This is a genomic window from Stenotrophomonas sp. 115C5 (assembly GCF_056861055.1).
The window spans coordinates 172,361-229,825 of record NZ_JBSPUQ010000002.1 but is presented as its reverse complement, the minus strand read 5'-3'; the positions used below and the strand labels follow the sequence as shown (position 1 = coordinate 229,825).

The following is a 57,465-nucleotide window of genomic DNA, read 5'->3' as shown; positions in this document are numbered from 1 at the left end:
TTTTCCTTCGGCCGACGCACATCATATCCACCGGGGCGGCCCCTGGCATCATCGGGATTATTGCCGGTCGATTCGTTGGCGCTAGAACGCTGTGGATTGACAGTATAGCCAACACCCGAAGATTGTCGGTGTCGGGAAGAATTGCCCTTCGAGTATCTCATCAGGTGTTCACGCAATGGCCAAGCCTTGCTGATGACCACAAGGTGCTCTACTGCGGAAAAATAATATGATCCAGATCTTTGCTTCCGTGGGTACTCAAGCACCTTTCCCGAGGCTCATCGACTACGTTTCCCAGTGGCTTTCCGTGAACAGCGAAGCTGTTGGATATGCGCAATCTGGGCCGTCCTCGACTGCTCCATCTTTCGGCGGCGCAGCCATGATCAGCATGCCCGAGTTTTCTAGGAGGATTTCGGAGTGTGATGTGCTGGTTACGCATGCAGGAATGGGAAACATCATTCGTGCGCTTGAGGAAGGCGTACCTGCGGTGATCATCCCTCGGCAGCACAGGCTCGGCGAACACGTCAATGATCATCAGGTTGATACTGCCGCTGAATTTTCGATGGTTCCGGGTATTTTTGTATGCTCCTCCGCTGATGAATTTGAAGTAGCGATGAGGAAGGCGCTAGCCCACGACCGTGGTCCCGCAAAGGCGGGATCTTTGGAAAAAGAAAAGCTTCTTCAATCGATCAGGGACTTTCTTTCCGCTGGCTAGTTAATCCGACCAGGGAATCCGGATGAATTCTTGATCCTCAGCTTTCAATTTCTCTGAATGCGCAGTTCACCTGGCGCCATGGTATCTGGGAAACTCAATTGAAAATTTCCGTCGTCGGCACCGGCTACGTTGGCCTCTCCAATGCCGTTCTGCTTGCGCAGAATCACGAGGTAGTGGCGCTCGACATTGATGCGGGGCGCGTCCAGCTGCTCAACTCCCGCAAGGCTCCCATCGAAGATCGCGAGATCGAGGAGTATCTGGCGCAGCGGTCTCTGAATCTCCGGGCGACGCTCGATCCGCAGGATGCTTATGCCGGTGCCGCGTTCGTGATCATCGCCACGCCCACGGACTATGATCCGCAGAGCAACTATTTCAATACCGGGTCGGTGGAATCGGTTGTCCGCGATGTCGTGGCAATCAACCCTGATGCGGTGATGGTCATCAAGTCGACCATCCCGGTGGGCTGCACGGACGAGCTTCGCGAACGCTTCGGCACCCGCAACATCATCTTCTCACCCGAATTCCTGCGCGAAGGGAAGGCGCTGTACGACAACCTTCACCCCAGTCGCATCATCGTGGGTGAACGCTCCGAGCGTGCGGAAGCGTTTGCCGGGTTGCTTCAGGAAGGCGCGGTGAGCAAGAACGTACCTACGCTGTTCACCGATTCCACCGAGGCCGAGGCGATCAAGCTGTTCGCCAACACCTACCTCGCCATGCGCGTTGCCTATTTCAACGAACTGGACACCTACGCTGCGTCGCACGGGCTGGACACGCGCCAGATCATTGATGGCGTGAGCCTGGATCCGCGCATCGGCAGCCATTACAACAACCCTTCGTTCGGCTACGGCGGCTACTGCCTGCCGAAGGACACGAAGCAGCTGCTGGCCAACTACAGCGACGTGCCGCAGAACCTGATCCACGCCATCGTGGAAGCCAACCGCACCCGCAAGGATTTCATCGCCGAGGAGGTGATCCGGCGTTCGCCCAAGGTGGTCGGCATCTATCGTCTGGTCATGAAATCCGGCTCGGACAACTTCCGCGCCTCGGCCATCCAGGGCGTGATGAAGCGCATCAAGGCCAAGGGCATCGAGGTAGTCGTCCACGAGCCGGTCCTGCAGGCTCCGCTCTTCTATAACTCCCGGGTCAACAACGACTTGGAGCGCTTCAAGGCCGAGTGCGACGTGATCCTGGCCAATCGGCTGTCGCCTGAGATTACGGACGTTTCGGAGAAGGTCTATACCCGGGATCTGTTCGGAAACGACTGACACCAGGGCCTCTGACGACGAAGCCCCCTCCCCTGGCAGGCCACGCCCTAGCCGCCAGGGCAGATTTTTCCCGCGGAGTTCGCTAGAATCCCCGGCTACCACCGGGTAACCGGTAGTGGCAGTACAACGCGCCCGTAGCTCAGCCGGATAGAGTAGTGGCTTCCGAAGCCATTGGTCGGGGGTTCGAATCCCTCCGGGCGCGCCATCTTCCCCTGCTCGTACCCGTCACTCCGGGCCTCTCGCTTGCGCTTCCACGTCAACGCGGTTCAGGAGCGAACGGCTTCGAGCGATGTGCGCAACCTTGAAGATCGCGCACGACGATGGAAAGCGTCTGCCCTTTCTGCACGGCACCGGGCAGGAAGGCGCCCTTGCCGTCGTACAGGAAGGTTTCAATCTCACCACGTGTAACCACCAGGTCCGCAGCCGGCGGCTTGAGCTCTTCCAGAACAACACTGAAGGGACGCCAAGCCAGGCCGTGTTCGTCGCGGATATCGGTCGATACCGCGTGTGCATGCGCCTGCCGATCCACGCTGGCCAGTGGCAGCCGTAGTGCCTGCGATCCCTCCGTAGCGATCTGGAACCTGCCAAGGACCACGGCATCCACGGTTTCACTGCCGATGTAGGTGATCGTGGCCTCGGGACACTGCACCGCATCGGCCGGGTGCGATGCACACGCGGCCACGCTTGCGGTCAGGAGCAGAATGTTCGGCCGGATCATGGGCTGGCACCTGGCACATCGCTACCCCGCCCAGGGTCTGCAGCGGCGCACGCAGCGGTAGCGCCCGGCCTGCGCGCATAGCTGTAATCGGGATCGCGCCAGGCGCGCACGATCGGGCTTCGTGCGTGCCTGATCACGCCGGGGAACCAGGACAACGCGAACACCACGGCCCAGATCGCAGCCAGCCAGAGCCAACGGCCCGAGGCATAGGCCCAGATCATGGGCAACGCAGCCAGCATTACGATGACCTGCGTATACAGCAGATAGAGCGTGTGCAGACCCAAGCGGGGATCCGAGCGCAGCACCACGCCACACCCACGGCAAGTCACCCTCGCTTGGCGTTTCCATGCGGAACGCCGTGGAAACCGCTGCCCTGCTGCGCCGCAAAGTGGACAGGTGAAGGTCAGCAGGCGCATCAGGCAGCTCCTCTCTGTCGATTGACATCAACTGTCGGGCACGAAGCCGAGCCTAGCATGCGCTTGGCAGGGGGGGCGCCATAAGCAGCAACGCCGGGCAGTGCCCGGCGTTGCGTTCAAACCAGTCGAGCATGGCTCGACTCTACAAAAAGCAGATCAATACTTGCCGTCGAACGCAAAAATCGGCTTGCGCTGCTTCCACGCGCCAGCGGTGAAGTCCGGGAACTCCAGCGTCTGGAAACTATTGGCGATCGACTGCTCGCTCAGCGGGGTGATCGCGCTCCACGTCACCGCATCGTAGATGTCGATCGGCATCGGCGCCTTGGCCTTCAGCGCTTCCACAAACGCGTGGATGACGAACCAATCCATGCCACCGTGGCCGGCGCTGGCAGCGGTCTCGGCATTCTGCTTCCACAGCGGGTGCTCATACTCGTCCTGGTACTTCTTGAACTCTTCCCACTGGTGCGGCGGGCTGCGGCCTTCGATGTGGATCGAATGGTTCACGTCCATCCACAGGCCCTTGGTGCCCTGTACGCGGAAGCCCATCGAGTACGGGCGCGGCAGCGAGGTGTCGTGCTGCAGCAGGATGGTCTCGCCGTTCTCGCAGGCCAGCGTGGTGGTGACGATATCGCCGAGCTTGAACTTCACCTTGGTGCTGGGGTGGGTGGTGCCACCACTCTTGGCCACGGTGTATTCGTGCAGGCCGCGTGCCTTGGTCGCGAACGCGTTGATGTGGGTGAAGCGGTTGCCACGGTTGATGCCGGTGTACATCGCGCACGGGCCGATGCCGTGGCTGGGGTACAGCTCGCCGTTGCGTTCCACCGAATGCTCGGTACGCCAGCGTGCTTCGCTCCAGCCCTTGGGGCCGAATTCCACGCCGCTGTCGTAGGGCTGGTTCGGGTCGCCGGAGTTGAACTTAACCCCGCGCAGGTCGTGCTGGTAGCCGGCCTGCAGGTGTACCAGTTCGCCGAACAGGCCCTGCCGGACCATCTGCAGGGCGGCCATCACATCGCGGCGGTAGCAGACGTTTTCCAGCAGCATGTACGGAGTGCCGGTGGACAGCTGCGTCTTCAGCACGTCCCAGTGGTCCTGCAGGGTGATGCCGGCCACCACTTCACAGCCCACGGCCACGCCGGCCTGCATCGCGGCAATCGCCATCGGCGCGTGGTATTCCCACGGCGTGGCGATGATCACGCCATCGATGCCCTTCTGATCCAGCAGGCGCTTCCAGGCATTGGTGTCGCGATCCTGGCCGTAGGTCTTCGGGGCCGGCTTGCCGGCCTTGGTCACCATCTCCACGGCGCGGCCGAGCATGATCGGCTCGATATCGCAGACGGCGACCACCTCGACGTCGTCGCGGCGCACCAGTTCCTTCAGCAGCACCAGGCCACGCATGCCGGTACCGATCATGGCCAGGCGCACCTTGCGCCCGCGTGCCCATGCCGGGGTCTGCGGCAGCAGGCTGCTGGCGGCGACAGCGGCACTGGCCGCGATGAATTCCCTACGCTTCATGGCAAACATCTCTCCTCTTGGCAGCGTGCCGGCCGCAGCCGGCACGCCAGGTCACGCAAACGGAATTACTTGAACCGGTAGCCGATGGTCACACTGTAACCACGACCAAAGATGGTCGCGTAGTCACTGGAGTCACCCAGGAAGCTGTTCGGATCGTAGAACGGCAGGCGGTTGAACAGGTTCTTGACGGTGAAGCTCAGGTTCCACGCATCATCCGGGCGCCAGGTGACGCTCATGTTGGCGGTCCACCACGACGGCGCACCGTCGCATTTGCTCTTCTGCAGGGCCAGGTAGCCGCCGGTGCAGGTTTCCTTGTTGTTGCTCACCTCATCAACCTGGTCGGTGGCCCACTTGGTGCCGCCCACGTAGTTGACGAACATGCTGGTGGTGACCTGCTTGTAGGTCCAGTCGGCATTGAGCGTGGCACGCAGGCGCGGGTTGTTGTAGTAGCCCACCACGTCGCCGTAGTACCAGCCGTTGGCTTCATCCATGTAGAAGCGGTTGCGGTTGGCGATGGTGGCAGCCAGGCCGATGTTCAGGTTGCCCCAGTCACCCAGCGAGAAGCGGCTGCGCGCATCGATGTCGAAGCCGTCGATCAGCGTCTTGCCACGGTTCTTGTACTGGCCCACCACGCTGGCCACGTTGCCGGCGGAGTAGCCCGGCAGCACCGACGGGCAGCTCACGCCACTGGCCGGATCGGCACACATCGCCGCCAGCTGTGCCAGGTTGGCGCGGTCACTGTCGGTGATCGGCGAGCGCGACGAGGAGATGATGTCTTCCATGCGGCGGTAGTCCGGCGCGACGATTTCATTGTCGCGATAGATGAACCAGTAGTCGGCCGACACCGACAGCCAGGTCGCCGGCTCGTAGACGAAGCCGAGGGTGGCGATCTTCGCCTTCTCCGGCTTCAGGTTCTTGTTCGGCTGGGTCATGCGCGCCACGGTGCGGCTGCAATCCACGTTCAGCAGGTTCTTGCCCAGGTCGACATCGCCCGGACGCTGCGAGCGCAGCAGCAGGTTGGCGATGGCGTTGGTCTCGTTGCAGCGCAGCTCGTCGCGGTAGCCACCCAGCTGCGCGAACACGCCGCCGTTGCCGGACTCGGCCAGGCTCGGTGCACGGAAACCGGTGGAGTAGGTACCGCGCAGCATCAGCTGGTCGAACGCCTGGTACTTGAAGCCGATCTTCGGCGCGACGTTGGCGCTGAAGTTCGGGTACTTGTCCACGCGCACCGCCGCATCCAGTTCCAGCTTGTCGGTGATCGGTGCCACGGTCTCGGCGAACAGCGCGTAGGTGTTGCGCTTGCCGTCGAACCAGGAGCCGCCCTGCTGGGAGATCAGGCCGTTGGCCGCATCGGCGTTGCCCGGGGTGTAGAAGGTCTCGCGGCTGGCGTTGAAGCCGAACGCGGCGCGCATTTCACCAGCCGGCAGCTGGAACAGCGGGCCTTCGATCTTGCCGTCCAGGGTGTGCAGACGGGTCCACGACTGGATGTCGAAGGTCGGGAACGCTTCACGGATCAATGCAGCGTTGGCTTCGCTGATCTCACCGAACTTGTATGCCGGGTGGTCGGAGATGATCACGCGGCCGGTGGTCGGATCGACCGAGTACGGGCCGAACGCCTTCTCGAAGCCCTTGATGTTGACGTTGATCGTCTGGTACGTGGTGGAGTGGGTACCGGCGCTGGCGAAGGCGGTCTCCCAGTTCCAGTCACCCCGGTTGCCACGCGCACCGGCCAGCACGCGGTAGCTCTTGTCGGTATTGCGCTGGCCGAAGTAGTTCGGGCCGGCATCCTGCAGCAGGTAGTTCAGGCCGACCACGCCGCCCATCATGGCCTTCATCTGCGGGCTGGCGTGGTTATACTCGTTGTTCGGGCCCAGGAACGGGTACAGGAACTGGTTGACGGTGTTGCCGGTGTTGCGCGAGAACCAGCTGGTCGGGTTGCCGGTGGTGGTGCCGTAGGTGCGCGGCGTGCCGCCGTTGGCGCGCAGGTCGATGTCGGTGTAGGTCGCCTCGGCAAAGATCTCGGTGCTGTCACCGACCAGGAAGGTGCCGTTGAGGTAGGCGGTGTTGCGCTCGGATTTGGCGCCGGCATCGATCTCGTTGTTCATCCAGGTTTCCCAGACGCAACGCGGGCCGGCCGCTTCACTGGTCAGCACGTTCTTGCAGCCCGGCGCAGCTTCCTGCACACGGCGGCCGGTGACCGGATCGAAGGCGAAGTAGCTGCCCGGGTTGAACTCGCCCGGCTTGCTGCCCACGCCCAGGCGCAGGTTGTTGAGGTAGTTCGGATTGTTGACGTAGTACTGGTCGGGCCGCTTGTCGTAGAAGTCGCTCAGCGGAATCGCGTCGCGGCGGTACATGTTCACCGCGCCGTAGATGTTGAAGCGGTTCTCGGCCAGGTCACCGAAACCGGCGGTGATGCTGGCCTGGCGCTCGCCATAGGAGTCGATGCGCGAGGAGGTGTCGTTGGTGAAGCTGACCTCGGCGCCCTGGAAGTTGCGCTTGGTGATCACGTTGATCACGCCGGCCACCGCGTCGGTGCCGTACACGGCCGAAGCGCCGTCGGTCAGCACTTCCATGCGTTCGATGGCCGCAGCCGGAATCGCGTCGATGTTGACGAACTGGGTCTGGAAGCCGGCCGGCGCGCCGTAGTACGACAGGCGACGACCATTCAGCAGCACCAGCGTTCCCTGGGCACCGAGGCCGCGCAGGTTGGCCTGCGAAGCACCGTCGGAACCGGTGAACAACGAACGCGCATCCTGCTGCGCCGGGCGTGCGGCAGGCAGGTTGTCGAGCACCTGCAACAGCGTGCGCGCACCCATGTTCTGGATGTCCTGCTTGCTGATCACCTGCACCGGCGACGCGGTTTCCACGTCGGTGCGGCGGATGTTGGAGCCGGTGACCTCGATGCGGGCCAGGTCGGTGGCCTTGTCCTTGCTCTCCTGGGCGAAGGCAGGAACGGCGACCGACAGCAGCACGCCGGCAATGGCCAGCGACAGCGGAGCGATCGAACGACAGGGGGGGCGGTGGTGGCGGGCGGGCAACATCGGGGTTCTCTCCTGGCAGGGGTGCGGCGCGAATGGTGAGCGCGTGGGCGTTCGGCGGGCAAAACGCTCCCGGGCCACGGCCATGAGGGCCGTAGTCGGAATGGGCGGGGGGAGGAGCGGTGTTACGAGGGGGTCATGGGGCGACGATGCTGGCGGAGTCGCCCTCCTGGCCGATCAGCACGGCGTTGGCCCAGTTGGCACAGACCTGGGCGGGTTGGCTGCCCTGCGCACCCAGCGTGCGCAGGCTCAGGCTGGAAAGGCCACGGATGTCCAGCTCCGGCTTGACCACGCCGGGTGCCTTCACCAGGCCGCTGTCGTACAGCAGGCGGTTGTCACCCCAGACCTGGAACTGCAGGCCACCGGCGTTGCGGCAGGCGTCGTCGATGCCGAGGTCGGCACGCAGCAGGTGCCAGCCGCCCTGCAGGCGCAGGTCGATGCGGCTGTTGGCGCCGACGCCCAGGCCACGGCGGAACTGCAGGCCGTTCATGCGCATGCCGGCATCGCCACGGAACGACTGGTCGGCGCGCACCTGGCTGGCCAGCGCGGCCGGCACCGGCAGCTCGGAGAGATAGCGCTGCCGGGCCGGTCGCTCCGGTTCCTGGTGTTCGAGAATGTAGAAGGTGGACAGTGCGATCGGGCCGACGTCGCGCGGCTGGAGCGCATCAAAGGCGCGGGCACTGCCCTGTGCGGCGGTGACCATCGGGTCGGTGCTGCTGGCACCGTCGCCTTCGGGGTTCTGCACGCTCAGCACGCGGAAGCGCAGCAGGCGGCCGGCGTGGGCCGGGAAGTCGATGCGCTGCACGCCTTCCTTCAGCTGCAGGCGGCCACGGGCGATCGGCTCGCCCCACTCGCCATTGCTGTCGCCCAGGTAGACCTCGTAGTCGCGTACCTGGCCGTGCTTCCAGTTCTTGTCGTTGCGTGGCGCAATGTCGATGCCATCGATCATCTTCCGCTCGCCGAAGCCCACCACCCATTCGTGGGCACCGGTGCGCACGGCCTGGTTGCGCACACTGCGGAACCAGGTAGCCGGATCGTCGTCGAAGGCATTTTCCAGCGCATGGCCAGGCTCTTCGGCCGGGCGGTTGACCACCAGCAGGCTGTCGGCCGGCAGTTCGCGGCCGAGTACGGGTGCGGCCGGATAGGTATCGTCGGCGACCGCCGCAGCCACCGCGAAGTCCAGCTGTAGCTGCAGCGGCTGGCGGATGTCCTGGGTGGCGGTGCGCACATGCAGCGTGCCGCGGCGTTCGGCGGCATCGAAGTACCATCCTTCAGCAGCAGCGTTGAACGCAGCGGCATCAGCCAGCGCCGGCAGCGCGCGGCCAGCGGCCTGCACCGCACGCGGTGCCTGGCGGCTGAGCACGCGCAGGCCGTAGCGGCGCTGCGGCAGCTGGCCGCTGTACTGGCCCTGCACCGCATCGATCTGCACCTGCACCGGGCCACTGCCCTGCGCCGGCGCCTGCACGCGGATCACCTGCGTGCTCGACTCGCCCTGCTGGTAGCGGCGGGTGTTGCCGTCGTCTTCGTACAGCGTGTACTGCGACTCGCCCTGCGGGTACAGGTCGAACGTCACTTCATCCAGCGGCTTCTCGCCGTCGAACAGCATCGACGGGTACATCGGCAGGATCGCACCGGCACGCACGAACACCGGCAGCGTGGCCAGGTCCACCTGGCGGTCGAGCTGGCGGCCGTCGGCGGCGGCCTGCACGCGGCGGCCATCCCAGTAGTCGATCCAGCCGCCGGCCGGCAGGTGAATGTCGCGGCGCCAGCCACGGCTGGCGGCCTGGCTGCGGTACACCGGCGCCACCAGCAGATCGCGGCCGAGCAGGAACTGGTACTTGTAGGTTTCATCCTGCGCATGCGGATCGCGCGGGTTATCCCACATCAGGCCACGCACCGGCGGCGCGCCGGTCTGCGCGGCCTCGTGCACCAGACCGTACATGTACGGGGTCAGGCGCATCTTCAACTTCAGGTAATCGCGGTTGATGCTGCGGTAGGGCTCGTCGTACCACCACGGATGCTTGCGTGCGTTCGACGACCAGCCGCTCATGCCCATCAGTACCGGTGTGAACGCCTTCCACTGCAGGTCGCGGGTGAAGGTCTCGGCGCTGCCGCCGAAGATCGCATCGACGTCACCGCTGGCATAGGCCATGCCGGACAGGCCGGAGCCGACCAGGGTCGGCACGTGCCAGCGGATGTAATCCCAGCTGCTGCTCTGGTCGCCGGTCCAGGCCACTGCATAGCGCTGGATGCCGGCCCAGCCCATCACCGTCCACAGGAACGGGCGCGAATCGGAATTGTCGAGGATGCCGTTGAACGCCTGGCGGTTGGCATCCATCGCAAACTGGTAGCCCTTGCCGGTCCAGGCCACGTCCAGCTTCTGTGCGCGGCTGCCGGCCTTGCCCACTTCCCAGGCGATCTTGTCGACGCCGTTCTCGGTCCACAGTCCGGTGCGGAAACCGTAGCCGGCCAGCCCCTTCACGGTTTCCGGCAACTGCTTGTAACCGCAGCCGTAGCCGTCGTTGGGCAGGATCCAGCCACCGGGCATGTCGTGGGCGCGGTACTGCTTGGCCACGCTGTCGATCACATCGGGGGTGGTGCCGGTCGGGCCGTCGCTCCAGCCTTCGGGCACGGTGCCGGGCTTCTTGCTGTTGTCGCCATCGTTGTAGCAATCGGCGTCGCCGTAGGATAGCGCCCAGCGCGCGACCATGTTCGGGCGGCCAGTCAGCTGGGTGTAGCGCTCGATCAGTTTCGGCAGGTCGGCGCCGACGAAGTAATAGGCATCGAAGCGGTCTTCGCGATGCAGCAGTGTGGCCTGGTCGCTCTGGCGCAGATCGTAGCTGCCATCGCTCCAGGTATTGCGCAGCATGCCCCAGCCACGGCTGCTCAGCAGCATCGGTGCTGGGCTGGGGCGGTCGCCCTCTTCCCAACCGCCGGAATAGGACACCTCCAGCTCGCGGCCCTTGAACTGGTAGCGGCCGTTCTGCTGGCCGCCACCGAAATAGCCTTCATCGGCCTGCGAGGACAGCACCTGCACGCTCTGCGCAGCATCCAGGTCCAGCGGCTGCAGTTCCTGCCACAGCGCGGTGGGCTGGCCGTTGTCCAGCCGTTCCAGGCGCATGCGCAGCGGCTGCCGCTGTACATGCAGCACCAGTGCATCAGTGCGCACGCGGATTTCCTGCGCGTCTTCTTCCAGCTGCGCCTGCACGTTCGCCTTGGGCTGCGGCAGCACGATCGGTGCAGCCTTGTCGCCGGCACCGGTCAGCGTGCCGTTGCGGCCAGCCTGCACGCGGATGATGTCGGTGGCCGGCAGTTCGATGCGGATGCGCGCGCCCTTGTCGGTCTGCAGGTCCCAGCCCTGCACGCCGTCGCGGCTGGCGCTGGCGGCAACCGAACGCAGGTTGCCGGCCGGCTCGGCCTGGGCCGGCATGGACGCCAACATCAATGCCGGCAACAGGGCCAGCATCAGCGGCGAGCGACGAACGCAGATTTCCACACGGACTCCCAACCCGTTCACCGGGCGTTTCGAAAGCGGTTGGGCCGACTCTAGGGCAGCGATTCGAAAGATGTCAACAAATTGAAAGGAAAAAGGAAGATATATTCCATTGAAACGAAAGTTGTTGCATTGCAATACTTTGTGTAAGCGCTTGCAGCCGCCTGTTAAGCATTGTGCGATACGGCATTTCGTCGATCCTTTCGTTTTTCCAGGCACGTCGCGACTGGAAAGTCATCCACCCATTTTCTTTCTTTTTACTTTCGCTGTTTGACATTTCGAAAGAAAACGCTGATGGTGCGCTGGCCCAACTGGAACCTCCGAATGGACGTCACCCTGCTTTCCGATGTGTCCGCCTGGCAGCGCCTTGGCGGAGCCGATACCGCTACCGAAATCGCCCAGCAGCCTGCGCTGTGGGAGGCCCTCGCACAGGACCTGTCGCGTGCCCGCGACCGCCTGCAGGCCTTCCTCGGCGACAGCCTCAGCGACCCCAACCAGCGCGTGCTGTTCACCGGCGCCGGCAGCTCCGGCTTCATTGCCGAAATGGTGGCCGATGCGATCAACGCGCAGTGGCCAGCTGATGTGCGCGTGGTGCACACCACCAGCCTGCTGACCCACCCGGCGCTGTACCTGCAGCGCGACCGCCCGACCCTGCTGGTCTCGTTCGGCCGCAGCGGCTCCAGCCCGGAGAGCGTGGCCGCGGTGGACCGCGTGCGCAGCGACGTGGATGACGCGCGCTTCCTCGACATCACCTGCAACGCCGATGGCGAACTGGCCCGTCGTGGCGCCGGCCGTGCCGATACCTGCACCCTGCTGATGCCGTCGGCCAGCTGCGACCGCGCCTTCGCCATGACCAGCAGCCTGACCTGCATGCTGCTGGCCGCACTGACCGTGTTCGATCGTTCGCCGTGGGATGCGCGCGTGGCGCGCCTGAAGCAGATTGCCGGTCTCGCCCGCGAAGGCCAGGCGCAGTGGGACGCACCGGTAGCCGCGCTGGCGCAGCGCCCGTTCAACCGGGTGATCTACCTTGGCAGCGGCCCGCTGGAAGCACTCGCACGCGAAGCCGCGCTGAAGGTGCTGGAGCTGACCGCCGGCCGCGTGCTGGCGTTGGCCAACACACCACTGGGCTTCCGCCATGGCCCGAAGTCGACGCTGGATGGCAACACCCTGGTGGTGGTGCTGCGCAGCGTGCAGCCGCTGGCGCGCCGCTACGAACAGGACCTGCTGGAAGAACTGCGCCGCGATGGCGTGGCCGGCCAGGTACTGGCGATCGGCCCGCATTCGGACATCGGTGCCGATGACGAGTACACCCTCACCGTGCCGGCCCTGGACGACCCGTGGCTGGCGCCGGTATGGCTGGGCTTCGCGCAGCTGTTCGCGCTGCAGCGCTCGGCCGCACTCGGCCTGACCCCGGACAACCCGTTCCCGGACGGCACCGTCAACCGCGTCGTCAAGGGTGTCACCATCCACCATGGCTGAGCTGATCGCCCATGCCTGCTACGGCATCGACATCGGCGGCACCAAGATCGAGCTGGTGGCGTGCGATGCGGCGACGCAGGTCACCTGGCGCCGCCGGGTCAGCACGCCGCAGGGCGACTACGACGGCTTCCTGCAGGCGGTGGTGACACTGGTCGCCGAGGCCGATGCCGCGCTGGGCCGCGGTGATGCCGCCATCGGCATCGCCCTGCCCGGTGTGCGTGATCGTCGCAGCGGCCGCCAGCTCAGCGCGAACGTGCCTGCACTGACCGGCCACAGCGTGGCGGCGGATCTGCAGGCACGCCTGCAACGCCCGCTGCACTTCGGCAACGACCTGCAGTGCTTCGCCCTGTCGGAAGCGCATGGCGGGGCCGCCGACGGCTACCCCAGCATGTTCGGCGCCATCCTCGGCACCGGTGCCGGTGGCGGCTTCTGCCTGCAGGGCCGGCTGCTGTCCGGCTTCAACGGGCTGGCGGGCGAATGGGGCCACTGGAGCGTGCCCGGTCACCTGCTGCAGCGCCATGGCCTGCCACTGATCGACTGCGCCTGCGGCCTGCAGGGCTGCGTGGAGCGCTATGTGTCCGGCAGCGGTGTGGCGATGATCGAACGCCATCTCGGTGGCAGCGCCACCGACGCCAGCGCAGTGATCGCCCTGGCCGAAGCCGGTGATGCGCGTGCGCGCAAGGCGCTGGACATCCATCGCGACCTGCTTGGCCACAGCCTGGCCGCGCTGGTGCTGGCGCTGGACCCGCACGTGATCGTGCTCGGCGGTGGCCTCTCGCAGTACGCGCCGCTGTACCAGCAGCTGCCGGCGGCCATCGCCGCTCATCTGTTCAACGGCGTGCAGGTTCCGCCGATCGTGCCGCCGCGCTTCGGCGATGCCGGTGGCGCACGTGGTGCCGCCCTGCTCGCCTGCCAACCCTCGTTTTCCTGATTGACCGGAGCCTGACCATGTCCCCGTTGCAGACCCTGCTTGCCTCCCACCGCGCCGGTGCCAACGTCGGCCTGTACAGCGTCTGCTGCAGCAACGAGCAGGTGCTGCGTGCGGCCATGCACGTGGCGCTGGCGCACGGCACCGTGCTGCTGATCGAGGCCACCTCCAACCAGGTCGACCAGTTCGGCGGCTACACCGGCATGACCCCGCCGCAGTACCGCGAATACGTGGGCACGCTGGCCGATGAAGAAGGTTTCCCGCGCGAGCGGCTGATCCTGGGTGGCGACCACCTCGGCCCGAATGCCTGGCAGAAGCGCCCGGCCGCCGAAGCGATGACCCACGCGCGCGTGCTGATCGAAGCCTACGTCGCCGCCGGTTTCCACAAGATCCACCTCGATTGCAGCATGTCCTGCGCCGATGACCCGGTGCCGCTGCCCGACGCCATCGTCGCCGCGCGCTCGGCCGAGCTGGCCGAGATCGCCGAACGCACCGCCGCCGATCATGGCCTGCCGCCGCCGGTCTACGTGATCGGTACCGAAGTGCCGATTCCGGGTGGCGAAGCCTCGCTGGCCGAAGGCCTGCAGGTGACCACGCCCGCCGCTGCCGCGCAGACACTGGCGATTCATCAGCAGGCGTTCGATACGCCGCAGCTGCGCGATGCGTGGCAGCGCGTGATCGCCATGGTGGTGCAACCGGGCGTGGATTTCGATCACAGCAGCGTGCACGAGTACGACCCGGCCGCCGCCAGCACGCTGGCCGACTTCCTCGAACAGCAGCCGCGCATCGTGTTCGAAGCGCATTCCACCGACTACCAGCGCGAAAGTGGCCTGCACGCCTTGGTGCGCGACCACTTCGCCATCCTCAAGGTCGGCCCGGCGGCGACCTTCGCCTACCGCGAAGCGCTGTTCGCGCTGGCCGCGATCGAGGCCGAACTGCTGCCGGCGGCGCAGTGCTCGCGCCTGCCGCAGGTGCTGGATGAAGTGATGGTGGCGCAGCCGAAGTACTGGCAGTCCTACTACCAAGGCGATGAGGCAGCGCTGCGCCTGCTGCGCAGCTATTCCTTCAGCGACCGCTGCCGCTACTACTGGGGCGAGCGGGCGCTGGTGGAGGCGGTGCAGACCCTGTTCGCCAACCTGGAACAGCATGCGCCGCCGCTGGTACTGCTCAGCCAGTACCTGCCGGAGCAGTACCGCGCCGTGCGCGAGGGCACCCTGGCCAATACGCCTACCGCGCTGGCGCAGCATCGCGTCGGCCTGTGCCTGGGCGAGTACGCCCGTGCGTGCAGCGCCAACCAGGCCGGAACCCGCACGCATCACGCAGACGCGGCTGCCGCCGTTGCTGCGAACGGCTAATCTCTACCTTTCCCCGCGACACCGAGAATGGCCATGCGCAACACCCGCTCCCGCCGGCAACAGATCCTGCAGCTGCTGATCGAGCACGGCTCGGTGCAGGTGGCCGATCTGGTCGAGCGCTTCGGCGTGTCGGCGGTGACCATCCGTGCCGACCTGACCCACTTCGAATCGCAAGGCCTGGCCAACCGTACCCACGGCGGTGCGACGCTGGTGCGCACGCCGCCGCAGGAACAGGACATCCACGAAAAGGACGCACTGAACCTGCCGCTGAAGGAATCGATCGGCGCCTGTGCCGCGCGCCTGGTGCGGCCCGGTGACAACATCATCATCGACTCCGGCTCGACCACGATGACCCTGGCCCGCCACCTGCGTAGCCAGCGCGACGTGACGGTGATGACCAACGGGCTGAACATCGCCTGGGAACTGGCCAACGCGCCCGGCATCAACGTGCTGCTGACCGGTGGGCTGCTGCGCCAGCAGTCGCTGTCGCTGCAGGGCAGCCAGGCCGAAGCCAGCCTCAACTCCTACAGCTTCGACACCCTGTTCCTGGGCGTGGACGGCCTGGACCTGCAGTTCGGCCTGACCACCCACGATGAAGCCGAAGCCCGCCTCAACCACCGCATGGTCGAGCGCGCGCGCCGCATCGTGGTGCTGACCGACGCCTCCAAGTTCGGCCGCGTCAGCCTGCACCGCATCGCACTTCTCGATCAGATCCACGCCATCATCACCGACGCCGGCATCGACGACGCAACCCGTGAAGGGCTGCAGCGGCTGGGCATCGAAGTGATCATCGCCGAGCCCACTGCATGACCGACACCCGCACCCTGCATGGCCGCATCCTCACGCCGCTGGGTTGGCGGCGTGGCCACGTCCACTTCGATTCGCACATCCGCCAGCTGCAGGTGGACGACCACAGCGGCGCTGACGACCTGCAGCTGCCGGTGATCCTGCCCGGCTTCATCGACCTGCACGTGCATGGTGCGGCCGGCGTCGACCTGATGCAGGGCGGCGACGTGGCCCGCACCATTGCCCGCACCCACCTGCGCTTCGGTACCACCACACTGCTGGCGACCACCATGACCGCCGGCCTGGATGAGATCGAGCACGCGCTGCACGGCGTGGCCGCGACCATGGCAGCGCCCGATGCCGACGCCGCCTGCATTGCCGGCGTACATCTGGAAGGGCCGTTCATCAGCCCGCAGCGCCTGGGCGCGCAACCCAACCGCACCATCGAGGCGACGCTGGCGCTGGTGCAGCAGCTGCACGCGCTGGCACCGATCCGGGTGATGACGCTGGCGCCGGAAATCGGCGAGCACACCGCACTGATTCCCGCGCTGGCGGCAATGGGCATTCGCGTGCAGCTCGGCCACAGCGCCGGCACGTACGAAGAGGGTGTTGCTGCCCTGCAGGCCGGGGCTTCCGGCTTCACTCACCTGTTCAACGGCATGACCGGCGTCGACCACTACCGGCCTGGCATCGCCGCGGCGGCACTGGCGCACGCGCAGTACGCCGAGATCATTCCCGACCTGCAGCACATCCACCCCGGCGTGATCCGCCTGGCCGCGCGCGCGATCCCGCGCCTGTACGCGGTGACCGACGCGACTGCCGCCACCGGCATGCCCGATGGCGAGTATGCGCTGGGCGAACAGCGCGTGCACAAGTGCGGCGGCTGCGTGCGCCTGGCGACCGGTTCTCTGGCGGGTAGTGCACTGACCATGGACCAGGCGCTGCGCAACCTTGTGCGTGTGGGATTGGAACTGGCCGATGCCTCGCATCGCGTTTCAACCTTCCCGGCCGACTACCTGGGCCTGGGCGATCGCGGCCGCATCGCGCCCGACGCCCGCGCCGACCTGGTGGTGCTGGACGCCGAACTGCGCCTGCAGCAGGTGGTCATTGGCGGGCGGGTGGTCGATCTGAACTGACGCACGCCATGCGGCCCGGACGCCGCGCAGGCTCCCTGTAGAGCCGAGCCATGCTCGGCTCACCGCGCGAAGCGCGGCATGGGGGACCTCGATATCGGAACGGAAAGCAGCCGAGCATGGCTCGGCTCTACAGAAAGCACTCTGCGACGAACCGCCGCCGGGCGTGGCCCGGCGCTACCACAGGAACTGCCGATGACCGCAAGCACCGCCCCGCGCTGGCCCGTACGTTACCTGCTCTTCATCGGCGGCCTCGGTGGCCTGTTGTACGGCATCGACATCGGCATCATCGCCGGTGCCCTGCCCTATCTTGAAGCGACCGCCAGCCACGCCTGGCAGCTCAGCAGCCAGCAGCTCGGCTTCGTGGTGGCAGCGGTGCTGCTGGGCAGCGTGTTGTCCTCGCTGTTCGCCGGCATGATTGCCGACCTGATCGGCCGCCGCGGCGCGATGCTGCTGGCCGGCCTGCTGTTCACCGCCTCGATTCCGATCATGGCACTGGCCTCCGGCTACACGCCGCTGCTGCTGGGTCGCCTGCTGCAGGGCATCAGTGGCGGTTTGATCGGCGTCGTGATTCCGCTGTACCTGGCCGAAGTGCTCAGCCCCGAACGACGCGGGCGCGGCGCGGCCATGTTCCAGCTGCTGCTGACCGTTGGCCTGGTGCTGGCAGCCCTGATCGGCCTGTACCACGCCCATGCCGTGGATGCCGCCGCCGAGGCCGTGCGCTCGCTGCCGGTCGCGCAGCAGGCGCAGGAACTGTTCACGGTGAAGGACCACGCCTGGCGCACCATCTTCTGGACCTGCCTGGCGCCAGGCCTGCTGTTCTGCGCCGGCATCTTCTGGCTGTCCGAATCGCCACGCTGGCTGGTGCGCCGCGGCCGCATCGACGAAGCGCGCCGCGGCCTGCAGCGCGTCCTTCCCGCCGCAGACGTCGAGCCTACGCTGGCCCAGATCCAGGCGCCGGAATCGAGCAGCAGCGACGGCAAGCGCGACCCGCTGCTCAGCCGCCGCTACGTGGTGCCGTTCGTGCTGGCCTGCGTGGTGCTGGCATGCACCCAGGCCACCGGCATCAACTCGGTGCTGGCCTACGCGGTCAACATCCTCAACCAGGCCGGCCTGTCCGGTTCAGTGGCCAACGGCGCCGACGTGGCGATCAAGCTGCTCAACGCGGTGATGACCGTGGTCGCGCTGCTGCTGGTCGACCGCAAGGGCCGCAAATTCCTGCTGATGCTGGGCAGTGGTGGCATCTGCGTGGCCCTGCTGGCGGCGGCCACGCTGTTCTTCCAGGCCGAGCGCGGACGCGCCGATGTGCAGCCTCAGCTGCAGGCGGCGGTCAGCGGCGACGGCCTGCAGCTGGTGCTGGATGACGCGCAGTGGCAGCGCCTGAGCAATGGCATCGACAGCCAGCGCCGACCGATGCAGCTGACCGTGTCGTACGCCTATGGTGATTTCACCAATGTGCGCACCCTGCGCAGCGACAACCTGATTGATCGCGAACTGCGCATCGAGCGCACCGGCACCGTGCAGCCGGACAGCGTGATCGGTGCGTTCTTCCGCAAACTCCACCTGAATCCATTTGCCGACCCGGCCAGCGCCAGCCAGGCGCCATTGCGCATCGAACAGGCGCGTATCGGCCCGGTGCCGCCACCGGCACACGGCTGGGCCGTGGCCACCTGCATCCTGGTGTTCGTCGCGTTCTTCGCCGTCGGCCCCGGCGTGTGCGTGTGGCTGGCACTGTCGGAGCTGATGCCGAACCGCATCCGTTCCAATGGCATGAGCATCGCGCTGCTGATCAACCAGTTCGTGTCCACCACCATCGCCGCCATCTTCCTGCCCACGGTGGGCCACTACGGCTACGCCAGCATGTTCGTGTTCTGGGCGGCGTGCACCTTCGTGTTCTTCCTGGTGGCCGCGTTCTGGCTGCCGGAGACCAAGGGCAAGTCGCTGGAAGAGATCGAGGCACGGTTCGCCCGGTAGCGGTCGACCTTGGTCGACCTCCATGCGCAGCGTGGGGGTGTTGGCGCGCCCGTCACTCGCCCGTGATGTGCTTCGCAAGCTCCTGCGCCTCGGCAACGCTGGACAAGCCGCTCAGCATCATCGATTCGCCGAACGGTCCCTGCACCGTCGCCACCATCAGCACGCGGCCATCCACGCTGAGCGCCGCACGCTGACCGACCCGTGCTGCCGTGCCATCGTGGATGCGCTGGTGCGCTTCGGGCCGATAGCGGATCTGCAGGCCGGGCTGCTTGGCCTCGTCCAGTACGTAGCGCACATCGGCGATGTCGGCACTGCCGGCAATCGGCGGCTCGCGCAGGGCCAGGGTTTCGCCCTGCCACTGCACCGATCTGCCCTTGCCGGCTGCATCGACCGCACTCAGGCGCACATCCACGCCGGGGCGTGGCGCATGCTCCTTCCCTGCCAAGGTACCGGGCGCAGCGCCCGGCATGCATCCGGTCAGGGTCAACGCCACGCCCAGCAACAGCGGAAGCGCAGCCCTCACTTCAGCTTCCGCAGCTTGAAGGCCACCAGTACCTGCAGCAGCCCATACAGCAGGCTGCCGATACCGATCCACAGCGTGGTCACCGCCACGCCCGCATAGGGATTTGCGGCAAACAGCAGGCCCAGCACCACCGCCAGCACGCCACTGAGGATCAGCAGCCACTCGCCCTGGATCTGCTTGCGCACGCGGATCGCGAACACGATGCGATAGATGCCGGCCACCAGCAGCCACGCGGCCAGGAACAGCACCAGCACGCTGGCGGTGGCCAGCGGGTTGATCACCGCAAGGATGCCGAAGCCCAGCGAAGCGATGGCATACAGCGCCAACCAGCCACGCGAGGCACCACTGCCGCCGCTGACCAGTGCGAACAGGCTGATGACGCCTTCAACGATGGCCATCACGCCCAGTGTCCACGCCAGTGCCATCGCTGCGGACAGCGGCCAGCCAATGGCAACGATGCCAAAACCCAGTGCGACGAGCCCGTACAGCAGCAGGATCCACCAGCTGCGCCCAACCGCCGACAACAAGGGAGACAAGGGGGAATTCATGGCCACTCCTCCGATCCGGAACCGGCCTCATCCTAGCCCCTGTGGATGAAGAGGGCGATCACGGTGCCCGCGCACAGACCCACACGCGCACCTCCGCTGCGCCGGCCAGGCGCAGCGTCTCGGCGACCTCCATCACCGTGCTGCCAGTGGTCATCACGTCATCGACCACGGTCAGCCGCGAGGGCACGGAACCACGCACGTCGAACGCATCGAACAGGTTTTCCCTGCGCTGTTCGGCCGTGCGTTCAGACTGCGGTGCGGTATGCCGCTGCCGGTACACCCCCTGCCAGACCGGCATCGGCAGCAACCGGCACAGCTCGCCGGCCTGGTTGTAGCCGCGCTGGCGCAAGCGTCGCCTGTGCAGCGGCACCGGCACCAGCGGCGTGCACGACCACGGCGGCGGTGCGCGCTGCATCAGCTGCGCGAGCAGGCGTCCAGCGGCGAGATCCTGATGGAACTTGTAGCGGACCAGCAACTGGTCAACCGGCGGCAGGTACAGCAGGCTGGCATGCGTGGCGGCCTGTGGCGGCACCTCTTCGCGGCAGGTGCCGCAGACGATCAACGCTGTGTCCGGCAACGGCAGCGCGCAGCGCAGGCAGGCCCGGCCGGCCCAGGGCAGTCCGGCCAGGCAGGCATCGCAGAGATCGAGTCCATCGTGGCCCGGGTCACCGCAGACCAGGCAACGGAGCGGTAGCAGCACACGAAGTGCGGCCTGCACGTGGCGGCCCGGGTCGAAGAAGGCAGACATGCGCTTCAGCCTGACGGCGCCGTCAGTGCGTTGCCATCGGGGGGGCCCTCAACGAGCCGTAGGGGTTTTGTCGCCCACCCGCTGCCCCGATCACCTCACCGCGTTGGCGCAGGCTTCGCATCCACCCGGGTGCGATACACCATGTACGGCGCCTGCCGGCGATCAACGCCACCATTGAATCCGGCCTGCCGATGCAGCTGGTTGGCGGTGAAGTACAGGTAGCCATCCGGCCCCATCGACAAGGTATCCGGCCACAGGATGCGCGGGTCGTGCACCACGGTCGTCCAGCGCCCCTGCGCATCACGGGCATGAATGGCGTTGTGCTCGTAGTCGCTGGCGTACAGCCGCCCGTTGGCATCCATCTCCATGCCATCGGAGGCGCCCTTCTCGCCGAGGTCAACGACCGCAGCAGCCAGCGCCGCCTCGCTCACCTTCGGGTCGCGCAACAGTGCGGTGGGCACGCTGTACAGATGGCGGCTGGACAGTGGCGTGTAGAACAGCGTACTTCCATCCGGCGAAAGCGCGATGCCATCGGCGGCAACGGTGAACGGTGCCGACGAACCGTCGGCCTTGCGCAACCGCATCTGCCGGCCCTCCACGATCGGCACGAACGCGGGATCGGCCGAGGTGGATACATGACCGATCAGACGCTTGGATGCCGCCCCCGTAGCGAGGTCGATGACGATGATGCCGCCAATGCCGCTCAGTGACGAGTCGGTCACGTAGGCCACGCCCTCGCGGCCGACACGGAAATCGAAGCGCACATCGTTGACGTAGGTGCGCGCGTCGATGACGTTTGCCGGGAACACCAGGGTCTTGGCCACGGTATTGGTGGCCAGATCGATCGCCACCAGCTTGGCGCCGCCGGCCTGCGGCGCTGAAAAGCCCGGTGCGGCGGTGTCCAGCACCCACAACCGGCCCTGGCCATCGGCCACCACACTCTGCACGCTGATGAAGTGGGCCGCCGGATCGGGACCGTCCTTGCGGTTGATGCGCGCATCCGGATAGGGCACGGCGCGGCCATCACGCCACTCGGCCACGCTGTAGGGCACCTCATCGCCCCAGCGCGGGAAGTTGACGAAGATCCGCCCGGTCTCGGACACCGCCACGCTGGTGGGCATCGCACCTTCGAATCGCGCCACCGGCTCGATGACACCGATGCTGCGTTCGCTGGGCAGCAGGGGCGTGCCTGCCAGCGCCAGCGCGGGGGAACTGGCCAGGGCCAGGACGGCAGCCGCCAGGCTGCGGATACGGCAGTTGATCATGGTCGCTCTCGATGCAGGTCCGGGTGCAGCCCCGGGGGTCGACGCATCTTCAGCGGCGCACCTGGCATCGGGTAGACGGTGCAACGGGGAATCAGCTTCACTGCAGGAGTGAAGATACGAAATGATTGATCCTGATTATCCGAGCAATGGAACGTGCCTATCGGCAGATCGTGCAGACCGCTGTCGCCCCACAGTTGTGGCGCGCGCCCTACAGGAGCAGAGCAGCCAGTTTTGCCGTCCGCCAAGCCAACAGTGCGGCGACCAGCAGGACGCCGGCGCTGGCCATGAAGTTGATGGCATAGCCGAGACTGTCGAACAACAGTCCCCCCAGGGTGGAGCCCAGCGCGATCGAGCACTGCACTACCGCGACCATCAATCCGCCACCGGCCTCGGCATTGCCGGTGAAGGTCCGCGCGACCCAGCTCCACCAGCCCACCGGCGCCGCGGTGGCGAGGAAGCCCCAGATGGCAAGCAGCGTAACCACCGGCCATGCGTATGCGCCCAGTGGCACCAGCGCTACAGCCACAGCTGCCATCAGTACGGGGATTGCGATCAGGGTCCTGTACAGACCACGCGCGAGAAAGACACCAATGACGAGCGTCCCGACAACGCCGCTCGCGCCAATGGCAAGCAGCATCAATGGCAATGCGGTGCTGCCAGCATGGGTCACGGCTTCCAGGAACGGCCGGATATAAGTGAACAGTGCGAACTGCCCCATGAAGAATGCGCCGCAGGCCCCCATGCCGAGGAGCACGACGCGGTGCTTGAGCAAGCCCAGCACACTGTCGGTCGCGGCGACGGGCGATGCCGGCATGCGGGGCAGGCTCAGCCATTGCCACACCAGTGCGACGGCCGCTATGGGCAACAGGCACAGGAAGGCACCCCGCCAACCGATCACACCGCCCAGCCAGCTCCCCAGCGGCGCGGCAATCACAGTTGCCAATGCGTTGCCCCCGTTGAAGATCGCCAGTGCGCGTGGCACCTGTGCCGCAGGTACCAGTCGCATGGCGGTGGCGGCGGACATCGACCAGAAGCCACCGATGACGATGCCGATCAGCGCGCGGCCCGCCATGTACATCGCATAGCCGTTGGCCCATGCCACCACCGCGCCGGAGACCGCCATCAGCGAGGTCAACGACAGCAGTAGTGTCCTGCGGTCAATGCGAGCCGCCACGCGGCTGATCGACAGGCTGGTCAGCACCGCGAACACACCTGAGATGGCGATGCCGTAGCCGGCCATGCCTTCGCTTACGCGCAGATCGGAGGCCATGAGCGTGAGCAGGCTGACTGGCATGAACTCCGAAGCGATGAGAGAAAACACGCATAGCGTCATCGCCAGCACACCGCCCCAATGCGCACGCGCAGGAGTGCTTTCCGCCGTTGCGTTGGATGCGATCGCAGCACTCATCTCAGCGTTCTTCCAGGTTCTGCCTGAAGAAGCTGCCCAGCTTCGCAAACGGAATCAGATCGGTGCGGTCGTACAGATCCACGTGGCCGGCTCCCGGCACGATATACAACTCCTTGGGTTGACCCGCCAGTCGGTAGGCGTCTTCGCTGAATTCACGGGAGTGCGCTTCGCTGCCGGCGATGAACAACATGGGACGTGGCGAGATCGTTTCGATGTCGTTGAACGGATAGAAATTCATGAAGCGTACTTCGCTGGTCAGCATGCGGTTCTGGGTCTGTTCCAGCGTGTAGCCCCTGGGAAGGGCGGCGCCGCGCGTGGTGCGATAGAAATCCCAGAATTCACGGGTGACCGGGTCTGCATCGGGCGGTAGCGTGGCCGGCAGATAATCGAGGAATATGCCCTTGCCACTATCGAACTCGGTGTAGCGCTGCTCGGCGGCTTTTTCGAGCAGTGCCTTGCGCTGGTCTGCGCTCTGCGAATGCTTCAGGCCATTGCGTGTAACCGCGCCCATGTCGTACATGCTGACGGTGGCGATGGCCTTCAGCCGTGGGTCCAGCTTGGCGGCGGCGATGGAAAAGCTGCCGCTGCCGCAGATACCGAGCACGCCGATGCGCTCCCGGTCGATGAACTCGCGCGTCCCCAGGTAGTCGACCGAAGCGCTGAAGGCTTCCACATAGATCTCCGGGGCCACCAGATTGCGCGGCTCACCCTGGCTTTCGCCCCAGAACGGCAGGTCGATCGCCAGCGTCACAAAGCCCTGCTCGGCCAGCTTCTGCGCGTACAGCTGCGCGCTCTGCTCTTTCACCGCGCCCATTGGGTGGCCGACGATGATCGCCGGGGCGTGCTCATTCCCGCGCCGGGTTTTCGGGCGGTACAACGTACCCACTATGCTCATCTGGTACTGGTTGCGGAACGTCACACGCTCGCCGGATACATCGACGCTTCTGTAGAAGTTGTCCGCGCCCGCCGGCGTTACCGCAACAGGAACATCGGCGGCCATCACGGTCAACGGGGCGAATGCACTGGTGATCAACGCCAGCAGCAGGGGGGTGCGCTTCATGGTCGTGGCCTTGGAGGAGGATGCAGGGCGCCACGATAGGCGGGCGGGCATGCCGTGATAATCCACCTGCCGATTGATGGATTACTGAACTGTGCTCACAAGTCCGTGCTAGGGTTCGGCCATGCCTCCGAACGATGCAGCGCCATGGCCTTCGTGAAATCCAATGATCTCCAGGCTTTCCTGGTTGTCGCGCAGGAACAGAGCTTTACCAAGGCAGCTGCGCGCCTCGGCGTCACTCCTTCGGCGTTGAGCCATTCGATGCGCCTGCTGGAAGAGCGACTGGGCATCCGCCTGTTGGCCCGCACCACCCGCAATGTGTCGCCCACCCAGGCCGGTGAGCGTTTGATGCACTCCATCGGCCCTCACTTCGCGGCCATCGGCGCCAGCATCGAGGCACTGGGCGAACTGCGCGACACCCCGACCGGAACACTGCGGATTTCCTGTACCGACGATTCGATCGAGATGATCATCCGCCCGCGTCTCGCTGGCTTCCTGGCCGCGTACCCGGACATCACGCTGGAGTTCTACGTGGACTACGGGTTCACCAACGTGGTCGAGCAGCGTTTCGACGCCGGCATCCGCCTGGGTGAGGCGCTGAGCAAGGACATGATCGCAGTTCGTGTCGGTCCGGACTGGAGGCTGGTCGTAGTGGCCTCACCTGCATACTTCGACGCGCACCCGAAGCCGAAGAAGCCGGCCGACATCACCCGCCACCGCTGCATCAACATCCGCCACCGTCCCAACGGATCGATCTACGCCTGGGAATTCGAGGACAAGGGCAAGGAGTTCAGCGTGCGCGGGGAGGGACCGCTGGTGTTCAACAGCATGACTCACGTCATCAACGCCGCGCTTGACGGTCTGGGGCTGGCCTATGTTCCCGAACCACTGGTCACCGAGCATCTGGCGGCTGGGCGCTTGGTGGCCGTGCTGGACAAATGGTGCGTGCCCTTCGCCGGTTACCACCTGTACTACCCGAACCGACGCCAGCCATCGCCCGCGTTCTCGGCACTGGTGGCCTGGCTGCGGCAGCGCACATGAGCCTGCCTCAGGTCCGCGCTCCAGGATCGGTGCCCCCCGCGACGTCTGGCGCACGGGGCACCATCAACAACTCCGCCAACCCACGGTAGATCGGCACCCGGCAGACCAGCCCGGACACGCCACGGGCGATCAGCACCGTGGCCAGGATCGGCAGCAGCAGATCACCACTGTCGGTCAGCTCCAGCGAGATCACCGCCGAGGTCAGTGGCGCCTGGGTGACGCCGGTCAGGTAAGCACACATGCCCAGCAGCACGAACGCGCGCGGGTCCACGCCCGGCATCAGCACCGCCAGGTTGTGGCCCAGTCCCGCGCCGACCGCCAGCGCGGGTGAGAACAAGCCACCAGGAATACCGGCCACGTACGAGGCCAGATTGGCCAGCAGCTTCATCAACCCGAACTCGTGACCGACCACCGCCTGCCCCTGCACCAGGCTGCGCGCCTGCTCGTAGCCGGTGCCGAACGCGCCTTCACCGAAGACCAGGGCGAGCAGTACCACCACCAGGCCGCAGCCTGCGGCCAACAGAACCGGATGCCGCTGCCGCAGTTGCCCGAGCCAGCGCGGGCGGCCCGCCGCACTGGCCAGCACCGCACGCGCGAACAGGCCTCCCAGCAGGCCCGCCACCACGCCGCACAGCAGGATTGCCAGCCAGCCCTGGCCGAGCGGCAGGCGTGCGCTCACATGGCCGAAGTAGGTGTAGTTGCCCAACAGGCCCAGCGACACCACGCCACCGACGATCACCGCGGTCAGCAGGTTGCCTGAGAAGCGATGCTCGAAACGACCGCTGAGCTCCTCGATGGCGAAGACGATGCCGGCCAGCGGCGTGTTGAACGCCGCCGCGATACCCGCCGCACCACCGGCCAGCAGGAAGTGCGAGAGCTCGCGGGGATCCTTGAAGCCGAACCAGCGGCCGAACAGGTACATCAGGCTGGCGCCCACATGCACCGTGGGACCTTCGCGCCCGACCGACGCGCCACCAAGCAGCGACAACGACGTCAGCAACAGCTTGCCGGCCGAGACTGCTGGCGAAAGATTGGATCTGCGGAACGAGTCGTCCGGCTTGTCCAGTGCGGCGATGACCTGCGGAATGCCGCTGCCACGGGTGGGCTTCAGCACGCCGGAGGTCAACCAGGCCAGCAGCGCGAAGATGCCCGGCGTGAGCAGCAACGCCCACCACGGCGAGAGCGAGGTGATGCGCTGGAACAGATGGAAGGCCGCGTCGCTGGCCTTGGCGAACAGGATGGCCACCAGCGCCACGGCCACAGCGCCACCCCAGAGCGCGGCACGGCGGCGCCAGGCCTCGCTGAGAACCAGCGCGGTGATGCGGCCGCGGAGTCGGTGAAGACCAATCATGGGAGAGAGTCTGCGCGCCAGCGCTTGCGTTGGGCAGCAGACACTGTGGCTGGACGCCTTGCAGCATGCGGTGAAATGCGGCGCTTCGGTCGATGCTCGACTGCACGAACGGACAGTAAACCAAATTAGAATACATATGGTTGACAGCCTTCGTCGAGCCACCCACACTGCCGCCCTCGCTCCACTCGTACCCAAGGTCCCGCCATGGCTGCTGCCATCCGCCACGACTGGCAACACGACGAACTGCAGGCGCTGTTCGATCTGCCGTTCCCCGAGCTGCTGTTCCGCGCCGCAGCGGTCCATCGCGAGCACTTCGACCCATCGCAGGTGCAGGTGTCCACGCTGCTGTCGGTGAAGACCGGCGGCTGCCCGGAAGACTGCGCGTACTGCCCGCAGGCGCAGCGCTACAGCACCGGGGTGAACGCGCAGAAGCTGATGGAGACCGACGCGGTGCTGGCCAAGGCACGCCAGGCCAAGGCCGCCGGTGCATCGCGCTTCTGCATGGGTGCCGCATGGCGTTCGCCGAAGGATCGAGACATTCCGAAGGTCGCGGCGATGATCGCCGGGGTGAAGGCGCTGGGTCTGGAAACCTGCGCCACGCTGGGCATGCTCAGCGGCAAGCAGGCGCGTGCGCTGAAAGATGCAGGCCTGGACTACTACAACCACAACCTCGACACCGCGCCGGACTACTACGATTCGATCATCCACACGCGCCAGTACCAGGACCGTCTGGATACGCTGGAGCACGTCCGCGATGCAGGCCTGAAAACCTGTTGCGGTGGCATCGTCGGCATGGGCGAGACGCGCGCGCAGCGCGTCGGCCTGCTGCTGGCACTGGCCACGCTGCCGGCGCATCCGGATTCGGTGCCGATCAACAAGCTGGTGCAGGTGGCGGGCACGCCGCTGCATGGCAGTGCCGAGCTGGACCCGTTCGAGTTCGTGCGCATGATCGCGGTGGCCCGCATCGCCATGCCGCGTTCGATGGTGCGGCTGTCGGCCGGGCGCGAAGCCATGAGTGACGAACTGCAGGCGCTGTGCTTCGTGGCCGGTGCCAACTCGATCTTCTACGGCGACAAGCTGCTGACCACCGGCAACCCGGAGAGCGAGCGCGACCTGGCCCTGTTCGCGCGCCTGGGGCTGCAGCCGATGGCGGTGCAGGTGGATGCCGAAGGCCACGACCACGGCGGTACCGTGCACGCCGATATCAGTGCCGATACGCCCGGCTGCGGCCGCGCTCACGCGGCCTGAGACGGGCCGCAAGCAGGCGCCGCGGCAACGCGCTACCCTAGCCGCCCCGTCGACGCATTCAGCCACCATGGCCCGCCCCGACCTGACCGCCCGCCTCCACGCCCAGCGCGCTCTGCGCGATGCCCAAGGCCGTCGCCGCCCGCGACGCACGGTCACCCGTCGTGATGGCGTGCGCCTGGAAGTGGACGGCCAGTGGCTGACCGGCTTCTGCAGCAACGACTACCTGGGCCTGGCGCAGCAGTTCAGCGTGGTCAACGCGCTGCAGGACGCCGCTGCGCGCGAAGGCGCCGGTGCCGGTGCCTCGCACCTGGTCTGCGGCCATCATGCCTTGCATGAGGCGCTGGAACGCGAGGTGGCCGAGTGGCTGGGCTACCCGCGCGCACTGCTGTTCGGCAGTGGCTTCGCCGCCAATCTGGCGGTGCAGCAGGCACTGCTGAGCGAAGAGAACGATGTCTGCGTACAAGACAAGCTCAACCACGCCAGCCTGCTCGATGCGACCCGGTTGGCCGGTGCACGTCTGCGCCGCTATCCGCACCTGGATCCGGAAGGCGCAATGCGTCAGCTCAAGCACGCGCCCGATGGCGCGGCCATGCTGGCCACCGATGGTGTCTTCAGCATGGATGGCGACATCGCACCGCTGCGTGCATTGTCGCTTGTGGCACGCCTGCAGCAGGCGCTGTTCTATGTGGATGATGCGCACGGTGTCGGCGTGGTCGGTGATGGCCGTGGTGCCGTGGCCGCCGCCGGGCTGGGCGTGGACGACGTACCGCTGCAGCTGGTGACGCTGGGCAAGGCCTTGGGCGGTTCCGGTGCGTTGGTGCTGGGCCGCGACGATCTGGTCGAGCACCTGGCCGAAACCGCGCGACCGTACATCTACACCACCGCCGTGCCACCGGCGATGGCCGCCGCTGCGCTTGAAGCAGTGCGCCTGGCGCGCCGCGACCACTGGCGTCGCACCAAGCTGACCGACCTGATCGCGCTGTTCCGCAGTGAAGCGCGTCGCCATGGCCTTGACCTGATGGCTTCGGAGACACCGATCCAGCCACTGCTCTGCGGCGATGACCACACCGCCGTGGCGATGTCTACGGCGCTGGAACAGGCCGGCTGGTTGGTCGGTGCAATCCGCCCGCCGACCGTGCCGGAAGGCAAGGCACGCCTGCGCGTCACGCTGTCCGCGCTGCACACGCCGGAACAGGTGCGCGATCTGGTGGACGCCATCGCCAGCGCGCGCGATCGCGTGACCCTGGCCGTGCGTGAAGCCGCACCACCGCCGCTGCCCGCTTTTGCCTGAGTTCCGTGTCGTTGCCCATGCATATTGACGTCACCGGCCGTGGGCCGGACCTGGTACTGATCCACGGCTGGGCCCTGCAGGGCGGTGTGTTCGCGCCGCTGGTGCAGCGCTTGGCCGACCAGTTCACCCTGCATCGGGTCGACCTGCCCGGCCATGGCCACAGCCGCGAGGACACCACGCCGCTGCGCCTGCCGTTCGTGGTCAGTGCCATTGCCGCGGCCACACCGCCGGCGGTGTGGTGCGGCTGGTCGCTGGGCGGCCTGTTCGCATTGCACGCAGCGGCAACGCTGCCGAAGGTGCGCGGCCTCGCGATGATCGCCGCCACGCCGCGCTTCGTGCGTGGCGAAGACTGGCCGCACGCGGTGGAGCCGGCGGTGTTCGAGCAGTTCGGGCGTGAGCTGGCCACCGACTTCGGCGGCACGCTGGAACGCTTCCTGGCGCTGGACGTGATGGGCTCGGCACACGCCCGCGAGGAGCTGCGCACGCTGCGGCAGCGGCTGGTCGAGCGCGGTGCGCCTACCGAACGCGCCCTGCTGGAAGGCCTGCGCCTGCTGGAAAGCACCGATCTGCGCGGCGAACTGCCAACGCTGGGCAAACCCAGCCTGTGGATCGCCGGCCAGCGCGACCGGCTGGTCTCACCGGCGGCGATGCAGGCCGCCGCGGCACTGGCCCCGGGCGCGCAGGCACTGACCATCGCCCACGGCGGACATGCGCCCTTCCTCGGCCATGCCGACGAAGTGGCCGCCGCCCTGCAACACTTCGTTGCCGGCCTGTCACCGGCCGATGGCGGACAATGAGCGCCTTCCGAATTCCGCAGGACTGACGCATGGATCTGGGTATCAACGGCCGCTGGGCACTGGTCTGCGGCGCAAGCAAGGGGCTGGGCCTGGGCTGCGCGCGTGCGCTGGTGCGCGAAGGCGTCAACGTGGTGATCGTGGCCCGTGGTGACGCTGCGCTGCAGTCCGCCGCCGAAGAGCTGCGCGCCCTGCCCGGCGCTGCTGAGGTGCGCGCCGTCGCCGCCGATGTCACCACCGAGGCCGGCCGCACGGCGGTACTGGCCGCATGCCCGCAGGTGGACATCCTGGTCAACAACGCCGGTGGCCCGCCGCCCGGCGATTTCCGCAATTTCGAGCGCGACGACTGGATTGCCGCGCTGGACGCCAACATGCTGGCGCCGATCGCGCTGATCCGCGCCACCGTCGACGCGATGATCGAACGCGGCTTCGGCCGTATCGTCAACATCACCTCATCGGCGGTGAAAGCCCCGATCGACATCCTGGCGCTGTCCAATGGCGCGCGCAGCGGCCTGACCGGTTTCGTCGCCGGCCTGTCGCGCCGCACCGTGGCCCACAACGTCACCATCAACAACCTGCTGCCCGGCCAGTTCGATACCGACCGCCTGCGCGCCAACTTCGCCCACACTGCGGGCAAGGACGGCGACGCCGGTGAAGTCGCCGAACGCCGGCGCCAGCAGATTCCCGCCGGCCGCTTCGGCACGCCGGACGAGTTCGGCGCCGCCTGCGCCTTCCTGTGCAGTGCGCAGGCCGGTTACCTCACCGGGCAGAACCTGCTGATCGACGGCGGCGCCTACCCCGGTACGTTCTAAGAGACTTTCGCAATGCCGTCCCACTTCGATGCCCGCCATGTTCGTCGCGCGTTCGCGCGTGCCGCCACCAGTTACGACGCTGCCGCCGCCCTGCAGCGCGAGGTGCAGTCGCGGCTGATCGAGTCGCTGGACTACCTGGAGGCGCGCAAGCCCGAGGTGGTGCTTGACATCGGTGCCGGCACCGGCCACGCCAGCGCGTTGATGAAGAAGCGCTGGCCGAAGGCGCAGGTGATCGCGCTGGACGTGGCGCTGCCGATGCTGGACCAGGCCAAGCGCCAGGCCGGCTGGTGGAAGCCGTTCCAGCGCCTGTGCGGCGATGCCGTTGCGCTGCCGCTGGCCGACAACAGCGTGGACGTGATCTTCAGCAACCTGTGCCTGCAGTGGGTGGACGACCTGCCGGCGGTGTTCGCAGGCTTCCGTCGCGTGCTCAAGCCCGGTGGCCTGCTGCTGTGCTCGACCTTCGGCCCGGAAACCCTGATCGAACTCAACGAGGCCTTCGCGGCCGCCGATGACCGCCCGCACGTGAGCCGCTTCGCGCAGATCGCCCAGTTCGGCGATGCGCTGATGATGGCCGGCTTCCGCGACCCGGTGCTGGACCGCGATCTGTTTACCCTGACCTACGACGACCTGCCGTCGCTGATGCGCGAACTGCGCGCGATGGGCGCGACCAACGCGCGGGTGGACCGCCGCCATACGCTGACCGGGCGCAGCCGTTTCGCGGCGGCGGCATCGGCGTATGAACCGATGCGGCGCGCCGACGGCAAGCTGCCAAGCAGCTGGGAAGTGATCTACGCCCACGCCTGGGCACCGGACCCGGGCGCACCGATCCGCGAAGGCGGGCATGACGTGGCCTCGGTGCCGGTGTCGGCGATTCCGATCCGGCGCAAGCAGACCTGATCGAGCGACCGCAGGTCATGCGCCAACCACGGACGGCGACTACCAATTCATGCACGGAACCCGCTCTGGTAGGCGCCGACCTTGGTCGGCACAGTGCCGGCGGCATCGCGATCTGACAGATTGTGCCAACCAAGGTCGGCACCCACCCAATGCAGGCTTCCGCCTCAGGTATTGGCCGGCGAGCTCAGCGGCGGGCGCACCAGGTCGCGGTGGAAGAAATAGATTTCCTGCACCAGGAAGCGCCAGCTGGTGTGGAAGCTGCGGAAGCGCGTGCTGGGCGTCGACGAGGCCAGCGCATCGATGCCCAGTGCCTTGCTCAGGCGCAGCGCGCGCGCCATGTGCAGCGGGTCGCTGACGATGATCACCCGGTGCAGGTCACGCTGGTCCATCAGGCGCTTGGCTTCGACCAGGTTCTGCACGGTGTTGCGCGAAGCGGTTTCGATCAGGATCGCATCGTCCGGCACGCCATGCTTGAGCGCATAACGCCGCGCCACCTGCGATTCGGAGAAGCGCGCACCGGTGCCGCCATAGCCGCCGGTGAAGATCAGCAGCGGCGCGTACTGGGCCTCGTACAGGTCCAGTCCATGCCGGATACGTTCTTCGAACACCGGCGATGGCTTGGCGTCATAGGCGGCCGCACCCAGCACGATGATGGCATCGGCCTTGGCGGCCTGGTCGCGCTCGCCGACCCAGACGATCCAGGCAGTCACACCCAGCAGCCAGATCACCAGCAGGACAAACAGCCGCCACAGCCAGCCCAGCAGGCCGGTGCGAGGCCGATGGCGGTCGCGGCTCATGGCGCCCCCCAGCGCAACGCGGGCAGGTCGACGTTGCCGCCGGACAGCACCAGGCCCACGCGCAGGCCGGCAAAACGTTGCGGCTGTGCCAGCACCGCGGCCAGTACGGTGGCCGAGGATGGCTCGACCACCTGCTTGAGCACCTCCCACAGCAGGCGCATTGCGGCCATGGTCGCAGTGTCATCGACCACGATCACCTCGGCACCGGCGGCACTCAGCAGTTCGAAATTGGGCGCACCGATCAGGGTGCGCAGGCCATCGCAGACCGTGTCCGGGGTGAACGCGCCCTGGCGCACGCCAGCGGCCAGCGAGCGCGCGGTGTCATCGGCACCGGCCGGCTCGGCCAGCACCAGCCGCGTGTGCGGACTGGCGTGCTGCAGGGCCAGCGCGGTACCGCTGGCCAGGCCACCGCCGCCCACCGGCACCACCAGCACATCGAACGGACCGTCGCTGTGCAGCAGTTCCAAGGCCGCCGTGCCCTGCCCGGCCATCACCGCCGGGTCCGCATACGGATGGACCAGGGTCGCGCCGGTATCGGCCTGCACCCTGGCGCAGGTGGCCTCACGGTCGGCGATGGTCGGCGGGCAGCGCCAGAGCGTGGCGCCGTGGCGGGCGATGTTGGCCAGCTTGGCCGCCACCGCCCCTTCCGGCACCACCACATGGCAGGGAATGCCACGGGTGCGCGCGGCCAGGGCCAGCGCGGCACCGTGGTTGCCGGAGGAATGGGTCACCACACCGGCACTGGCGCGATCGGCATCGAGCGACCACACCGCATTGCAGGCACCACGGAACTTGAATGCGCCACCGCGCTGCAGGTGCTCGGCCTTGAACGCCAGCTGCGCGCCGGCCAGCGCATCGAGCGTGCGCGAGCGCAGCACCGGCGTCACGCTGGCGTGCGGGGCGATCCTCGCCGCAGCAAGCAGGACGTCATCGGCGCGGGGCAACAGTGAATCGCTCATGACGCAAGATTAACGTATGGCTTCGCGCTGGCGACCGGGACACAGGTCATGCCAGCATGCAGCCCTACGCCTCCATTCATCCTGGCCGGCGGAATTAAGGGCCGATTCAATGCTGGCGCCCGAAGCTGACTGCACACCCGTCCTCTGGGGGGACCCACCATGAAAATGCGCCTGATGCTTGCCGGTGGCCTGCTGCTGGCCCTGACCGGCTGCACCACCTACGACTATGTCGGCGGCGGCCGCAGCGGCAGCTACTACCACGGTGCGCCGTCGGTGGAGTACCGCTACCCAGCCGGCTATCCCTACAACTACGGCCCCTACTACGGTGGCTATGGCGGCTACTACGGCGGCTACGGCAATCCGTATTACTCGCGCCCGATCTACCGCCCGCCGCACAACCATCGCCCGCCGCCGCGCCCGGGCAATGGTGGCGAGCACCGTCCGCCGCCGTCGCGACCGTCGTACAACGGTGGTTCGCCGTGGCGGAACATGGACTCGATGCGCCGTCCGCCGCAGTCGAACGCGCAGCCGTCGGCGCCCCCGCCGCAGGCCCGTCCGGCACCGGCACCGAGTGCGCCGAGGATGAACGGTTCCCCCTGGCGCAACATGGATCGTGCGACGCAGCGCACAGTTGAGCGCTGAACCGTCTTGCATTTCACACGGTCTAAGCCGCAATCTACGCGGACAGTGACGGCCCGCGTCACAAAGTGACAAAAACGACACGGGCCGCCGCAAAAAGCTCTACGTCGATATCCGACAGGAACATCTGGATCCCCCCTGTTCCGGCCCTGTCGGATGTCGGCACCTCTGAAGGCAGACGGCCCCGCAATGCGGGGCCGTCTGTTTTGTCGGGTCGCCGACCGGCGAAGGCCCCAGCTTCAGTAGATCCACGCCATGCGTGGATGGCGCCTTCCCGACAGCCCAAAAAAACAGGGCCGGACAGTCCCCCGACTGCCGGCCCTCTGCTCCCCCACCGTGCGCCTGTACCGGCCCCTGTTCCAATTCCGGTCACGGGCGCCTACGGCGCCAGCCACGGTGGGTGCTATTGGGTTATCTGCAAAAATCCTGCCAACTTTAGGGCTGATTTCGCCGCCAACCGGCCTGCACCGGCGTCCCGGCCCCGAATGGCGCTAAAATCGCCACCCCGGCGCCGCCCCCCGGCCGCGCCCGCCCCCAGCTGAACAGCCCCCATGAACCCGTCCTTCCATCGTTACGACGTCATCGTCATCGGCGGTGGCCACGCCGGCACCGAAGCCGCGCTGGCCGCGGCCCGCACCGGCGTGCGCACCCTGCTGCTGACCCACAACATCGAAACGGTGGGCGCGATGAGCTGCAACCCGGCCATCGGCGGCATCGGCAAGGGCCACCTGGTCAAGGAAATCGATGCCCTCGGCGGTGCGATGGCGCATGCCGCCGACCGCGCCGGCATCCAGTGGCGCACGCTCAATGCCTCCAAGGGCCCGGCCGTGCGCGCCACCCGCTGCCAGGCCGACCGCAACCTGTACCGCATGGCGATCCGCGCCATCGTTGAAGGCCAGGCCAACCTGACCGTGTTCCAGGCCGCCGTCGATGACCTGGTCATCGAAGGCGACGCCGTGCGCGGGGTCATCACCCAGACCGGCCTGCGCTTCGACGCGGAAGCCGTGGTGCTGACCGCCGGCACCTTCCTGGCCGGCAAGATCCATGTCGGCCCGACCCAGTATGCCGCCGGCCGCATGGGCGACCCGCCGGCCACCACGCTGGCCGCGCGCCTGCGCGAGCGCCCGTTCCAGGTCGACCGCCTGAAGACCGGCACGCCGCCGCGCATCGATGGCCGCTCGCTGGACTACAGCGTGATGGACGAGCAGCCGGGCGACACGCCGCGCCCGGTGATGTCCTTCCTCGGCTCGGTGGACGAGCATCCGCAGCAGGTCAGCTGCTGGATCACCCACACCACCGAACAGACCCACCAGATCATCCGCGACGCGCTGCACCGCTCGCCGCTGTACAGCGGCCAGATCGAAGGCATCGGCCCGCGCTACTGCCCGTCCATCGAAGACAAGGTGGTGCGCTTCGCCGAGAAGGCCAGCCACCAGATCTTCGTCGAACCCGAAGGCCTGGGCATCGTCGAGATCTACCCCAACGGCATTTCCACCTCGCTGCCATTCGACGTGCAGCTGGAGATGGTGCGCAGCATCCGCGGCTTCGAAAACGCGCACATCACCCGCCCCGGCTATGCGATCGAGTACGACTTCTTCGATCCGCGTGGGCTGAAGGCTTCGCTGGAGACCAAGCTGGTGAACGGCCTGTTCTTCGCTGGCCAGATCAACGGCACCACCGGCTATGAAGAGGCCGCCGCGCAGGGCCTGCTGGCCGGCCTGAACGCCGCACGCCAGGTGCGTGGGCTGGACGGTTGGTGCCCGCGTCGCGACGAGGCGTACCTGGGCGTGCTGGTGGATGACCTGATCACCCACGGCACCAACGAGCCGTACCGCATGTTCACCAGTCGCGCCGAGTACCGCCTGCAGCTGCGCGAGGACAATGCCGACCAGCGCCTGACTCCGGCCGGCCGTGAGATGGGCCTGGTGGATGACCGCCGCTGGAACGCGTTCGAGACCAAGCAGGCCGCCGTCGCCGCCGAGCGCGCACGCCTGGGTGCACTGTGGGCAACCCCGGCCAATGCGCTGGGCCGCGAAGTGCAGGACACCCTGGGCGTGGCGGTCAGCCGCGAAACCAACGTGCTGGACCTGATCAAGCGTCCTGAACTGGATTACGCACAGCTGATGCAGGTGCCGTCGCTGGGCCCGGCGGTAGCCGACGCCAAAGTGGCCGAACAGGTGGAGATCGGCGTGAAGTACGCCGGCTACCTGGACCGCCAGCGCGAGGAAATCGAGCGCCAGCAGCGGCACGAAGCCACGCCGATCGCTGAAGCCTTCGATTACGCGACGGTGCGCGGGCTGTCGGCCGAGGCGCTGCAGAAGCTGGAGCGCGTACGCCCGCAGACCATCGGCCAGGCACAGCGGATTCCCGGCATGACGCCGGCGGCGATCTCGCTGCTGCTGGTGCATCTGGAGCGCGCACGCCGGGGACGCGTGGCGTAACGCGGGACCGTCCGCTTCTGGTGGGTGCCGACCTTGGTCGGCACATGAATCTGCCCTGGTGGGTGCCGACCTTGGTCGGCACGGAAGCATGGAGTGTCGCGATCTGATGATTCGTGCCGACCAAGGTCGGCACCTACCAGAGCAGATCGCGTTACCGTGCGTCGGCGCCGCCGCCCAGCACCTTGAACAAGGTCACCCGGTTGCCCGCCTCCTGCTGCTGCAACGCGATCAGGTCCTGCTGCGCGGCATACAGGTTGCGCTGTGCGTCCAGCGACTGCAGGTAGCCGTCCAGCCCGGTGCGGTAACGCGCATCGGCCAGCGTGTAGCTGCGCTGGCTGGCAGCGACCAGCGCGCGCTGCGCGTCCATCTGCGCGGTCAGGTGATCACGCGTGGCCAGCGCATCGGCCACTTCGCTGAAAGCCTGCTGGATCGCCTTCTCGTACTGCGCGATGCCGATGTCCTTGCCGATCTTCGAGGCATCCAGCGACGCCTTCAGTGCGCCGGCATGGAAGATCGGCGCGGTGATACTTGGCGCGAACGACCAGCCACGGGTACCAGCCGAGAACAGCGTCGACAACGCGGTGGAGCTGTGGCCGTAGTTGGCAGTCAATGTCAGCGTCGGGAAGAACGCGGCGCGCGCGGCGCCGATATCGGCATTGGCCGCCTGCAGCGCGTGCTCGGCGGACAACACGTCCGGGCGCTGCAGCAACACGCTGGAAGGCAGGTTGGCGGGCAGCGGTGCCAGCGCGACGCTGCCATCCAGCGTCTGCGCGGTGGGCAGCAGGGCCGGATCCAGCGGCGCCCCCACCAACAGCTGCAATGCATCACGATCCTGCGCCTGCTGCGTCTGCAGCTTGGCCAGCGCTCCGCGCGCGGCTTCCACGCTGGTCTGTACCTGCGACAGGTCCAGCCCCGAGGCCAGCCCCTGCGCATGGCGGGCCTCGGTGCGCTGCAGAGTCTGCTGCTGGCTGTCCAGGGTCTGTTGCGTGAATGCCAGCGACTGCCCATCGGCCGCCAGCGCCAGCCACGCCGTCGCCACTTCGGCGACCAGGCTGGTGCGCGCCGCACGCTGGTTCTCGGCACTGGCCAACCAGTTCTGCAGGGCCTCGTTCTTCAGGCTGCGGATGCGCCCGAACAGGTCCAGCTCCCAGCTGCTGATGCCGACCTGCACCGCGTCGGATTCGGTCACCTGGGTGGCACCGGTCTCACTGTTCGCATCGCTGACCCGCGAACGGGTGACGCTGCCGCTGGCATCCACCGGCGGCAGCAGCGCCGCACGCTGGATGCGGTACTGCGCGCGTTCCTTCTCCACCTGCAGCACCGCTACGCGCAGGTCGCGGTTGTTCTGCAGCGCCAGCGCGATCACCTGCTGCAGGCGCGGTTCGAGGAACACCTCACGCCATGCCGGCATCGCCAGCGCAGGATCAGCCTCGCCAGTGGCGGCATTGCCGAACTGCACCGGCACCGGCGCCTCGGGGCGCTGGTAACGCGGCGCCATGCTCACGCAGCCACCGAGCACAGCGGTCATCGTCGCGGCCGCCAGGGCGCGCAGCAGCATCGGCTTCATGGGCTTGCCTCCTGGGCAGTGACTTCGCCCGGTGCGCGCCCCGGGAACAGGCGCCGCACCAGCAGGTAGAACAACGGCACGAAGAACATGCCCAGCACCATCGAGGCGACAGTGCCGCCGGCCACGCCGGTGCCCAGTGAACGGCGCGCGGCCGAACCGGCGCCAGTGGCGAACACCAGGGGCAGCACGCCCATCAGGAAGGCCAGCGAGGTCATCACGATCGGCCGCAGCCGCAGGTAGACCGCCTGCAGGATCGCCTCGCGGGTGCTCTTGCCCTGCTGTTCGAGGATGCGCGCGAACTCGACGATCAGGATGCCGTTCTTGGCCGCCAGGCCAATCGTGGTCAACAGGCCGACCTGGAAGTACACGTCGTTGTTGAGGCCGCGCAGGTTCATCATCAGCACCGCGCCGAACACGCCCACCGGCACCGCCAGCATCACCGCGAACGGCACCGCCCAGCTTTCATACAGCGCGGCCAGGCACAGGAACACGAACAGCAGCGAGATGGCGTACAGCATCGGCGCCTGGTTGCCCGACAGCTGTTCCTGGTAGGCCATGTCCGACCACGCGTGGCTGAAGCCTTCCGGCAGCGTATCGGCCAGGCGCGCGATCTCGGCCATCGCCTCGCCGGAGCTGACGCCTGGCGCCGGCTGGCCGGTGATCTCCATCGCCGAGATGCCGTTGTAGCGCTGCAGCGCGGCCGGTGCGCTGGACCAGTGCGCGCTGACCAGCGATGACAGCGGCACCATCTGCCCGGCCTGGTTGCGCACGCTCCAGCGCTCGATGTCCTGCGGCTGCATGCGCGCTTCGGCGGTGCCCTGGATGAAGACCTTCTTGATGCGGCCCTTGTAGATGAAGTTGTTGACGAAGTCGCCGCCCAGCGCGGCGTTCAAGGTGTCATTGATGTCCTGCGGATTTACGCCCATCGCCTGCGCCTTGGCGTCATCCACCTTCACTGCGTATACCGGCGCGTCCTCCAGGCTGGCATAGCGCACGTTGACCAGCTTTGGATCCCTTGCGGCCTCCTTCAGCAATGTGTTGCGCGCAGCCACGGCGGCCGCATGGCCGGCACCGCCTTCGTCCTGCAGCTCCAGGGTGAAACCGCCCGCATCGCCGAGACCGAGGATGGCCGGTGGCGAGGTGATGAACACCTGCGCATCGGGCACGCTGGCCATGGCCTTGGTCAACCGCGCGGCGATGGTATCGGCGTCGTCCTTGCGGTCATCCCAGTCCTTCAGGCGGATGAAGGCCTGGCCGACATTCTGGCCGCTGCCGGTCACGCTGAAACCGGCGGTGGCCTGGATCGACAGCACGCTGTCGTCCTTCACCGCCACCGCACTGAGGCGATCCATCACCGCGCGGGTCTGCTCCAGCGTGGCGCCGGCCGGTAGCTTGACCAGTGCGTTGAGCATGCCCTGGTCCTCATCAGGCAGGAATGCACCCGGCAGGTGCCACAGCAGCAGGCCGGTGGCCACGCTCAGCACCAGGTAGAACAGCACGCCCAGCGTGCGCCGGCCAAGGAAACCATCCACGCGATGACGCAGGCCGTTGGAGGTGCGCTCGAAGCGGTGGTTGAACCAGATGAAGAACTTGCCCAGCAGGCTCGGCTCGCCGCCGTGGTCGCCGTGCGGATGCCCGCCCTTGGGAATCTGGTGCAGGATGCTGCCGCACAGTGCCGGGGTGATGGTCATCGCGACCAGGACCGACAGGATCATCGCTGCCGCAATCGTCACCGAGAACTGGCGGTAGATCACGCCGGTGACACCGCTGAAGAACGCCATCGGCAGGAACACCGCGGTCAGCACCAGCACGATGCCGACCAGCGCGCCGGTGATCTGGCCCATCGCCTTCAGCGTCGCCGGCTTCGGCGCCAGCCCTTCGAAGGTCATCACCCGTTCCACGTTCTCCACCACCACGATGGCATCGTCCACCAGCAGGCCGATGGCCAATACCAGCGCGAACATGGTCAGCGTGTTGATCGAATAACCGAACGCGGCCAGCACGCCGAACGTGCCCAGCAGCACCACCGGCACTGCGATGGTCGGGATCAGGGTGGCGCGCCAGTTCTGCAGGAACAGGTACATCACCAGCACCACCAGGATGATCGCCTCGATCAGGGTGATCACCACTTCCTTCAGCGAGATGGTCACGAACGGCGTGGTGGTGAACGCCACGTGGGCGGTGTAGCCATGCGGCCAATACTTCTGCAGCTGTTGAAGCCGTGCATCGATGGCCTTTGACACGGCGATGGCGTTGGCACCGGCATTGAGTTCGATACCCAGCGACGCAGACGGCTTGCCGTTGAAGGTGCTGATGCTGTCGTAGCTCTCCGGCCCCAGGCCGATCTTCGCCACGTCGCCCAGGTGCACCACGCTGCCGTTGGCGTCGGCCTTCAGCACGACCTGCGCGAACTGCTCAGGGGTGTGCAGGCGGCTGCGTGCGGTCACCGTGGCATCGAGCTGCTGGCCCTTCAGCGCCGGCTGGCCGCCGAGTTCACCGGCCGAGACATCGGTGTTCTGCGCCTGCAGCGCGCTCTCGATGTCCGAGGGCATCAACGCGTACTGGCGCATCTTCTCCGGGTCCAGCCAGATGCGCATGGCGTACTCCTGGCCGATCGGCTGGATGTTGCCGACACCGCTGACACGGCTGATCTGGTCGTCGATGCGCGCTTCCATGAAGTTGGCAACATCGAAGTTGTCCATGCTGCCGTCTTCGCTGGTGAATGACAGCACCTCGAAGATCGAACCACTGGACTTGGTGATGGTCAGGCCGTTCTGCTGCACCGCCTGCGGCAGCGTGGCCATGGCCGCCTGCAGCTGGTTCTGCACCTGCACCTGCGCGGTATCCGGATTGGTGCCGGTGGCGAACACCAGGTTGACCTGCGCCGAGCCGTCGGAGGCACTGGTCGAGGTCATGTACATCAGGTGATCGAGGCTCTGCTGCGACTGCTCGATGACCTGGGTGACCGCATTTTCCACGGTCTGCGACGAGGCACCGGTGTAGGTGGCACGGATGGTGATGGTGGGCGGGGCGATCTGCGGGTAGCGGTCCACCGGCAGGATCAGGATCGCAAGCAGGCCGAGCAGGCTTACCGCAATGGCGATCACCCAGGCGAAGATCGGCCGGTCGATGAAGAAACGAACCATGCGCGGCAGGCCTCAGTGCGACTTTTCGTCGGTGTTGCCGTTCGGGTCGATCGCCGGCATCGCCGCCAGCTGCGCCGTCGTGGCCGCCACCGCCTTCACCTGCTGGCCCAGTGATACCGCACTGCCGTTGCTGACGATCACCCGTTCGCCGGTCTTGAGACCATCGGTGATCTGCCACTGGTTGCCGACCACCTGGCCGGTGCTGATCCGGCGCTCGACCACATGGTCCCTGGCGTCGAGCAGGCGCAGCAGCGGCTCGCCGCGTTCGTTGCGCGTCACCGCCTTCTGCGGCACCAGCAGCGCGCGCGCGTCGGTGGCCATCGGCAGCACCGCCTTCAGGTACATGCCGGGCAGCAACAGGCCGTCCGGGTTCGGGATGACCGCACGCAGCACCACATTGCCGGTACCCGGATCGACCGCGCTGCCGACGAACTCCAGCGTGCCTTCGTGCGCATAGGTGCTGCCGTCCTCCAGCAGCACCTTCACCTGTGCCTTGCCATCGATGGCCTTCACCAGGCCGGCATCGAGCTGCTTGCGCAGCGCCAGCATCTGCGTGCTGGACTGGGTGACATCCAGGTACACCGGGTCCAGCCGCTGGATGGTGGTCAGCGCGGCGTCCTGCCCGGCCGCGACCAGCGCACCAGCGGTCACGCTGGAGGTGCCGATGCGACCGTCGATGGGCGCGGTCACCCGGGTGTAGTCGAGGTTGATGCGGGCGGCCTGCAATGCAGCGCGTGCGGCAATCACGTTGGCCTGCGCCTGCTTCAGCGCCGAGGTGGCGTCGTCGGCATCCTGCTTGCTGGCCGCATCCATGCTCACCAGCGCGCGGGTGCGCTCGGCCTTCGGCTGTGCCGACAACACGGTGGCCTCGGCCTGCGCCAGCTGCCCGCGGGCGGTATCGAAGGCCGCCTGGTAGGGCGCCGGATCGACCTGGTACAGCAGCTGCCCCGCCTTGACCTGCTGGCCTTCGGTGAACAACCGCTGGCGGATCAGGCCGCCGATCTGCGGCCGCACCTCGGAGATCTCGAACGGCACGGCGCGGCCGGGCAGGGTCTGCTGGAGTGCCAGCGGCTGCGCGCTGGCCGTGATGACGCCCACTTCGGGCATGGCCGGTGCTTCAGTCCTGCCCGCCGAACAGGCCGCCAGGGCCAGCAGCAGGGGCAGCAGCAGGGGACGCGGGGAACGGGACAGCGGGCGCAGGAGTGACATGGGGGGCGTGGGGGCCTTGCGTTGACCCGTGCACGCTGCCGTGGAACTGTGCAGAGAATATGGAGATTGTGCGACCGGCTCAGCTGGCGCTTGCTTTCGGCGCCGCATGCGCCGCTAATGGCCTCCGCGATGGCGAAGATTCGACTCAAATTCGGCCTGACCGCGAAGACCTTCCTCGCGATCTTCACCGCCTGCCTGCTGGTGCTGGCAGTGAACGGTATTGCCAGCCGCGTGGCCTTCCAGACCGGCTTCCTGGACTACCTCAACGACCAGGGCGACCTGCGCATGCAGCGGCTGATGCCCCACCTGCAACGCGAGTACCGCGAGCACGGTGGCTGGGGACATCTGCACGGTGATGGCGACCGCTGGGCGCGGTTGCTGCGCCCGGATCTGGCCCATCGGCACGAAGGACCGGTGCCGCCGCTGTCCGACCAGACCGGCGTGCCGTCGCGTCTGGGCCTGTTCGATGCGCAGCACCACTTCGTGGCCGGCAACCCCGACGCCACCAGCGATGACGAGCCGCATGCGGTGCAGGTGGACGGGCAGACCGTAGGTTGGCTGGGCATGGTGCCGTTCCAGACCGTCATCGCCACCAACGACCTGAATTTCTACAACACCCAGGTGCGCGCCTGGTGGGTGATCGGCATCGCCCTACTGCTGGTGACGGTACTGCTGGCCTGGCTGGTATCGCGGGCGCTGCGCCAGCGCCTGGCCAAGCTGGCCGCGGCCACGCACCGGCTGGCGGCCGGTGACTACGCCACCCGCATCGAGCGCACCAGCGACGATGAGCTGGACGCACTGGTCAACGACTTCAACCGGATGGCGCAGGCGCTGGACGATACCGAGCGCAACCGCCGCGCCTTCATCGCCGACATCTCGCATGAGCTGCGCACGCCATTGGCAGTGGTGCGCGCCGAGCTGGAGGCGATCGAAGATGGCATCCGTCCGCTGGACCGCGCCAACCTGGTGGGCCTGCAGGGCGAGATCCGCCAGCTGGGCAAGCTGATCGACGACCTGCACGACTTGTCGATGACCCAGTCTGGCGGCCTGGCGTACCGCTTCGCGCCACTGGACCTGGCGGCACTGCTGCGCAGCGAACTCAACGGCATGCGCGTGCGCTTCGCCAATGCAGGCCTGGCGCTGGAGGAAAATCTGCCCGCCATGCCGTTGCAGGTGTCCGGTGACGAACGGCGCCTGCAGCAGGTGCTGGCCAACCTGCTGGAGAATGCACTGCGCTACACCCAGGCCGGTGGCCGCGTACTCGTGCAGGCAGCGCACGTGCCTGCCGGCGTGCAGCTGATCGTGGAAGACACCGCGCCGGGCGTGCCGGCCGACAAGTGCGCGCTGCTGTTCGAACGCTTCTACCGCGTGGAGAGTTCGCGCAATCGTGCCAGTGGTGGCAGCGGGCTGGGCCTGGCCATCAGCCACAACATCATCCTCGCCCACCACGGCGTCATCCACGCCGAGCCCTCGCCACTGGGCGGGCTGCGCGTGGTCATCACCCTGCCGGAGCCTGCATGAGCACGTCGCCCGCCACGTCCGCGAAGATCCTGATCGTCGAGGACGAGCCACGCCTGGCCTCGGTACTGCGCGACTACCTGGCCGCTGCCGGCATGGCCAGCGAGTGGGTGGACGACGGTGGCCAGGTGATCGACGCGTTCGCGCGCTACCAGCCCGATCTGGTGCTGCTGGACCTGATGCTGCCGCAGCGCGACGGCGTGGACCTGTGCCGCGAACTGCGCGCCAACAGCGATGTGCCGGTCATCATGGTCACCGCACGGGTGGAAGAGATCGACCGCCTGCTGGGCCTGGAGATCGGTGCCGACGACTACATCTGCAAGCCGTTCAGTCCGCGCGAAGTGGTCGCTCGGGTAATGGCGGTGCTGCGCCGCTACCGCCCAGACCCGGGTGCGCGCGCCAATGGTGGCCTGCACATCGACGAGCCGGCCGCACGCGCCACCTGGAACGGCAAGGGCCTGGACCTGACCCCGGTGGAATACCGCCTGCTGCGCACGCTGCTGGCCACGCCAGGCCGGATCTGGGCGCGCGATGAACTGCTCGACCGGCTGTACCTGGACCATCGCGTGGTGGTCGACCGCACTGTCGACAGCCATGTGCGCAACCTGCGCCGCAAGCTGGCCGACGCCGGCATGGAAGGCGAGCCGATCCGTTCGGTGTACGGCATGGGCTACAGCTACGAACCCTGAGCTTCCTGTAGAGCCGAGCCCATGCTCGGCTGTGCTGGGAGCCGAGCATGGGCTCGGCTCTACAACGCACCACGCAGGTATCATCGTCGCGAACGCCCTGATTTCCGGAGACTTCGATGAACCCGCTGCGCCCCTTCCGCGACAAGATGCCCGTCCTCGGCGAGCGCGTGTACATCGATCCGGCCTGTACCCTCATCGGTGACGTGGAGCTGGCCGACGACGTGTCGGTGTGGCCGGGCACGGTCATCCGCGGCGATGTCAATTACGTGCGCATCGGTGCGCGCACCAACGTGCAGGACGGCACCATCATCCATGTCAGCCACCACAGCCCGTACAACAAGGCCGGCTACCCGACCCTGATCGGCGAAGGCGTGACCGTCGGCCACGGCTGCATCATCCACGCCTGCACCATCGGTGATTACAGCCTGATCGGCATGGGCGCCTGCATCCTCGACGGCGCCCGCGTGGAGCGCCACGGCTTCGTCGGCGCCGGTGCGGTGATCGGCCCCGGCAAGGTGGTGGGCGAAGGCGAGCTGTGGGTCGGCAACCCGGCCCGGCCGGCACGCACGCTGAGTGACAAGGAGATCGAGGCGCTGCATTACTCGGCCGACCACTACGTGCGGCTGAAGGACGAATACCGGGGCTGAGCCCCCGACGCCGCCATGCGGCTCTGCTAAAGTCTGGGCCCGACCAGGACCTGTCGAGACCCCCATGCCTGTGGCTGCCTGCCGGAGAGGACTCCGGCGCCCACAACGAAGGCCATCGCGCTGATGGCCGCACCGATGCTCGATACCTACCGCGAGGTGGTGACGCCGGAGGGTGTGCCGCTGCAGTTGCCTGCCGCCGGCCCGGTACCGCGGGCGATGGCCTGGCTGGTCGATCTCGGCGTGCGCATCGCAGCACTGGTGCTGGTGTCGATTCCGCTGGCGCTGCTGGACAAGTTCGGCTCCGGCCTCTACCTGGTGCTGATGTTCCTGGTCTACTGGGCCTACCCGATCGTCTGCGAAGCAGTGTGGGGACGCACCCTGGGCAAGCGTGCGCTGGGGCTGCGCGTGCTGTCCCGCGATGGCGCGCCGGTGGGCTGGATGGCGGCGATCACCCGCAACCTGCTGCGCACGGTGGACATGCTGCCCTTCGGCTATGCGCTGGGCCTGATCAGCAGCCTGTTCGATCCGCATGGCCGCCGCCTGGGCGACCTGGTGGCCGGCACCGTGGTGGTGCATGCACCCGCGCTGTACCTGCCACCGCCACCGACCATCGACAGCGTGCTGGCCCCGCCGCAGCCCCTGCGACCAGAGGAACAGGCCGCGCTGATGGCCTTCGCCGAGCGCGCGCCCCGCTTGTCGGCGGCGCGCCAGCAGGAGCTGGCCGGTATTGCCGAACCACTGACCGGCACCCACGGCCAGGTCGGCGTGCTGCGCCTGTATGCGATGGCCAACTGGCTGCTGGGGCGGCGATGAAACAGGAGCAGTTCGTCGCCCGCTACCAGCAGGAATGGCAGGACCTGGAGCAGTGGCTGCTGCTGCGTGCCGGCGCCTCACGCCGCACGCGCCGCAAGGCCAGCGGCCTGGCACTGGACGACACGACCTTCCCGCAGCGCTACCGGCGGCTGTGCCAGCAGCTGGCGCTGGCCCGCGAGCGTGGCTACAGCCCGCAGCTGGTGCAGCGCCTGCAGCAGCTGATGCAGCAGGGCCACAGCGTGCTGTACCGCACGCCGCCGACACGCTGGCGGGGTGCCCTGGAGTTCCTGGTGGCCGACTTCCCGCTGCTGGTGCGCAGCCAGGCGCGCAGCATGTGGGTAGCGCTGGCGATGTTCGCGCTGCCGGCGGTGGCCTGCTTCGTGCTGGTGCAGGTCTATCCGGACCTGATCCACATGCTGATGGACAACCGCCAGATCGCCGAGATGGAGCGCATGTACGATCCCGCCGCCGAGCGCCTGGGGCGTGACAGCGGCACTGACTGGATGATGTTCGGCCACTACATCATGAACAACATCAGCATTGCCCTGCGCACCTTCGCCAGCGGACTGCTGGCCGGGCTGGGCACGCTGCTGGTGCTGCTGTTCAACGGCGTAATCATCGGTTCGGTGGCAGGCCACCTGCAGCACATCGGCCATGGCGACCCGTTCTGGCGCTTCGTGGTCGGCCACGGCGCCTTCGAGCTGACTGCGATCGTGATCGCTGGCGGTGCCGGCCTGCAGCTGGGCATGAAGCTGCTGGCGCCGGGCCGGCGCAGCCGCCTGGATGCACTGGTCGACGGCGGCCGCATCGGCGCGCGGCTGTGCCTCGGCGTCGCCTTCATGCTGTTGGTGGCCGCCTTCATCGAAGCCTTCTGGTCATCGATCGCCGAAGTACCTGCATGGGGCAAGTTCAGCGTGGCCGGTGTGTTGTGGGCCGGCGTGCTGCTGTGGCTGTGGCGCGGCGGACGTGGAGCTGGCCATGCGCATTGACCACCTGGACGTGGCGCTGCGTGCCCGCAGTGGCTGGGAAGCGATGGAGCTGGGCACCGCGCTGTCCCGCCGCCACGCACGTGCGCTGTGGGGCAGCTGGCTGCTGGCCAGTGCACCGCTGTTCGTGATCTTCAACGCGCTGGGCTGGTGGCTGGATGCCTTCGGATGGGCCTGGCTGGCGATGTGGTGGTGCAAGCCGCTGTTCGAACGCGCGCCGCTGTATGTGCTGTCGCGCGGCATCTTCGGTGAGCCGGTCGGCACGCTCGCCGCGCTGCGTGCGCAACGTCACTGGGGCAACAGCGGCTTCTGGGGCTACCTGGGTTGGCGTCGCTTCAGCGTGCTGCGCAGCCTGTGCCTGCCGGTGAACCTGCTGGAAGGCAACACACCGGGCCAGCGCGGCCCACGTCGTCGTGCGGTGGCAGCCGGCGCAGCGGGCGCGGCACTGGTACTGACCGTGACCTGCATGGCGTTCGAAGCCGTGCTGGTGTCCGGCACGATCGGTGCGGTGTTCATGTTCATGCCGCTGGAGCTGATGTCCGAATCCTGGCGCGCCGCATGGGACATGATCGGCCAGGACACCCCCGCATGGGCACGGCTGGGCTTCAACCTGGCGTGCTGGCTGGCCTCGGTGCTGATCGGCCCGTTCTTCGTCGGTGCGGGCTTTGGCCTGTACTTGAACCGGCGCACGCAGATGGAAGCCTGGGATGTGGAGATCGCCCTGCGCCGCCTGCGCGAGCGGCTGCTGCCGGCGGCATCGACGCTGGCCCTGCTGCTGTGCCTGGCACTGCCGCTGGTCTCCGCACCGGTGCATGCGCAGGACACAGACGCCGAGCCCGAACGAGCCATGGGCAAGCCCAACGACCGTGGCATCGACGCCGAGGACGGCGACGAAGCACCGACCATCGACCCGGCCAACACGCCGGCAACGATCTTCGGCGGTACGCCGGTGGACACCGCCGGTTTCCGTCAGGCAGTGAACCGCGCCTATGAAGACCCGCTGCAGCGCCCGACCCGCCAGGTCACCCGCTGGAAGCCGATCGAACAGGCCGAGGAAGAGAAGAAGGAAGACAAGCAGCTGCAGCGTGACACCAACAGCAAAGGTGAACGCAAAGCGCGCAAGGACGGCATCGCCTGGCTGGCGCGGCTGGCCGAATGGGGCCTGTGGGGGCTGCTCGGCGTCCTGCTGCTGGTCCTGCTGCTGACCGCGCGGCTGTGGCTACCATGGCTGCGGGGCAGTGGCCGACGCAAGGCCGAGGCCGCACAGCCGGTGGTGGAGGAACAGGTGGAGTTGCCGGTGGTGCTGCCGCCGGACGTGGCCACCCAGGCCGGCCTGCTGTGGGACCAGGGCCGGCCGCGGCAGGCGCTGGCCCTGCTGTACCGCGCCAGCGTGCACACGGTGGGCGAGCGCAGCGGCATCGCGCTTCCACCCGGTGCCACCGAAGCGCAATGCCTGCGCGCGTCGCGGCGCATGCCCGAGGCCAGTGACCGCGACCTGTTCGCACGCATCGTGCGCATGTGGCAGTACGCCGCCTACGGTGGCCGCCTGCCCAGTCGTGCCGATTTCGATGCATTGGCCGATACCCTGCGCCAGCAGTTCGGGTGGCAGGCATGAGTCCGCGCCTGTTCTGGTCGCTGCTGCTCGGTGCACTGGTGCTGTTCGGCGTACCGCTGACCATCCTCTACCTGCGCACGCACGAGCGGGTGACCGAAACGATCCGGCTGCCGCCACAGGGCGAGGCCGCCTACAACCCGCTGTATGTACTCAGCCAGGCCCTGCGCGCCGATGGCATCGAGGTGCACTCACGGCCGCGTCTGGAACTGCGGCAGATGACGCTGGGGCGCCATGACACGGTGGTGCTGCTGCAGGACAGCAGCGAACTGCCGGTGCCGGCGATGAAACAGCTGCTGGACTGGGTGGACCAGGGCGGCCACTTGCTGGTGCGTACGCCGCCACCGGCCGAGGACGATGCCAGCAGCACGCAGGGCCCCCTGCTGGACCAGTTGGGCGTGGACAGCCTGTTCCAGCGCAGCGACTGCCAGGCCTTCCATGTCGACGACGATCCGGGTCACGTCGAATTCTGTGGTGGCCGCCGCTTCACCCTGGGGTTTGCGGCCAGTGCGCAGGCCGAACGCCGCTGGGGCACTGATCGCGACCTGGTGTTCGCGCGCCTGCGCCATGGCCAGGGCAAGGTGAGCGTGCTGGCCGACATGGAATTCATGCGCAGCGAAGTGGACTCACCGGCAGCGCGCCTGGCCTCTGCCGCGGGCAAGGCCAGCGACGGCCTGCACGATCCTGCCCATCGCGACCTGACCCGCTACCTGCTCGATCCGAACTACGGCAAGGGTGCGGTCTGGCTGGTCTATGCCAGCCGCCCGCCGTCGCTATGGTCGCGCATGTTCTACCAGGGCTGGCCGCTGTGGGCACCGCTGCTGCTGGCTCTGCTGGGTTGGCTGTGGAGTCGCTCGCAGCGCTTCGGCAGCCTGCTGCCGTCACCGGTGCTGGAACGCCGTTCGCTGCTGGAGCACGTGCGCGCCAGTGGCGAACTGCTGCTGCGCTTCGGTCACGGCATACGCCTGTACGAGGCCGTGCTCGCCCTGTTCCTGCACCGCCTGCGCCTGCGCGCACCGATTGCCGCCGCACTGGATGGTACGCCACGCGATCAGGCCATCGCCGAGCTGCTGAAATGGCCGCAGGCCCGCGTCGCCAGCGCGCTCACTCCCCCTCCGCCACACGATTCCTCCGCCCTGCGCGAGCGCATCCGCTTGCTGCTCCAGATGAGATCCCTGCTATGACCGAAGTCCCCGAGCTGCCGGCGGCCGCCAACGCCCGCCTGATCGAACGCGTCGATGCCATCCGCACCGCCGTCGGACACGCCTTCATCGGCCAGGCCGATGTGCTGGACCAGATCCTGGTGGCGCTGCTGGCCGGTGGCCACGTGCTGATCGAGGGCGTGCCCGGGCTGGGCAAGACGCTGCTGGTGCGCGCGCTGGCCCAGGCCTTGGAGCTGGACTATGGCCGCGTGCAGTTCACCCCCGACCTGATGCCCAGCGACGTCAGCGGCCACGCGGTGTACGACCCGAAGAGCGAAAGCTTCAAGATCCGCCGCGGCCCGGTGTTCACCAACCTGCTGCTGGCCGACGAGATCAACCGCGCCCCGGCCAAGACCCAGTCCGCGCTGCTGGAAGTGATGCAGGAAGGCCAGGTGACCATCGAGGGCAAGGCCTTCACCCTGGCACCGCCTTTCATGGCGCTGGCCACGCAGAACCCGCTGGAGCAGGAAGGCACCTACCCGCTGCCGGAAGCACAGCTGGACCGTTTCCTGCTGAAGGTGCTGATCGATTACCCGCAGCTGGAGGACGAGAAGCGCATGGTGACCGCGATCACCAGTGGTCGTGCCGCCAGCGATTTCGACCTGAGCCAGGTGCCGCGCGTGCTCGGTGCCGGTGAGCTGCTGGAGCTGCAGCGCGCCACCGCGGCGATCACCGTCGATGACGAAGTGATCGACTACGCGGTACGCATCGTTGCCGCCACCCGGCAGTGGCCGGGCATCGCGGTCGGTGCCGGTCCGCGCGGCAGCATCGCGCTGGTGCGTGCCTCGCGCGCGCAGGCGGTGCTGGCCGGCCGCGACTTCGTCACGCCGGACGACGTGCGCGACATTGCACGCCCGGCGCTGCGCCACCGCATCGGGCTGGCCCCGGAACTGCAGATCGAAGGCCAGGACGCCGACGACGTGCTGGGCGCGCTGCTGGCCAAGGTGGAAGCGCCGCGCCGATGAGGCCGGCCCCGCTGCTGCTGGCGCTGCTGCTGGCCTGGGCTGCCCTGGGCGGTCTGGTGCTGGGCGGGTTGCTGCCGCGCTGGAGCTGGGCGCTGGCGGCGCTGGCGATTGCCGTGCCCGCGTTGATGGATCTGTGGCGGCAGTCGCGGCGTCCGTCACCGCAGGTGCAGCGAGAACTGCCCGAAGCGCTGGCACTGGGCGTGCGCCGCGAGGCTGCACTGCGGTTGCAGGCAGACGCGTCGATGACGGTGCAGGTGTTCGACCTGGTGCCCGGCGGTTGGCCGTTGGAGTCGCTGCCACAGCGCGTGCACCTGCAGGCGGGCACCGCTGCCACCCTGCACTACCATCTGCAGCCGCTGCAGCGCGGGCATTTCCGCTTCGAGGGCGTGCACCTGCGCATGCGCTCGCCGTGGCGCCTGTGGTGGCAGCAACGCACGCTGCCGCCCGCGCTGGACGTGCGGGTCTATCCGAACTTCGTGCCGCTCACCCGCTTCGCATTGTTCAGTGCCGACCAGGCCTCGCGGCTGGTCGGTGCGCACGTGAAGCGCCGCCGGGGTGAAGGCACCGACTTCCACCAGATGCGCGAGTACCGCATCGGCGACAGCCTGCGCCAGCTCGACTGGAAGGCCACCGCGCGTGCACGCAAGCTGATCTCGCGCGAGTACCAGGACGAGAAGAACCAGCAGCTGCTGCTGATGCTCGACAGTGGCCGGCGCATGCTGGCCAGCGAAGGCGGACTCTCGCACTTCGACCACGCATTGAACGCCTCGCTGGTGGTGGCTTACCTGGCGCTGCGCCAGGGTGACGCCGCCGGCCTGTTCGCTGCCGGTGGTGAACGCCGCTGGGTGGCGCCGCAGCGTGGCATGGGCACGGTCGAGCACCTGCTGCGTGCCAGCTACGACCTGCAGCCGCGTGCGGTGGCCACCGATTACCTGGCCGCCGCCACCGAGGTGTCGCTGCGCCAGCGCCGGCGCGCACTGGTGATGCTGGTCAGCAACGTGCGCGACGAAGACATCGAGGATCTGCTGGCGGCGGTGCGCCTGCTGCAGAAACGCCACCTGGTGTGCGTGGCCAGCCTGCGTGAGCGCGAGCTGGACGGCGCACTGGAGGGCGAAGTGCAGACACTGGAAGACGCCACCCAGGCCGGTGCCGCCGCACTCTACCTGCAGCAGCGCGCGAAGGCGCACGAGGCACTGCGCAGCGAGAAGGTGATGGTGCTGGACGTGACCGCCGATGCACTGCCCGGCGCGCTGGTGGAGCGCTACCTGGCAGTGAAGCGCGAAGGATTGCTCTGATACCAACGATCGCTCTGGTAGGTGCCAACCTTGGTTGGCACGAAACCCACAGCGCCGACCAAGGTCGGCATCTACCAACGGCGATTGCCGGCCAGCGGCCGGCACTACCCCTGCAACAACCGCCGCTGCAACCGCTCCACCGCACGTTGCAGCAACACCCGGTTGCGGGCCAGCTTCATCCACTGCGGCAGGCGCGAGAACATGGATCGGTGATGGCCGCGGCTTTCGCGCAGCATCGCGCTCGCGTACTCGTGCAGTGCCTGGAGATGTTCAGCGTTATAGGCCCAGAGCAGGCCCGCGCGGGTCGGTTCGACCAGGCGCAGCGGCAATCCGAAGTGCGGATCGACAGGCTCGGCGTCACGCAACGGACGCACCGCGACCGAAACATCAGTACTGCGATCACATTGCGCACATCGAGCAGCGAAGGAGGCCGGTGCAGGCACGCCAGCGGGAACCCGGCGGCGCACATGCAGCCACTGATGCCCACAGAATCCACAAGGTTGGCGGCCCAAGATGTAGACCGCACCGACCCAGTCACCACTGTCCAGCGCTGAACTGCAGCCTGTGCAGCGGAATCGCGCCGTCCACCGGTAGGGTTTCCAGCTGGCGATCACCCAACCGGGGGTGTCGCAGCGATGGCAACGCACAGCGACGCGGTCCGCGAAGGCCTGCAGGCTGCGCCCGTCATCGAAATGCCGGCCCGGCACGGGCGTGGGACGCCCATGCCGGCCAGGCCAACGCCGCACCGTCATCAGACGTAGATCCGCGTCGGCGCCTCATCAACGATCGCGTGCGGCAGGAAGCGCGCACTGTCAAGGGTGATCGCGCTGTCGTCCTCGCGGATACCGATGCCGCAGGCGTGGTCACCCACCACCCAGCTGCCGATCAGCGGGTAGCCGCCTTCGAAACGGGTCAGCGGATGTGCGCGCTGGATGATCGCCGGGCCGTCGTAGGGACCGTCGCTGCGCTGGGTGCTGCCATCGGCCAGGTGCATCTCGATGTTCGCGCCTTCGCGCGAGAACAGCGGCTTGCGCACCCAGCCCGAGGCCAGTGCACTGCCGTCATCGAAGTGCGCTTCCAGCAGATTCGGATGGCCCACGTTGCGTTGCCACAACAGCGGCAGGATGCCCTTGTTGCTCAATACCGCCTTCCAGGCCGGTTCCAGCAGCTGCACGCCCGAGCCGGGCAGCGCGCGGCCGAACTCTTCGGCCATCAGGTCTTCCAGCGGATACAGCTTGAACAGCGTGCCGATCACCGAATCATCCAGCGCGGTGAAGCGGCCGTCTTCGGACAACCCGATATCCTCGACGGCGATGGCCTGGCCGTGCAGGCCGGCCTGCGAGGCGCAGTCGCGCAGGTAGTCAACCGTGCCACGGTCTTCTTCGGAGCTGCCCACCGCGCTGAAGTACAGCGGCGGCGGCAACTGCGTGGCCAGTTCGCCGAAACGCTCGACCAGCGCCTCGTGGATGGCGTTGAACTGATCAGCATGCTGCGGCAGGCGGCCGGCATTGCGCTGGTCCTCCAGCCATTGCCACTGGAAGAAGCTGGCTTCGAACAGCGAGGTCGGCGTGTCGTAGTTCAGTTCGTACAGCTTGGCCGGACCGGTGCCGTCGTAGGCCAGGTCCAGGCGCCCGTACAGGTGCGGCTGGCGCTGGCGCCAGCTGTCAGCGATCCAGTCGCGGTAGTGCGCGGGGATCGCCAGCTGGTCCATCAGTCGCTCGCTGGCGATGACATCGCCGACCAGGTCCATCGCCATCTGGTGCAGCTCGGCGCTGGGGTCTTCGATGTCCTGCTCGATCTGGCGCAGGGTGAACGCGTAGTACGCGCTTTCATCCCAGTACGGCTGGCCATCGATGGTGTGGAAGCGGAAACCCGCCTCTTCCGCGCGTGCCCGCCACTGGGCACGCTCGGCAATCCGGATACGCTGCATGGGTCGATCAGCCGCCGTAGCTGCCGCTGGTGCTGCGGCGCGCGCTGGTGTTGCCGAAGCCACCACGGCTGGCAGTGACCGCACGGTTCGGCTCGCTGGTGACCGGGGCCAGGCCGGCCTTGCCGGCGCCGATGCCGCTGGCGGTGTTGAGGCCGCCGCTGCCGCCCGGAGCCGGGCGCGCCCAGCCGGCGCTCTTGTCCTGGTAGGCCGGCGACGCCGCCGGCGCCTGCGGGGCCAGGCCACCGCGGTTGCTCAGCATCTGCGACATGAAGAAGCCCATCATCATCGGGCCGATGAACGAGGTACCGGCCGAGGTGTGCTGCTGCACGCACTGTTCCGGCTTGTAGTCCTTCTCGCAGGCTTCCTTGCTGGCGTACTTCGGCGCGGCATCGGCGGCCTGCTTCTGCGCTTCAGCAAAGGCATTGCGGCACGACGACGGATCGCCGGTGGCCTCGGTGCAGGCCTCCACCGAGGTGTACAGGCCTTCCTGCACCTTCACCTCCGGCTCCTTCTGGCAGGCGGTGAACAGCAGCGGCGCGGCACTCATCAGCAGCAGCGCGGTGGTGCGGGAACGTTTCATGGCCTCATGCCCTGTCGACGGATCAATGCCCCAATGATGCCAAATCCGGGCCAGCAACCGTAATCGGCAAAGTGGGAAAGATGAACGGCCTTTCATTTTCGTCGTTCCCCATCATCCCCGCATCGCGTGGATCCATCGTGTCGACCAAGGTCGACACCTACCAAGAGCAGAGCGCCGGCCCCGACAGATCGCAGGAAACTGTCGAAGGCGGGGTGGGTCCGGTTGCGGGGGCGTGAGCGCCATGGATGGCGCGACCGAGGCTACAGGGACGTACTTGCGCCGTCCCCCGCAACCGGACCCACCCCGCCATCCCACGGAGCGCCCGCCCTTGACCTTGACGTTGCTTCGGCGGGTGCCGGGCGCAGCCCGGCCGGACCACCTCCGGTGGTTGCAGCAGCAACCGAAAAAATTGGCCATGATCGGCTGACCCCCACGTCGTACGGCCCGCCCGTTCCGCCAGCCATGCCCGAATACCGCTCCCGCACCTCCACCGCCGGCCGCAACATGGCCGGCGCCCGCGCCCTGTGGCGTGCCACCGGCATGAAGGACGGCGACTTCCACAAGCCGATCATCGCCATCGCCAACTCCTTCACCCAGTTCGTGCCCGGCCACGTGCACCTGAAGGACCTCGGCCAGCTGGTCGCGCGCGAGATCGAACAGGTCGGCGGCGTCGCCAAGGAATTCAACACCATCGCCGTGGACGACGGCATCGCGATGGGCCACGACGGCATGCTGTATTCGCTGCCCAGCCGCGAGATCATCGCCGACGCCGTGGAGTACATGGTCAACGCGCATTGCGCCGACGCACTGGTGTGCATCAGCAACTGCGACAAGATCACCCCCGGCATGCTGATGGCCGCGCTGCGCCTGAACATCCCGGTGGTGTTCGTGTCCGGCGGGCCGATGGAAGCGGGCAAGACCAAACTGTCCGAGCACAAGCTGGACCTGGTCGATGCGATGGTGGTGGCCGCCGATGACAGCGCCTCCGACGAGAAGGTCGCGGCGTTCGAGCGCAGCGCCTGCCCCACCTGTGGTTCCTGCTCGGGCATGTTCACCGCCAATTCGATGAACTGCCTGACCGAAGCGCTAGGCCTGTCGCTGCCCGGCAACGGCACCACGCTGGCCACCCACGCTGACCGCGAGGCGCTGTTCCGCCGTGCCGGCCGCCTGATCGTCGAACTCTGCCATCGCTGGTATGGCGGCGAAGACCCGAGCGCGCTGCCGCGCGGCATCGCCACCCAGGCCGCGTTCGCCAATGCAATGACCCTGGATATCGCCATGGGCGGTTCCACCAACACCATCCTGCACCTGCTGGCCGCCGCGCAGGAAGCGGAGGTCGACTTCGACCTGACCCACATCGACGCGCTGTCGCGGCGCGTGCCGCAGCTGTGCAAGGTGGCGCCGAACACGCCCAAGTACCACATCGAGGACGTGCATCGCGCCGGCGGCGTGTTCGGCATCCTCGGCGAGCTGGACCGCGCCGGCCTGCTCAATACCTCGGTGCCGACCGTGCACAGCGCCAGCCTGGCCGACGCGCTGGAACGCTGGGACGTGGTGCGCAGTGACAACGACACTCTGCACACCTTCTTCAAGGCAGGCCCGGCCGGCATTCCCACCCAGGAAGCCTTCAGCCAGGCCACGCGCTGGCCGACGCTGGACATCGACCGCGCTGAAGGCTGCATCCGCTCGCTGCAGCACGCGTACTCACTGGAAGGCGGCCTCGCCGTGCTGCGCGGCAACCTGGCCGTCGATGGCTGCGTGGTGAAAACCGCAGGCGTGGACGAATCAATCCACGTGTTCGAAGGCCCTGCGCGCGTCTATGAAAGCCAGGACGCTGCCGTCGCCGGCATCCTCGCCGACGAAGTGCAGCCGGGCGAGGTGGTGGTGATCCGCTACGAAGGCCCGAAGGGCGGTCCCGGCATGCAGGAAATGCTGTACCCGACCAGCTACCTGAAGTCGAAGGGGCTGGGCAAACAGTGCGCGTTGCTGACCGACGGCCGCTTCTCCGGTGGCACCTCGGGCCTGTCGATCGGCCACGTCTCGCCGGAGGCCGCCAGCGGCGGTGTCATCGGCCTGGTGGAAGATGGCGACCGCATCCGCATCGACATCCCTGCCCGCCGCATCGATCTGCTGCTGGACGAGGCCGTGCTGGCCCAGCGCCGCAGCGACGCCGATGCGCGTGGTTGGAAGCCGCGCGCGCCGCGCCCACGCAAGGTCACCAGTGCATTGAAAGCCTACGCCCTGCTCGCCACCAGCGCCGACAAGGGGGCCGTTCGCAACACCGCCCTGCTCGGCGATTGATCAAAAAGGGGACGGAGGGGATTAAGTCGTTTGTGGCACAAACGACTTAATCCCCTCCGTCCCCTTTTCCTTCACCATGTGTGGCTCCGCACAAGGACTTGACGATGTATTTCCGCCACCTGATGGCCCTGGCGCTCGCCGTGAGTTCCGCGCCCGCGCTGGCCGACGACTGCCGGTTCGACGATCGCGCCGGACTGCTGGCGATGTCGCCGGAGGCGTTCAACCATGGCCCAGGCGAGGGCTGGGATGCGCTGGCCGAGCGTGCAGGCTGCCAGCTGGAAATCGCCGGGTTGTTCGCTGCCTATCGCCAGCAGGCGAAAGCGGCTGGGCATAGCGGGCTGGCCTGGCATGAGGCAACGATGCGCGCCGATGCAGGA

At 67.3% G+C, this 57,465-nt stretch carries 48 protein-coding genes and 1 tRNA gene (2 of these 49 only partly in view); 29 read left to right on the top strand and 20 right to left on the bottom strand.

From position 1 onward, the window contains the following. The 4 genes from AC13FN_RS04460 to AC13FN_RS04445 all read left to right on the top strand — a co-directional run. Positions 1-230, top strand: partial view of a glycosyltransferase family protein gene (locus tag AC13FN_RS04460; RefSeq protein ID WP_053443668.1) — the 3' portion only. It extends 226 nt beyond the left edge of the window; 230 of the gene's 456 nt are visible here — the last part of the coding sequence; its start codon lies off the left edge, out of view; its stop codon occupies positions 228-230. Beyond that, on the top strand, positions 227-712 hold the full coding sequence (locus AC13FN_RS04455) for a glycosyltransferase (RefSeq protein WP_053443669.1): 486 nt from the start codon (positions 227-229) through the stop codon (positions 710-712). Before AC13FN_RS04460 ends, AC13FN_RS04455 begins: the two co-directional genes overlap by 4 nt. Positions 713-810: 98 nt before the next feature. Continuing rightward, positions 811-1,977, top strand: a complete 1,167-nt coding sequence (locus AC13FN_RS04450; protein WP_197643984.1) for a nucleotide sugar dehydrogenase — start codon at positions 811-813, stop codon at positions 1,975-1,977. A 128-nt stretch (positions 1,978-2,105) separates the two neighbouring features. Beyond that, positions 2,106-2,182, top strand: a tRNA-Arg gene (locus tag AC13FN_RS04445). Positions 2,183-2,233: 51 nt separating this feature from the next. Here AC13FN_RS04445 and AC13FN_RS04440 read toward each other — a convergent pair. From AC13FN_RS04440 to AC13FN_RS04420, 5 genes are all read right to left on the bottom strand, one after another. Next, complete coding sequence (locus AC13FN_RS04440; RefSeq protein WP_049435771.1) at positions 2,234-2,695, bottom strand: hypothetical protein; 462 nt, start codon at positions 2,693-2,695, stop codon at positions 2,234-2,236. After that, on the bottom strand, positions 2,692-3,111 hold the full coding sequence (locus tag AC13FN_RS04435) for a hypothetical protein (RefSeq protein ID WP_281055734.1): 420 nt from the start codon (positions 3,109-3,111) through the stop codon (positions 2,692-2,694). Before AC13FN_RS04435 ends, AC13FN_RS04440 begins: the two co-directional genes overlap by 4 nt. Positions 3,112-3,267: 156 nt before the next feature. Next, on the bottom strand, positions 3,268-4,623 hold the full coding sequence (locus AC13FN_RS04430; protein ID WP_159360685.1) for a Gfo/Idh/MocA family protein: 1,356 nt from the start codon (positions 4,621-4,623) through the stop codon (positions 3,268-3,270). 65 nt (positions 4,624-4,688) lie between these two features. Then, the gene (locus AC13FN_RS04425) at positions 4,689-7,664 is read right to left on the bottom strand and encodes a TonB-dependent receptor domain-containing protein (protein ID WP_262088849.1); all 2,976 of its coding nucleotides are present in this window, start codon (positions 7,662-7,664) and stop codon (positions 4,689-4,691) included. 133 nt (positions 7,665-7,797) lie between these two features. Beyond that, complete coding sequence (locus tag AC13FN_RS04420; RefSeq protein WP_482984576.1) at positions 7,798-11,157, bottom strand: TIM-barrel domain-containing protein; 3,360 nt, start codon at positions 11,155-11,157, stop codon at positions 7,798-7,800. 321 nt (positions 11,158-11,478) lie between these two features. Between AC13FN_RS04420 and AC13FN_RS04415 the strand changes: the two genes are divergently transcribed. The 6 genes from AC13FN_RS04415 to AC13FN_RS04390 all read left to right on the top strand — a co-directional run bounded on the left by AC13FN_RS04415 (position 11,479) and on the right by AC13FN_RS04390 (position 18,809). After that, positions 11,479-12,633, top strand: a complete 1,155-nt coding sequence (locus tag AC13FN_RS04415; RefSeq protein WP_281055736.1) for an SIS domain-containing protein — start codon at positions 11,479-11,481, stop codon at positions 12,631-12,633. Beyond that, positions 12,626-13,564: an ROK family protein gene (locus AC13FN_RS04410; protein ID WP_482984575.1), complete on the top strand. Its 939-nt coding sequence runs from the start codon at positions 12,626-12,628 to the stop codon at positions 13,562-13,564. Before AC13FN_RS04415 ends, AC13FN_RS04410 begins: the two co-directional genes overlap by 8 nt. Before the next feature lie 17 nt (positions 13,565-13,581). After that, positions 13,582-14,916 (top strand): D-tagatose-bisphosphate aldolase, class II, non-catalytic subunit, encoded by a 1,335-nt coding sequence (locus AC13FN_RS04405; RefSeq protein WP_482984574.1) that lies wholly within the window; start codon positions 13,582-13,584, stop codon positions 14,914-14,916. A gap of 33 nt (positions 14,917-14,949) precedes the next feature. Further along, positions 14,950-15,726 (top strand): DeoR family transcriptional regulator, encoded by a 777-nt coding sequence (locus AC13FN_RS04400; protein WP_043399720.1) that lies wholly within the window; start codon positions 14,950-14,952, stop codon positions 15,724-15,726. Further along, complete coding sequence (locus tag AC13FN_RS04395) at positions 15,723-16,838, top strand: N-acetylglucosamine-6-phosphate deacetylase (RefSeq protein WP_049435778.1); 1,116 nt, start codon at positions 15,723-15,725, stop codon at positions 16,836-16,838. Before AC13FN_RS04400 ends, AC13FN_RS04395 begins: the two co-directional genes overlap by 4 nt. A gap of 192 nt (positions 16,839-17,030) precedes the next feature. Then, positions 17,031-18,809 (top strand): MFS transporter, encoded by a 1,779-nt coding sequence (locus tag AC13FN_RS04390; RefSeq protein WP_482984573.1) that lies wholly within the window; start codon positions 17,031-17,033, stop codon positions 18,807-18,809. A gap of 52 nt (positions 18,810-18,861) precedes the next feature. On the opposite strand, the gene AC13FN_RS04385 is transcribed toward AC13FN_RS04390, so the two are convergent. From AC13FN_RS04385 to AC13FN_RS04360, 6 genes are all read right to left on the bottom strand, one after another. Next, complete coding sequence (locus AC13FN_RS04385; RefSeq protein WP_482984572.1) at positions 18,862-19,332, bottom strand: SecDF P1 head subdomain-containing protein; 471 nt, start codon at positions 19,330-19,332, stop codon at positions 18,862-18,864. After that, positions 19,329-19,880, bottom strand: a complete 552-nt coding sequence (locus AC13FN_RS04380) for an HdeD family acid-resistance protein (protein WP_006399985.1) — start codon at positions 19,878-19,880, stop codon at positions 19,329-19,331. The genes AC13FN_RS04385 and AC13FN_RS04380 overlap by 4 nt, the downstream gene beginning before the upstream one ends. A 58-nt stretch (positions 19,881-19,938) precedes the next feature. Further along, positions 19,939-20,628, bottom strand: coding sequence for a ComF family protein (locus AC13FN_RS04375; RefSeq protein WP_010482160.1), 690 nt, complete (start codon positions 20,626-20,628; stop codon positions 19,939-19,941). Between the two features lie 95 nt (positions 20,629-20,723). Then, a complete protein-coding gene (locus AC13FN_RS04370; protein ID WP_054172730.1) occupies positions 20,724-21,893 on the bottom strand; it encodes an L-dopachrome tautomerase-related protein in 1,170 nt (389 codons plus the stop codon). A 208-nt stretch (positions 21,894-22,101) separates the two neighbouring features. Continuing rightward, the gene (locus tag AC13FN_RS04365) at positions 22,102-23,301 is read right to left on the bottom strand and encodes an MFS transporter (protein ID WP_482984571.1); all 1,200 of its coding nucleotides are present in this window, start codon (positions 23,299-23,301) and stop codon (positions 22,102-22,104) included. A 1-nt stretch (position 23,302) separates the two neighbouring features. Next, the gene (locus AC13FN_RS04360) at positions 23,303-24,361 is read right to left on the bottom strand and encodes an alpha/beta hydrolase (protein ID WP_054172734.1); all 1,059 of its coding nucleotides are present in this window, start codon (positions 24,359-24,361) and stop codon (positions 23,303-23,305) included. Between the two features lie 144 nt (positions 24,362-24,505). Here AC13FN_RS04360 and AC13FN_RS04355 point away from each other — a divergent pair, with 144 nt between their 5' ends. Next, a complete protein-coding gene (locus AC13FN_RS04355; RefSeq protein WP_217014530.1) occupies positions 24,506-25,399 on the top strand; it encodes a LysR family transcriptional regulator in 894 nt (297 codons plus the stop codon). Between the two features lie 7 nt (positions 25,400-25,406). Here AC13FN_RS04355 and AC13FN_RS04350 read toward each other — a convergent pair whose 3' ends face one another. Beyond that, positions 25,407-26,750 carry a chloride channel protein gene (locus AC13FN_RS04350; RefSeq protein WP_482984570.1) on the bottom strand — a complete coding sequence of 448 codons (1,344 nt, stop codon included), beginning with the start codon at positions 26,748-26,750 and terminating at the stop codon, positions 25,407-25,409. A gap of 204 nt (positions 26,751-26,954) precedes the next feature. Between AC13FN_RS04350 and bioB the strand changes: the two genes are divergently transcribed. From bioB to bioC, 5 genes are all read left to right on the top strand, one after another. Next, positions 26,955-27,998, top strand: coding sequence for a biotin synthase BioB (bioB, locus tag AC13FN_RS04345; RefSeq protein WP_043399796.1), 1,044 nt, complete (start codon positions 26,955-26,957; stop codon positions 27,996-27,998). Positions 27,999-28,065: 67 nt separating this feature from the next. Then, the gene (gene bioF / locus AC13FN_RS04340) at positions 28,066-29,289 is read left to right on the top strand and encodes an 8-amino-7-oxononanoate synthase (RefSeq protein ID WP_217014534.1); all 1,224 of its coding nucleotides are present in this window, start codon (positions 28,066-28,068) and stop codon (positions 29,287-29,289) included. A 17-nt stretch (positions 29,290-29,306) separates the two neighbouring features. Then, a complete protein-coding gene (gene bioH, locus AC13FN_RS04335) occupies positions 29,307-30,086 on the top strand; it encodes a pimeloyl-ACP methyl ester esterase BioH (RefSeq protein WP_482984569.1) in 780 nt (259 codons plus the stop codon). A gap of 29 nt (positions 30,087-30,115) precedes the next feature. After that, positions 30,116-30,895 carry an SDR family oxidoreductase gene (locus tag AC13FN_RS04330; RefSeq protein ID WP_217014536.1) on the top strand — a complete coding sequence of 260 codons (780 nt, stop codon included), beginning with the start codon at positions 30,116-30,118 and terminating at the stop codon, positions 30,893-30,895. Positions 30,896-30,907: 12 nt separating this feature from the next. Next, positions 30,908-31,792 (top strand): malonyl-ACP O-methyltransferase BioC, encoded by an 885-nt coding sequence (gene bioC / locus AC13FN_RS04325; protein WP_217014538.1) that lies wholly within the window; start codon positions 30,908-30,910, stop codon positions 31,790-31,792. A 164-nt stretch (positions 31,793-31,956) separates the two neighbouring features. Here bioC and AC13FN_RS04320 read toward each other — a convergent pair whose 3' ends face one another. Together AC13FN_RS04320 and AC13FN_RS04315 are read right to left on the bottom strand one after the other, a co-directional pair. Further along, positions 31,957-32,601, bottom strand: a complete 645-nt coding sequence (locus tag AC13FN_RS04320) for a YdcF family protein (protein ID WP_049480113.1) — start codon at positions 32,599-32,601, stop codon at positions 31,957-31,959. Further along, positions 32,586-33,548, bottom strand: coding sequence for a pyridoxal-phosphate dependent enzyme (locus AC13FN_RS04315; RefSeq protein WP_217014540.1), 963 nt, complete (start codon positions 33,546-33,548; stop codon positions 32,586-32,588). Before AC13FN_RS04315 ends, AC13FN_RS04320 begins: the two co-directional genes overlap by 16 nt. Before the next feature lie 159 nt (positions 33,549-33,707). On the opposite strand from AC13FN_RS04315, the gene AC13FN_RS04310 reads away from it, so the two are divergent. Next, positions 33,708-34,190: a hypothetical protein gene (locus AC13FN_RS04310; RefSeq protein WP_049435791.1), complete on the top strand. Its 483-nt coding sequence runs from the start codon at positions 33,708-33,710 to the stop codon at positions 34,188-34,190. 548 nt (positions 34,191-34,738) lie between these two features. Then, the gene (gene mnmG, locus AC13FN_RS04305; RefSeq protein ID WP_043399815.1) at positions 34,739-36,628 is read left to right on the top strand and encodes a tRNA uridine-5-carboxymethylaminomethyl(34) synthesis enzyme MnmG; all 1,890 of its coding nucleotides are present in this window, start codon (positions 34,739-34,741) and stop codon (positions 36,626-36,628) included. A gap of 151 nt (positions 36,629-36,779) precedes the next feature. Here the strand turns inward: mnmG and smeC are convergent, their stop codons facing one another. From smeC to smeA, 3 genes are read right to left on the bottom strand one after another with little or no spacing between them, the layout of a single operon-like run. Then, a complete protein-coding gene (smeC, locus tag AC13FN_RS04300; protein WP_478413038.1) occupies positions 36,780-38,195 on the bottom strand; it encodes a multidrug efflux transporter outer membrane subunit SmeC in 1,416 nt (471 codons plus the stop codon). Next, the gene (gene smeB / locus AC13FN_RS04295; RefSeq protein WP_482984568.1) at positions 38,192-41,341 is read right to left on the bottom strand and encodes a multidrug efflux RND transporter permease subunit SmeB; all 3,150 of its coding nucleotides are present in this window, start codon (positions 41,339-41,341) and stop codon (positions 38,192-38,194) included. The genes smeC and smeB overlap by 4 nt, the downstream gene beginning before the upstream one ends. A gap of 12 nt (positions 41,342-41,353) precedes the next feature. Continuing rightward, positions 41,354-42,550, bottom strand: coding sequence for a multidrug efflux RND transporter periplasmic adaptor subunit SmeA (gene smeA / locus AC13FN_RS04290; protein WP_197644044.1), 1,197 nt, complete (start codon positions 42,548-42,550; stop codon positions 41,354-41,356). A gap of 117 nt (positions 42,551-42,667) precedes the next feature. Here smeA and baeS point away from each other — a divergent pair, with 117 nt between their 5' ends. From baeS to AC13FN_RS04245, 9 genes are all read left to right on the top strand, one after another. After that, the gene (gene baeS / locus AC13FN_RS04285) at positions 42,668-44,071 is read left to right on the top strand and encodes a sensor histidine kinase efflux regulator BaeS (protein WP_054172757.1); all 1,404 of its coding nucleotides are present in this window, start codon (positions 42,668-42,670) and stop codon (positions 44,069-44,071) included. Continuing rightward, the gene (locus tag AC13FN_RS04280; protein WP_043402768.1) at positions 44,068-44,757 is read left to right on the top strand and encodes a response regulator; all 690 of its coding nucleotides are present in this window, start codon (positions 44,068-44,070) and stop codon (positions 44,755-44,757) included. The genes baeS and AC13FN_RS04280 overlap by 4 nt, the downstream gene beginning before the upstream one ends. Positions 44,758-44,873: 116 nt before the next feature. After that, positions 44,874-45,404: a gamma carbonic anhydrase family protein gene (locus AC13FN_RS04275; protein WP_241888709.1), complete on the top strand. Its 531-nt coding sequence runs from the start codon at positions 44,874-44,876 to the stop codon at positions 45,402-45,404. A gap of 123 nt (positions 45,405-45,527) precedes the next feature. Next, positions 45,528-46,217: an RDD family protein gene (locus tag AC13FN_RS04270; protein ID WP_010482196.1), complete on the top strand. Its 690-nt coding sequence runs from the start codon at positions 45,528-45,530 to the stop codon at positions 46,215-46,217. Continuing rightward, positions 46,214-47,206: a stage II sporulation protein M gene (locus AC13FN_RS04265; protein ID WP_019337015.1), complete on the top strand. Its 993-nt coding sequence runs from the start codon at positions 46,214-46,216 to the stop codon at positions 47,204-47,206. The genes AC13FN_RS04270 and AC13FN_RS04265 overlap by 4 nt, the downstream gene beginning before the upstream one ends. After that, entirely contained in the window at positions 47,196-48,818 is a 1,623-nt protein-coding gene (locus AC13FN_RS04260) for a DUF4129 domain-containing protein (RefSeq protein WP_482984567.1), read from the top strand. The genes AC13FN_RS04265 and AC13FN_RS04260 overlap by 11 nt, the downstream gene beginning before the upstream one ends. Beyond that, positions 48,815-49,999, top strand: a complete 1,185-nt coding sequence (locus tag AC13FN_RS04255) for a DUF4350 domain-containing protein (protein ID WP_071305551.1) — start codon at positions 48,815-48,817, stop codon at positions 49,997-49,999. The genes AC13FN_RS04260 and AC13FN_RS04255 overlap by 4 nt, the downstream gene beginning before the upstream one ends. Further along, entirely contained in the window at positions 49,996-50,982 is a 987-nt protein-coding gene (locus tag AC13FN_RS04250; RefSeq protein WP_482984566.1) for an AAA family ATPase, read from the top strand. The genes AC13FN_RS04255 and AC13FN_RS04250 overlap by 4 nt, the downstream gene beginning before the upstream one ends. Further along, positions 50,979-52,277, top strand: a complete 1,299-nt coding sequence (locus AC13FN_RS04245; protein WP_054172761.1) for a DUF58 domain-containing protein — start codon at positions 50,979-50,981, stop codon at positions 52,275-52,277. Before AC13FN_RS04250 ends, AC13FN_RS04245 begins: the two co-directional genes overlap by 4 nt. A gap of 104 nt (positions 52,278-52,381) precedes the next feature. On the opposite strand, the gene AC13FN_RS04240 is transcribed toward AC13FN_RS04245, so the two are convergent. Genes AC13FN_RS04240 through AC13FN_RS04230 form a run of 3 tightly spaced genes read right to left on the bottom strand, consistent with a single transcriptional unit; the run spans position 52,382 to position 54,787 of the window. Next, positions 52,382-53,029: a hypothetical protein gene (locus tag AC13FN_RS04240; RefSeq protein ID WP_482984565.1), complete on the bottom strand. Its 648-nt coding sequence runs from the start codon at positions 53,027-53,029 to the stop codon at positions 52,382-52,384. Next, complete coding sequence (locus AC13FN_RS04235) at positions 53,029-54,207, bottom strand: glutathionylspermidine synthase family protein (protein WP_482984564.1); 1,179 nt, start codon at positions 54,205-54,207, stop codon at positions 53,029-53,031. The genes AC13FN_RS04240 and AC13FN_RS04235 overlap by 1 nt, the downstream gene beginning before the upstream one ends. A 7-nt stretch (positions 54,208-54,214) precedes the next feature. Further along, the gene (locus tag AC13FN_RS04230; protein WP_014038869.1) at positions 54,215-54,787 is read right to left on the bottom strand and encodes a DUF1190 domain-containing protein; all 573 of its coding nucleotides are present in this window, start codon (positions 54,785-54,787) and stop codon (positions 54,215-54,217) included. Positions 54,788-55,249: 462 nt separating this feature from the next. Between AC13FN_RS04230 and ilvD the strand changes: the two genes are divergently transcribed. Further along, the gene (gene ilvD, locus AC13FN_RS04225; protein ID WP_482984563.1) at positions 55,250-57,088 is read left to right on the top strand and encodes a dihydroxy-acid dehydratase; all 1,839 of its coding nucleotides are present in this window, start codon (positions 55,250-55,252) and stop codon (positions 57,086-57,088) included. Positions 57,089-57,192: 104 nt separating this feature from the next. Continuing rightward, positions 57,193-57,465: the beginning of a hypothetical protein gene (locus AC13FN_RS04220; protein WP_049435806.1), read on the top strand. The gene runs 294 nt beyond the window's last position; 273 of the gene's 567 nt are visible here — the first part of the coding sequence; it begins with the start codon at positions 57,193-57,195; its stop codon lies beyond the right edge, outside the window.

Excerpts from the sequence above, each read along its gene's own strand:
- bioB (WP_043399796.1), top strand. The coding sequence starts at position 26,955 with ATGGCTGCTGCCATCCGCCACGACTGGCAACACGACGAACTGCAGGCG.
- bioC (WP_217014538.1), top strand. The coding sequence starts at position 30,908 with ATGCCGTCCCACTTCGATGCCCGCCATGTTCGTCGCGCGTTCGCGCGT.
- AC13FN_RS04270 (WP_010482196.1), top strand. The coding sequence starts at position 45,528 with ATGGCCGCACCGATGCTCGATACCTACCGCGAGGTGGTGACGCCGGAG.
- AC13FN_RS04240 (WP_482984565.1), bottom strand. The coding sequence starts at position 53,029 with ATGACGGTGCGGCGTTGGCCTGGCCGGCATGGGCGTCCCACGCCCGTG.
- AC13FN_RS04235 (WP_482984564.1), bottom strand. The coding sequence starts at position 54,207 with ATGCAGCGTATCCGGATTGCCGAGCGTGCCCAGTGGCGGGCACGCGCG.
- AC13FN_RS04370 (WP_054172730.1), bottom strand. The coding sequence starts at position 21,893 with ATGATCAACTGCCGTATCCGCAGCCTGGCGGCTGCCGTCCTGGCCCTG.
- AC13FN_RS04365 (WP_482984571.1), bottom strand. The coding sequence starts at position 23,301 with ATGAGTGCTGCGATCGCATCCAACGCAACGGCGGAAAGCACTCCTGCG.
- bioF (WP_217014534.1), top strand. The coding sequence starts at position 28,066 with ATGGCCCGCCCCGACCTGACCGCCCGCCTCCACGCCCAGCGCGCTCTG.
- AC13FN_RS04435 (WP_281055734.1), bottom strand. The coding sequence starts at position 3,111 with ATGCGCCTGCTGACCTTCACCTGTCCACTTTGCGGCGCAGCAGGGCAG.
- AC13FN_RS04250 (WP_482984566.1), top strand. The coding sequence starts at position 49,996 with ATGACCGAAGTCCCCGAGCTGCCGGCGGCCGCCAACGCCCGCCTGATC.
- baeS (WP_054172757.1), top strand. The coding sequence starts at position 42,668 with ATGGCCTCCGCGATGGCGAAGATTCGACTCAAATTCGGCCTGACCGCG.
- AC13FN_RS04375 (WP_010482160.1), bottom strand. The coding sequence starts at position 20,628 with ATGTCTGCCTTCTTCGACCCGGGCCGCCACGTGCAGGCCGCACTTCGT.
- AC13FN_RS04405 (WP_482984574.1), top strand. The coding sequence starts at position 13,582 with ATGTCCCCGTTGCAGACCCTGCTTGCCTCCCACCGCGCCGGTGCCAAC.
- AC13FN_RS04350 (WP_482984570.1), bottom strand. The coding sequence starts at position 26,750 with ATGATTGGTCTTCACCGACTCCGCGGCCGCATCACCGCGCTGGTTCTC.
- AC13FN_RS04330 (WP_217014536.1), top strand. The coding sequence starts at position 30,116 with ATGGATCTGGGTATCAACGGCCGCTGGGCACTGGTCTGCGGCGCAAGC.
- AC13FN_RS04245 (WP_054172761.1), top strand. The coding sequence starts at position 50,979 with ATGAGGCCGGCCCCGCTGCTGCTGGCGCTGCTGCTGGCCTGGGCTGCC.
- AC13FN_RS04255 (WP_071305551.1), top strand. The coding sequence starts at position 48,815 with ATGAGTCCGCGCCTGTTCTGGTCGCTGCTGCTCGGTGCACTGGTGCTG.
- mnmG (WP_043399815.1), top strand. The coding sequence starts at position 34,739 with ATGAACCCGTCCTTCCATCGTTACGACGTCATCGTCATCGGCGGTGGC.
- AC13FN_RS04315 (WP_217014540.1), bottom strand. The coding sequence starts at position 33,548 with ATGAGCGATTCACTGTTGCCCCGCGCCGATGACGTCCTGCTTGCTGCG.
- AC13FN_RS04275 (WP_241888709.1), top strand. The coding sequence starts at position 44,874 with ATGAACCCGCTGCGCCCCTTCCGCGACAAGATGCCCGTCCTCGGCGAG.
- AC13FN_RS04415 (WP_281055736.1), top strand. The coding sequence starts at position 11,479 with ATGGACGTCACCCTGCTTTCCGATGTGTCCGCCTGGCAGCGCCTTGGC.
- AC13FN_RS04395 (WP_049435778.1), top strand. The coding sequence starts at position 15,723 with ATGACCGACACCCGCACCCTGCATGGCCGCATCCTCACGCCGCTGGGT.
- AC13FN_RS04400 (WP_043399720.1), top strand. The coding sequence starts at position 14,950 with ATGCGCAACACCCGCTCCCGCCGGCAACAGATCCTGCAGCTGCTGATC.
- AC13FN_RS04280 (WP_043402768.1), top strand. The coding sequence starts at position 44,068 with ATGAGCACGTCGCCCGCCACGTCCGCGAAGATCCTGATCGTCGAGGAC.
- AC13FN_RS04425 (WP_262088849.1), bottom strand. The coding sequence starts at position 7,664 with ATGTTGCCCGCCCGCCACCACCGCCCCCCCTGTCGTTCGATCGCTCCG.
- smeB (WP_482984568.1), bottom strand. The coding sequence starts at position 41,341 with ATGGTTCGTTTCTTCATCGACCGGCCGATCTTCGCCTGGGTGATCGCC.
- AC13FN_RS04390 (WP_482984573.1), top strand. The coding sequence starts at position 17,031 with ATGACCGCAAGCACCGCCCCGCGCTGGCCCGTACGTTACCTGCTCTTC.
- AC13FN_RS04355 (WP_217014530.1), top strand. The coding sequence starts at position 24,506 with ATGGCCTTCGTGAAATCCAATGATCTCCAGGCTTTCCTGGTTGTCGCG.
- AC13FN_RS04455 (WP_053443669.1), top strand. The coding sequence starts at position 227 with ATGATCCAGATCTTTGCTTCCGTGGGTACTCAAGCACCTTTCCCGAGG.
- AC13FN_RS04310 (WP_049435791.1), top strand. The coding sequence starts at position 33,708 with ATGAAAATGCGCCTGATGCTTGCCGGTGGCCTGCTGCTGGCCCTGACC.
- bioH (WP_482984569.1), top strand. The coding sequence starts at position 29,307 with ATGCATATTGACGTCACCGGCCGTGGGCCGGACCTGGTACTGATCCAC.
- AC13FN_RS04260 (WP_482984567.1), top strand. The coding sequence starts at position 47,196 with ATGCGCATTGACCACCTGGACGTGGCGCTGCGTGCCCGCAGTGGCTGG.
- smeA (WP_197644044.1), bottom strand. The coding sequence starts at position 42,550 with ATGTCACTCCTGCGCCCGCTGTCCCGTTCCCCGCGTCCCCTGCTGCTG.
- smeC (WP_478413038.1), bottom strand. The coding sequence starts at position 38,195 with ATGAAGCCGATGCTGCTGCGCGCCCTGGCGGCCGCGACGATGACCGCT.
- AC13FN_RS04230 (WP_014038869.1), bottom strand. The coding sequence starts at position 54,787 with ATGAAACGTTCCCGCACCACCGCGCTGCTGCTGATGAGTGCCGCGCCG.
- AC13FN_RS04410 (WP_482984575.1), top strand. The coding sequence starts at position 12,626 with ATGGCTGAGCTGATCGCCCATGCCTGCTACGGCATCGACATCGGCGGC.
- AC13FN_RS04430 (WP_159360685.1), bottom strand. The coding sequence starts at position 4,623 with ATGAAGCGTAGGGAATTCATCGCGGCCAGTGCCGCTGTCGCCGCCAGC.
- ilvD (WP_482984563.1), top strand. The coding sequence starts at position 55,250 with ATGCCCGAATACCGCTCCCGCACCTCCACCGCCGGCCGCAACATGGCC.
- AC13FN_RS04265 (WP_019337015.1), top strand. The coding sequence starts at position 46,214 with ATGAAACAGGAGCAGTTCGTCGCCCGCTACCAGCAGGAATGGCAGGAC.
- AC13FN_RS04380 (WP_006399985.1), bottom strand. The coding sequence starts at position 19,880 with ATGAATTCCCCCTTGTCTCCCTTGTTGTCGGCGGTTGGGCGCAGCTGG.
- AC13FN_RS04360 (WP_054172734.1), bottom strand. The coding sequence starts at position 24,361 with ATGAAGCGCACCCCCCTGCTGCTGGCGTTGATCACCAGTGCATTCGCC.
- AC13FN_RS04440 (WP_049435771.1), bottom strand. The coding sequence starts at position 2,695 with ATGATCCGGCCGAACATTCTGCTCCTGACCGCAAGCGTGGCCGCGTGT.